The following is a 57671-nucleotide window of genomic DNA, read 5'->3' as shown; positions in this document are numbered from 1 at the left end:
GAGTTTAAATGTGGCTAGGAATTATTATACATAAAATTATAAAAATTTATGCAAAATGCTATTGACTAGATATACATCATTATGTATAATTACAACATGTTAATCAGTAAGTCACACATAAATGCTTAGACTTATTTATAAAGCAAAGTAATTATATACATATAGAACTTAGTGATTGACAGCAAAGGGGAGTATGAAAGCAGTAAGTTTTGAGCAAGAAGAGAGGAAGAGTTTGTATGATTTCCAAGAAAGTTAAGAAATTTATTTTTGCAGGTCTCGCTGTATTAGCAATGGGTGCTGTATTGGCCGGTTGTGGCGATGATAATAAACAAGCCACTGCACAAAATGGTAAGAAAATTATTCATGTAGGTACGAATCCTACATTTATACCATTTGAGTTTACTGATGATCAATCTAAATCCTTAGCTGGTTTTGATATCGAATTAATCCAAGCCGTGGCTAAACATATGAATGCGGAAGTAGAATTTAAAAATGTAGCCTTTGATTCTTTAATTCCTAGTTTAGGCAATAAAGATATTGATTTAGCTGCTTCAGGGATGACGATTACTAAAGCGAGAGCTGAAAAGGTATTATTCTCTGAACCATATTATGAATCAGCTATGGGCGTTGTAGTAAAAGCAGATTCTCCAATTAAGGATTTAAAAGATTTAGAAGGAAAAAATATTTCCGTTCAAATGGATACAACAGGTGCTGATTTAGCAGCAAAAATTGAAGGTGCTACATTAAAGCAATTTGACCACAGCAGTGAAGCTTTATTAGAATTAAGTAATGGTGCTGTTGATGCATCCGTATTGGATTTACCAGTAGCGCAATATTATGCAACGAAACATCCTGATGCAAATATTAAAGTTATCTCATATCCAAATACGAAGAAATACTTTGGCTTTGCAGTAGCAAAAGATAATAAAGAGTTACAAAGTGAAGTAAACAAAGCTTTAGAAGAAATGAAGAAAAATGGTGAATTAAATGCAATTTACCAAAAATGGTTTAAAACAGATGCCCCTGCAGATATGCCAATTGAATGGGCAGGGACCTGATAAAAGGATATAATAGAGACTAGTACTATTGGTTATCTGACGAGTAGTACTAGTTTTCTTAGTTAATTAAAAGGAGAAATTTAAGATGAATTGGAAAAAAAGTTTAGCAATTGTAAGTTCTGCATTAGTTATTATGGGTTTAGTCGCCGGCTGTGGAAGCGATACAAGCAGCGATAAAAAGGTTCTTACCTTTGCGGCAGAAACAACCTACCCACCTTTTGAGTTTTCTGAAGGAGATTCTTATAAAGGCTTTGATGTTGATTTAAGTCAAGCTATCGCAAAGGAAATGGGATATGAAGCTAAATTTGTTAGCATGGGCTTTGATGCTTTAATTCCAGCCTTACAAAGTGGTCAAATTGATGCGATTGCTTCGGGTATGGTTATTACTGATGCGAGAAAGGCTAAAATCGACTTTACAGAGCCATACTATCAAGTAGATTTAGTTATGGTTGTGAGAGGCGACGAAACAAATGTAAATAGTGAAGCTGATATAGCTGGTAAAACTGTAGCCGCTCAAATTGGTACAACAGGGGCTATGCTATCTAAAGAAAAACCTGGCACTACTGTTAAAGAATTTGATGCCATTCCTAATATGTTAGAGGATTTATCTAATGGCCAAGTTCAAATTGTTATGCTTGATGAACCAGTAGCTAAGTACTATATTAAAAAATTAGGTATGAATAATCTTAAAATCGTACCAGTAGGCTTACAAGAGCATTTCTTAGGTATTGGTGTAAGCAAGGATAAAAAAGAATTGCTTGATCAAATGAATGCAGCGCTTAAGAAATTAAAAGAAAATGGTGAATACGACAAACTTCAACAGAAATGGTTTGGCGATATTAAATAAGTAAAGGTAGGAAGATTATGTCATTAGACTCTTTATATGCACAACGTGCCAAGTCCATTGAGCGATCAGTAATAGGGGCTTTAAAAGAAAAAGTTAAAGGTGAAGATATTATTTCCTTAGGTGAAGGCTGTCCTGATAAAACAGCGTTTCCTGCTATGGAATTGAGTGAAGTGGCTCAAAAAGTATTGCAAGAACAAGGGCAAGATATTTTACAATATGGTGCTGTATTGGGCTACGTGGGCTTAAGAGAGCAATTGAGTCATTTAATGGAGCAATATGGCTTAAATTATAAGGTAGATGCTATACAGGTAACTACTGGTTCTATGCAATCTTTAGAATTAGTAACAAAGTTGTTTTTAGAACCAGGTGATACAGTACTCGTAGAAGATCCTACTTTTATAGATGCACAGAATGTGCTGCGCTTTTCAGGAGCTAATGTCATTGGTATCAGCTGTGATGAATTTGGCATGGACTTAGGAGAACTGGAAGAGGCGTTACAATCTGATGCGAGTATCAAGGCTATTTACGTAATTCCTGATTTTCAGAATCCAACTGGCCTATGCTGGTCAGAAGCGCGACGAGCAGCATTTATGAATTTAATTAGTCAATATAATGTGGTTGTGTTTGAAGATAATCCTTATGGTGAATTGTCCTATATGCACGAACCATATAAGGCGTTAGCATCGTATGATACAAAGGGACAAGTCATTTTTATGGGAAGCTTGTCAAAAACTTTGAGTCCTGGTCTTCGTTTAGGTTGGCTAGCAGGGAAAAAAGCGGTAGTGGATATGCTCAGCTTAGTTAAAGAACAGAGCGATATTCACAGTAGTATTCCAGACCATGTAATTGCCGCTACCTATATGGCAGAATATGATTATAAAGGCCATGTGCAGTCTATGTGTAAGATGTATAAAAGTCGTATGGATACTTTGATTAAAGAACTAAAAGCGCAATTGCCTGAATTTACATTCCAAAGTCCAGAAGGTGGCTTTTTCTTGTGGCTAGCTTTGCCAGAAGGAATTAATGATATGGAATTTTTTGAAGCAGCCTTAGCTGAAAAAGTATTAGTTATTCCAGGTTCACCATTTTTAGTAGGAATGCATAATAAATCATATATACGTGTAAATTTTTCAGGGGTTAAAGAAGCCCAAATAGTAGAAGCCGTACAGCGTTTAGCTAAGGCGTATAAAAAGATGATTAAATAACTATTGACAATGTATAATGATACAACTATAATGTGTTGTAAATGTTTTTAACATAATATGTATTTTAGCTACTTTTAAGAGGTTTTTACAGGCAATATAATTCATTGTATAATATTGCATTCACTTTTAAATGTATTAGAGCATTTCAGTAGTTGTGTAAAGAAAGGATTTTAAGATGTTTGATTGGAGTTTAATTTGGGATAATTTTCCTTTGCTCCTAGCCGGTGCAGGGATTACAATTCAAATTACAGCCATGAGCGTGGGCTGTGGTTTTATTATTGGTATGTTTGCTTCTTTGGCGCGCTTATCTCGCTTTAAGATTGTGCGCATATTAGTAAAATGCTATGTAGAATTATTCCGCGGCACGCCATTGCTTGTTCAAATCTTCATGATTTATTTTGCCTTGCCAAAATTGCTACATCAACCAATTAATCCTTACATAGCTGCTGTTACAGCTTGTAGTATTAACTCCGGTGCGTATGTATCTGAAATCTTCCGTGCTGGCATTCAATCTATTGATAAAGGGCAAATGGAAGCTGGTCGTTCCTTGGGCTTAACTTGGGCACAAACTATGCGTTATATCATTATGCCGCAAGCTTTTAAAGCTATCATTCCTCCTCTTGGTAATGAGTTTATCGCTATGATGAAAGATACGTCTTTAGTATCTGTAATCGGCTTTGAAGAATTAACTCGCCGTGGTCAATTAATTATTGCAAGAACCTATGGATCCTTTGAAATATGGTCCGCCGTTGCTTTAATTTACTTAGTAATGACTTTGAGTATTTCTCAATTGGTTGCTTACCTTGAAAGGAGATATAAAATTAAATGATTCAGATGATAGATGTGCATAAAAGCTTTGGTGCTCTTCACGTATTAAAAGGTATCGACTTAACGGTCAATGCTGGTGAAGTAGTAGTAATTATTGGGCCTTCCGGATCTGGTAAAAGTACTGTACTTCGCTGCATGAACTATTTAGAAGAGCCTACTAGCGGTAAAGTTATTGTAGATGGCATGGACTTAAGCGATAAGAAAAATATTAATAAAGTTCGCGCTGAAGTGGGGATGGTATTCCAACGTTTTAATCTATTTCCGCATATGAGCGTGTTAGATAATATTACCTTAGCTCCTCAAAAAATTCGTAAAATGAGCAAAAAAGAAGCCGAAGTAATTGCTCATGAATTGTTAAAACGCGTAGGCTTAGATGATAAAGCGACTTCCTTTCCAGAACAATTATCTGGTGGTCAACAACAGCGTGTAGCTATTGCTCGTTCTTTAGCTATGAAACCAAAAGTAATGCTTTTTGACGAGCCGACATCAGCGCTTGATCCAGAAATGGTTCGCGAAGTACTAGATGTTATGAAAAGTCTAGCTGGCGATGGTATGACAATGGTTGTGGTAACTCATGAAATGAAATTTGCTAAAGAAGTGGCTGACCGTGTACTCTTTGTTGATGGTGGGGAAATCTTAGAAGATGGCACACCGGAACAAGTTTTTGATAATCCTCAAAATGAACGTACGAAATTATTCTTGTCTAAGATTTTATAATCAATGGCAGTAGCGTAATTAAACTGCTTACATAGTTAGATGTTTCTGATGAGAATAGTTTGATATCACTGATAATACGATTTACTTTTAGCAAAAATTTATAATTATAAATTTTTAAAGTTATAAAAGGTTAACAATCTTGATAGATTGTTAACCTTTTTGTTATAATACGGTATACCTAAAAGTAATGATGAAATCTTGATTCTATATTCATAAATATAAAACTATGAAAAGCCTTGAATTTACATTATAATATTCAAAAATAAAAAAAGATGCTTATAAATACTTGTTTGTCAGGTAATTTTTCTAAAATATTTTATAATTTTAACAATATGTTTATTTTTGCATAATGGTGTAAGAAAAAGTTTACAATATACTATTATTGCATATGACTTTAATTATCCTTGTATTTTAATTCGCTCTATGCTACCATAAGCAAAGAGTATTTGAGTACTCTAAGCAAGGATTTTTTAGGAGGATTTTGTTATGCTTGGTAAAGTTAAATGGTTTAGTGCAGAAAAAGGTTTTGGTTTTATTGAACGCGAAAACGGTGATGATGTATTCGTACATTACACAGCTATCGAAGAAGATGGCTTCAAATCCCTAAATGAAGGGCAAGAAGTTGAATTTGAAATTAAAGATGGCGAACGTGGACCTCAAGCGACTAACGTTCGTAAAGTATAATACTGACTAAACTAACGACCGGCTGTGGCCGGTCGTTTTTTGTTTTTATAAAAATTTTGAAAAAATTTCTTAAAAAAGAAGGAGTTTATTCTTTACATGTAGAATTAGTAAATATAACCAACAAGCTTTGTTTTTAAAGCTTGAAAGAAAGGATGTTTGCATATGAAAGTTTCAGTAAGAGGTAAAAATTTAGAAGTAACACAAGCCCTACGTGAGTATTTAGAAAAACGCGTAGAAAAGCTAGCCCGTTATTTTGGGTCACCTTTTGACATCCAAGCAGTACTTTCTGTGGAAAAAGAAAATCGTGTAGTAGAATTAACTTGCTTCGTTGAAGGAATAGTTCTCCGCGGTGTATCTTCTAACGCGGATATGTATGCAGCTATTGATTTAGTTGTGGATAAGATTGTTCGGCAAATTCATAAATATAAAACTCGTCTAGCAAGACGTTTCAAGAAAGAAGTGGGCTTCCAGCCTGATGCATTTGCACCTGAAGTACCTGTACAAGAAGAAACTATTGATGTAGTTCGTCGTAAACGCTTTGCTGTGCGCCCTATGAGCGTAGAGGAAGCGATTATGCAGATGAACTTAGTAGGCCATGATTTCTTCATGTTCTTCAATGCAGATACAGAAATTATGAATGTTGTGTATCGTCGTAAAAATGGATCCTATGGCTTAATTGAACCTGAATTATAAGGTCTTTCCCTTAGTGGGAACGCCAAGGAACATGTTTAAAATTTAATAGTGAAGACGAGCTGGTTATTATATAATCGGCTCGTCTTTTTTTCTTTGATTTTACTATTTGTGTAATAATAAATTATATTTTTTAATCATATTTTTAATTATGGCTTGACAATTTAATTTTTAAAACCTATTATATTAGTATGTTTTAAAAAGAGCTTTTAATTTTATTAGCAGAATTATATTGTTCTATATTAGTAATTTATTACCAATATATTAAATAAAGAGTTTGTAATTATTAAACAGTTTCTCTATTTAAAACAAAGACTATATGAAATAAACACGAGGATCAAAATAAGTACCTATTAGGACACTATACAGAGAGACAAGTCTAGGTTGAGAGCTTGTTATAGGCGAATTGTAGGGAATGCCTTTGGGAGTGGGAGATTCGAAATTTTAGTAGAGTCTCACGGTTGCCGCCGTTATGGTAAATGAGTGCAGTAATATACTGCAAACAGAGTGGAACCGCGGGCCACCGCCTCTGTCACAGGGGCGGGAGGTCCTTTTTTTGTCTAAAAATAGGAGGTGAACTATGATTGAACTTAGGCAGATTAACAAAGAATTTATTGTTAAAAAGCAAAAAGTAAAGGCACTACAAGATGTAAATTTGACAATTGAAGATGGCGATATATTTGGCATCATCGGATTTAGTGGTGCTGGTAAGTCCACCTTATTGCGCATGGTTAATGCACTGGAAACACCTACAAGTGGTGAAGTGCTCATTGATGGTGTCAATATTAATGCATTAAGTCATAATGAACTGCGCCAGGTCCGCAAGGGCATTGGTATGGTGTTCCAATCGTTTAATTTACTTAATTCGAAAACTGTATATGACAATATTGCCATTCCGTTGCGATTGAATAAAGTGGATCAAGAAACTATTGATAAGCGCGTCAAAGAATTATTGGAGTTTGTTAATTTACCTGACAAAGCTAATGCGTATCCGACCCAATTATCTGGTGGGCAAAAGCAGCGCGTTGGGATTGCTAGAGCCTTGGCTACGAATCCATCAATTTTGCTTTGTGATGAAGCCACTAGCGCACTAGATCCAGAAACAACGGAGGCCATCTTAGAGCTTTTAAAACGTATCAATAGGGAGTTCAACATTACCGTTTTGGTAGTAACTCATGAAATTCAGGTTATTAAAGAAATCTGTAATCGCGTGGCTGTTATGGAACATGGTCAGGTCGTTGAGACCGGATCTGTGTTAGATGTATTTAGTCATCCTAGAGAAGAAATGACTAAGCGTTTTGTGCAGACTGTAATTCCAGAGCGAATTCCAGATAGTATTGTGGCCAATTTACAAAAAGATGAGCGACACTATGAGTTAATTAAAGTACGCTTTTTAGGTGATGCTGTTACTAAGCATGTAATCTATGAGATTAATAGCACCTTCCCGGTGGAGACAAATATTATTTTTGCCTCAGTTAATCAACTACAAGACTCCGCACTTGGAATTTTTATTTTACAAGTCGTGGGGACCGCAGAGGCGATTGATTCTGTGAAAAGATATATTTCCGACAGTGGTCTTGAATGGGAGGTGGTGAATCTATGATGCCTGATTTAGGTGTTCCTAATGAACAGATTTTATTAGCAGCGCAAGAGACCCTATACATGGTGTTTGTTTCACTTATTATAGGTTCCCTTATTGGCCTCATCTTGGCCGTTATATTAGTTCTCACTAATAAAGATGGCATCTTGCGCAATGATTATGTATTTGCAGTGCTTGATACAATTGTAAATATTATACGCAGCGTGCCCTTTATTATCTTAATGGTATTTATATTGCCGCTCACAAAATTATTAGTAGGTACACGCATTGGTACTACTGCGGCCTTAGTGCCATTAGTCATTTTTATTGCTCCCTATTTAACGCGTCTTTTTGAAAATTCCTTACTCGATGTAGATAAAGGGATTATTGAAGCCGCGCAAGCTATGGGGGCGTCACATTTTGAAATTGTGTGGAATTTTATTTTGCCAGAAGCAAAAGCTTCACTCATATTATCTGTCACTACCGGTACAATCGGCCTCATTGGTGCAACTGCTATGGCTGGTGCCATCGGGGCTGGCGGTGTAGGTGACTTGGCTCTAACCTATGGGTATGAGCGATTAAACTTCCCACTCATGTTATTTACTGTTGTCATCTTAGTCATCTTTGTGCAGATTATACAGTCTGTAGGTAATCATTTTGCCGTTAAGATGAGAAATCATTAATTTTATTTCATTGAGAAAAGAAAGTAGGAGACTTATGAATTTAAAACGTTTTAAGAAATTAGGCGCTGTTGCCTTAACTGTTGCTTTAGGTGCTGTATTACTAGCTGGCTGTGGGAATGATTCTTCTTCCGCCGATAAAAAAGAATTAGTATTTAGTAAGTCCCAAGGCCCTTATTCTGAACTATTTGAGCAAGGTGTAAAACCAATCCTAGAAAAGAAAGGTTATAAAATTACAGCTCGTGATATGTCAGATTTAATACAAGCTGATGTGGCCTTAAATGATGGGGAAGTAGATTTCAATGTGGAACAGCACACTGCATATATGGAAAACTTTAACAATAAGCAAGGTGGTCATTTAGTTGCGTTAACACCAATCCCAACTGTACCGGCTGGTATTTATCCAGGGGCTAAACACAATTTAAGTGAGATTGCTGATGGCGATACTATTGCAGTTCCTAATGATGCGTCCAATACAGCTCGTGCCTATGCATTGTTACAAAAGGCTGGTCTTATTAAACTAGATCCGAATAAAGATCTTTCCACAGTAACTAAAGCTGATATTGTTGAAAATCCACATAATATTAATTTTGTAGAGATGAAATCTTTAACAATACCATCGGTACGCACAGACTTTGCATTTATCGTAATTACAGGATCTATTGTATATAATGCGAAGATTGACCCAGCTACTGCTTTAGTAAAAGAAGACATTTTACCACATCTTTTATTACAACTTGTAGTATTGGATAAAAATAAAGATACTCAATGGGCAAAAGATCTTAAAGATGCATACAATTCTCCAGAGTTCCAAGAGTACATCAAAACTCATAATAATGGTTTATGGTATGTGCCAGAAACTAAATAATAATTAAAATTTGTTGTAAATAAATCAACAGCAAATATAAAGAAAACGGCAGCGAAATTGCTTAAGGCGATTGGCTGCCGTTTTTTGATTGTAAAAAGCTTGTAAGTATGTGCATATTTTTTTGTTTTTTATAGACTTTGTGATATAATAAATTGAATATGTATATATGAAATATACGAACTTAAGGAGTTGATTTTGTTGTTTGATTTTATACAACGTTGGATTGGTAATAATAGTGCGCGCGAGATTAAAAAGATGCGCTCCATTGTAGAGGAGATTAATAGTCTTGAATCGTCATTAAACTCTCTCAGTGATGCGTCTTTAGCAGCAAAGACACAGGAGTTTAAAAGTCGTTTAGCCAAAGGGGAAACTTTGGACGATATTTTACCTGAAGCATTTGCTGTAGTTCGTGAAGCATCTAAGCGTGTACTTGGTATGCGCCATTTTGATGTACAGTTAATTGGTGGTATTACATTACACCGAGGCAATATAGCGGAAATGCGTACTGGTGAAGGTAAGACTTTAGTAGCTACTTTGCCAGTATATTTAAATGCTCTAACTGGTAAAGGCGTTCATGTAGTCACTGTCAATGATTACTTAGCGAGCCGCGATAGCGAGTGGATGGGGAAATTATATCGCGCTTTAGGCCTTAGCGTAGGTTTGATTGTAGCAAATCTAGACTATAATCAACGCAAAATGGCTTATGCAGCTGATATTACCTATGGTACTAATAATGAATTTGGCTTTGACTATTTGCGTGACAACATGGTTGTTCATGCAGATCAAATGGTACAACGTCCTCTTAATTATGCCATTGTGGACGAAGTTGACTCTATTTTAATCGACGAAGCCCGTACGCCACTTATCATTTCTGGCCCTGGCGAACGCTCTACAGACAGCTATTACACATTAGCTCGCATTGTTCCTCAATTGGTAAAAGATGAAGATTACACAATTGATGAAAAACAAAAAACAATTGCACCAACTGAATCTGGTATCGCTAAAGTAGAAAAAATGCTTAAGATCGAAAACTTATATGATTCAGCTAATTTAGAGCTTAACCATTTATTAATTGCCTCTTTACGCGCCTATGCAATGATGCACCGCGATAAAGATTATGTAGTAAAAGATGGCAAGGTTGTTATTGTTGACGAATTCACTGGCCGTTTAATGTTTGGCCGTCGTTATTCTGAAGGTCTGCATCAAGCTATCGAGGCAAAGGAAGGCCTTCAAGTAGAACGAGAAAGCCAGACTTTGGCATCAATTACATTCCAGAACTATTTCCGTATGTACAATAAGTTATCTGGTATGACTGGTACAGCGAAAACAGAGGAACAAGAATTCAATAATATTTATGGCCTTGAAGTATATGAAATTCCACCGAATAAACCTTTACTTCGCCAAGATTTGCCTGATTTAATTTTCAAAACTAAAAAGGCAAAATACAAAGCTGTAGTTAAAGATGTAGTGGAACGCCATAAAAAAGGACAACCTGTATTGGTTGGTACGACTTCCATTGTTCAATCTGAAGAACTAGGTGATATGCTACTTAAAAATGGTGTGCCTAATAATGTATTGAATGCAAAACACCATGAAAAAGAAGCAGAAATTGTTAAAAATGCTGGTCAACGTGGCATGGTTACCATCGCTACTAACATGGCTGGCCGTGGTACTGATATTAGCTTAGGTGAAGGTGTAGCTGAGCTTGGTGGCCTTCACATTTTAGGTACAGAGCGACATGAAAGCCGTCGTATTGATAACCAATTGCGCGGTCGTTCTGGTCGACAAGGGGACCCAGGATCGAGTCAATTCTTCTTATCTCTTGAAGATGATTTGATGCGTATCTTTGGTGCTGACAATATTTCTAGCATGATGGATAAACTCGGTATGGAAGAGGATGAACCTATTGAACATTCCTTAATTACTAAGTCAATTGAACGTGCTCAGAAAAAAGTGGAAAACCATAACTTCAATATTCGTAAATACATCCTTGAATATGATGATGTTATGAACCAGCAACGTGAAGTATTATATGAACAACGCCGCAAAATTCTTGGCAATGATTCATTAAAAGATACTATCATGGAAATGGTAGATACTATTGTTGTAAATGCCATGAACCAATATGCTGATGAAAAATTATATCCAGAAGAATGGGATTATGAAGGTTTATTAAAACAATTAGAACTATTCTTCTTAGAGCCAGGCACATTGACTGTTGCAGAAATGGAAGAGTATGGCCGTGGCGAATTACAAGAGAAACTAATTTCTATTGCGCATGAAGAATACGCTAAACGCGAAGCTCTTATTGGGGAGACTAATATGAGAGCTTTAGAGAAAGCTGTTATGTTAAAAATTGTAGACAGCAAGTGGATGGAGCATTTAGACTCTATGGACATGCTTCGTGAAGGTATTGGCCTTCGCGCATATGGTCAGAAAAATCCATTGGTTGAATATAAATTTGAAGCATATGATATGTTCGAAGCTATGATTGACGCCATTCAAGAAGATACTGTTATGTACTTATACCGCATCCGCGTTGAATTAAACGAGGACGTTGCGAGTGAAGAAACACCAGTAGACCACCTGGCTAATGCGCAAACCCATCATGATGATGTGTTGGAGCCGCAAAATGTAGATTAGACCAACGCAGAATGGTTCGTTGCCGGGGGTAGCTTCGGCACGGCCATTTTCTGCATTTATGGCATAAGTTTTTTATGAAAGAGGTGAACCTATTGTTAGAGGATTTAAAAGGACCTATTGACAATTTGGAGGAGCGTATATATGGAATGAGGGATTCACTTTAACATCGCTCAAAAAGAAGATAGAATCTTCACATTAGATGTTAAAATGAGTGATCCTGAATTTTGGAATGATCCTGATTCTGCTAAAGCTATTTCTCAAGAAGCGACTCAATTAAAGGATGCTGTTGACGGATATAAAGCCTTAGTAGGTGAAATAGAAGATGCTAAGTTAATGCTTGATATGGCTATCGAAGAAGATGATGCTTCTTTAGAGCCAGAGATAGCAGAATTAGTAGGGAATATTGAAGAAGAAGTGGAGCGCCGTGAAGTGCTCTTACTCCTCAGCGGCGAATACGATAAAAATAATGCCATTCTAACCTTCCATGCTGGTGCCGGTGGTACTGAAGCACAGGACTGGGTTAGCATGTTGATTCGCATGTATTTACGTTGGGCTGAGCAACATGGTTATGCCATTACTATGATGGATGAGCAGCCTGGTGATGAAGCGGGCATAAAAAGTGCCACCTTCTTAATCAAAGGAGAAAATGCATTCGGCTATTTAAAATCTGAAAAAGGAGTGCATCGCTTAGTGCGCATTTCGCCTTTTGATGCTAATGCGCGTCGCCATACATCGTTTGCAGCGGTGGATGTTATGCCTGAAATTGATGATACTGTGGATATTCAATTGGATATGAAGGATGTTCGCGTTGATACATATCGAGCTAGCGGTGCTGGTGGTCAGCATATCAATAAAACTGACTCAGCCATTCGTATGACTCATATTCCTACGGGCATTGTTGTTCAGTGTCAAAGTGAGCGTTCACAAATTCAAAACCGTGAGCAAGCTTTAAAACTCTTGCGAGCTAAGTTGTTTGAACTAGAATTAGAGAAAAGAGCAGAGTTAAAAGAACAAATTGGTGGTACTTACCAGGCCATTGAATGGGGCAGTCAAATTCGTTCTTATGTGTTCCATCCGTATAATTTAGTTAAAGATCATCGCACAAGTGTTGAAACTGGCAATGTGCAAGCAGTTATGGATGGACATCTTGATAACTTCATAGAAGGATTTTTAAAGAAAGAAGCTAATTTGAAAATATAGTTATTGTCAAATTTAGGAGCCATACATATATTATGAAAAAGTTTATTATATTTTTACTCATTTTGGTTGTGGCCATCTTAGTGGTGGCACAATTTCTATTGCCAAACTTTGTAAAGAGTCAATTAGAAACAGAGATTAAGAGTAAGTTAAATCCTGATGCCACTACTTTAGTGGTGGAGTCTACGCCAGCAGCAAAACTTCTATTAGGTGATGTAGACACTTTACGCGGTGAGCTAGAAGGCGTTACCTTAGGTCATTTAACATTCTCTGATATTCACTTAGATGTACAAGACATGCAATTTAACCCTATAAGCTTGTTGGTTGACCATAAAATGGAGATTAGCGAAATTGGCAAGGGGGAAATTGAAGGCACTGTAACAGAATCTGATTTACAAACTTTCATGGAAAAAAATATCAAAGGCTTGCAAATTAAAGAAGTAGATATCAATTCCAATGGAATAAATGTTATCGGCACTGTGGATATGGGCTTTATCAAAGGGACGGCCAATATTAAAGGAAAATTGGAAATTAAAAATAATTCCTTAGTATTCTCTCCAGACCGTTTTGAAATTAATGGTTCAAGTATAGGTGGTTTAACATCTGCTGTCTTGAAACAAATTGTTATTTACGACTTCACTTCGTTCCCAATCCCAGTTCATGCGGATCGTATTGAAACTATAAATGGTGAACTACATCTTTATGTAAGTCCAATAGCAAAGTAAGAAAGGTACCATTGTGAAAGACATACAACAAATAAAACGAAGATTTTCGCCCATCCTCATTTTTCTTATTGTAGTGGGATTATGTGCGAGTCTCTTCTTAGTGCATCAACGCTATCAGATCGAACATGCACAACAGCAAATTGAAAACATAGTAGATTATGATGCTGTGTTACGAGCTGCTTCCTTCGAAAAGCGCAGCACTGAAGATGCTTTAAAGGCACTTAAAGAGGCTGGCGTTACAGGTATGGCGATTTATGATCGAACTCTTGCCAAAGCAAGTGATAGCGGTGATATTAAAGTATATAAAGGCGATGAAGTAGCGCCGCTTCATTTATATAATGCACAGCCTACAGCAGGCATTACTTATGTAGCACCTGTGTATGGTAAGGAAGGGTATTTCAAAGAAATAAAAGAAGACTTAATTGCCCGTTTAGGTGACGAAAAAGTAAAAGAAGTCTGGTCCGCTCAAGGTCCTGTACTTGCCTTGTCGCAACCTAATGAAGCCTTAATGGATATGAAGCTTAGTATTTCTAGATTACAAGCATTAGAAGTAAGTAATTTAGGCTTTCATGTTATTGCTAGACCAACCAATTTTAAAAATGGTAGTCGTGATAATGTAAATCATGTGTTAGACCGCCTTGAAGGTGTGCCTGATGTAACCGGCATGGTATTTGTGGGAAAGGAAGTACTCGGTTATCCTAACAATTTAGACTTAGTTGATGCTAGATTAAAAGCTATGCGCATTCCAGTAGTCGGCATTGAAGCAGTTAACCAACTTCAATATGATCCACAAGTAGGTTTAACTGAATTAGCTATTGCCGATGAGTATAGCGTAGGCCGCCTATATACAATACAAAAAGAATCGTTGAAAAAACTATCCCCTGAAGAAGTATCTCAATGGTTTTATATTAGTGATATAGAACGCAACATTCGCTACAATTTGTATCCTATATATGAAGAAGGGGTGGGCAATAAAACAGCCTTAGAAACAAGCATTGAATATATGCAAGATGTTAAGGAAAAGCTAGAACCTAGAGGGTTTACATTTGGCCGCCCAAGCATTTACCCACCATATAAACCAAGTCCTATTGCAGCCATTCTTACCTTGAGTGGATCCATTGCACTATTTACTTGGATGGTTCATTTATTAATGCCTATGAGCCGCAATAAACAACTTGTATTTAATTTTACTTTGCTACTTATTTCGGTTGTATTATACGCTATAACTCATGGCACCTTAATTAGTCAGATTTGGTCATTAGCCGCTGCTATTTCAGCGCCAGTGGTGGCCATCACACTGATTATGAATTGTTGGGTAGCGCGCAGTCATTCCACACCGGTGGTTCCTTGGAGAGCAACCTTAGAAGCTGCTGGCTATTTAGTTGGGGCCGCGATTTTTGCATCAATTGGTGGCTTTATGATTGCAGCCTTACTAGGTCATACTCGTTTCTTCATGGAATTTGCCCTCTTTAGAGGTGTTAAATTAGTCTTTGTAGCGCCTATCATTTTAACTGCTATTGCTTACTTACAGCGCTTCCCATTGTGGAAGGGCCGAACTGTAGCGACTCTGGAAGATTCAAAGCAATTTATCAAAGAATTCTTAACTGTTGACGTAAAGCTCTATATGGTTTTAATCTTTGGTTTCTTAGGTGCTGCAGCTTGGGTCTTTGTAGGTCGTAGTGGTCATACTGCAGGTGTGCCTGTACCTAGCTTTGAAATTGCCTTGCGTCGATTCTTAGAGAATACTTTATATGCAAGACCTCGAGAGAAAGAGTTTTTAATTGGACATCCAGCATTGATGTTGGCATCCTTTGCGGTCTTACGACGTTGGCCAATGGTATTGCATTTCTTATTTACTATTGCCGGTGTAATTGGCATAGGTTCTTTAGTAGAAACTTTCTGTCACTTACGTACACCTGTTATTATGAGTATTGCACGCGGTATCGATGGCCTATGGATTGGTCTGATTTTAGGCGTTGTGGCTATTCTAGTTTTCCGTTTCCTTGCTTATATTACTCGATGGAATCAGTCACGGGAGGTGTCTCATGACTAAATTAGTCATTTCAGGGTATTATGGGTTTGGAAATGCAGGGGATGAGGCTATGCTAGCCGCTATCTTAGAGGCTATTTTAGAAGTTATTCCCGATGCAGATATAACAGTTATCTCTGGTAATCCTAAACAAACTGCTCAATATCACGGCGTTAAAGCTGTAGGTCGTTTTGATATGTTTGGCATTTTAAATGCTATAGGTCATTGTGATCTACTTATCAGTGGTGGCGGTAGTTTATTACAAGATGTGACCAGCAAGCGAAGTTTATATTATTATTTAAGCATCATTACATTAGCTACTACTTTGGGGAAGCGCGTTATGCTCTATGCCCAAGGAATTGGTCCATTGCGACGTGAGCGAGCTCGCAAACTTGTAGGTCAAGTTCTCAATAAAGTCAATATGATTACTGTGCGTGATGAAAAATCTAAGCAAGAGTTGGAAACTATGGGAGTAACTAAAGTTCCTATTGAAGTAACTGCCGACGCAGTGCTGGCCATGCATCCTGTAGACACGACGATTGGTCGACGTTTATTAAAAGATTATCAACTATCTGGTGTTCGCTATCGTGTTGGTGTATCTGTTCGAAATTGGAAAGACTTTAGAGCGTATCGCCAGGAGCTAGCCTATGCATTAGATAGATTGCATAGTGAATTAGATGCTCAAATTATTTTTATTCCAATGCAACACCCTGCTGATACAGCAGAAGCTAAGCGTATTGCTTCACTCATGAAAAGTGAACCAGTCATCTTAGAAAGTATGTACACTACTACGGAGCTCTTAGCTTTAGAAGGTTGTATGGATTTATTGATTGGTGTCCGCTTACATGCATTAGTCTTTGCTACATTAATGGAAAAGCCAGTGGTTGGAATTTCCTATGATCCAAAGATTACCAATTTCTTGCACATGATTGGTCAAGAGCCGGTTGGCACTTTAGAAACCTTACGCAGTGAAGATGTATATAAAGCAGCATCTGATTTGTTAGAAGATACTGAATTACAACAAAAATCATTACAGCGCGTAGCAGAGCTTCGCGAAGAATCTTTAAAAAATGCGCATATTGCGTTATCCTTATTAAGTAAAAATAGATAGTAGAATGTACTTTTTTCCTAATGGAATGGAGGGTCTTTATGACAAAGTTAAGTGCTGAACAGAAAACAATGGTTCAGAAGAAGGCGACAGAGATTCGTGTTAGTATTTTAAAAGCAGTAACAGCTGCTAAATCTGGCCATCCAGGTGGCTCCTTGTCTATTGCCGATATTATGTCTTTACTATATTTTGTAGAGATGAAGGTAGATCCTGCAAATCCTAAGTGGGCTGATCGTGACCGCTTTGTATTATCTAAAGGTCATGCAGCACCAGCTTTATATTCTACTTTGGCAGAAAAAGGATTCTTTGATAAAAGTGAATTAGAGCATTTGAGAAAAATTGATCATATTTTACAAGGTCATCCAGATATGAAACATACACCAGGTGTTGATATGTCAACAGGTTCTTTAGGCCAAGGCATTAGTGCTGCTTGCGGTATGGCATTAGCTGGTAAAATTGACGAAAAAGACTTCCGCGTATATTCCATTTTAGGTGATGGTGAATTGGAAGAAGGTCAAGTGTGGGAAGCTGCTATGTTTGCTGGTTTCTATAAATTAAATAATTTAACAGCATTTGTAGATTATAATGGCTTACAAATTGATGGTGATATTACTGAAGTTATGTCACCACTTCCAATTGGTGAAAAATTTGCTGCTTTTAATTGGCATGTAATTGAAGTAAATGGTCATGACTTAGATGAATTACACAATGCCATTGAAGAAGCAAAATCAACTACTGATAAGCCTACAGTAGTTGTAATGCACACTGTAAAAGGCAAGGGCGTAAAAGAAATGGAAGGCCAAGCTGGTTGGCATGGCAAGGCGCCAAGTGCTGAAGAATGTGAAAAATTTGTAGCAGAACTTTTGGAGGTGTAAGATGGGTAAGGCAACTCGTGAAGCATACGGTGCAGCATTAGCTGAAATCGGTGCAAAAAATAAAAATATTGTAGTATTAGATGCAGATTTATCTAAATCTACTAAAACAGATACATTTAAAAAAGCAGTTCCTGAACGATTCTTCAATGTAGGGATTGCAGAGCAAAACTTAATTAGCGTTGGTGCCGGTTTAGCGGCAGCAGGCAAAATTCCATTTGTATCTTCTTTCTCCATGTTTGCTACTGGTCGTGCCTTTGAGCAAGTGCGCAATGCTGTTTGCTATGCAAAATTAAATGTAAAAATTTGTGCTACTCATGCTGGTATTACAGTAGGTGAAGATGGGGCGACTCATCAAAGCCTAGAAGATCTTGCTTGCATGCGTGCCATTCCAAATCTTACAGTAGTTGTACCAGCTGACGAAGCAGAAACTAAATCCGTAGTGGCTTGGGCTGCTGAGTATGAAGGTCCTGTTTATGTGCGTCTTGGCCGTGCTGGCGTAGCTGATGTAACTCCAGAAAATTACACGTTTACACCAGGCAAATCCACTGAGCTTGTAGCTGGTAATGATGTAACTATCATTGCTTGTGGCGCTTTAGTTGGCCCTGCTGTAGAAGCGGCAGAAGCATTAAAAGAACAAGGTGTAAGTGCCCGCGTAATTAATATGGCTTCTATTAAACCAATTGATGTAGATGCTATTGTAAAAGCAGCTACTGAAACAGGTGCTATTGTAACAGCTGAAGAACACAACATTATTGGTGGTCTTGGTGCTGCTGTAGCAGAAGTAGTAACTGAGCATGAACCAGTGCCTGTAATCCGCGTAGGTACTAATGATACCTTCGGTGAATCCGGCACACCTAAAGAGTTGATGGCTAAATATGGTTTAACAGCTGAACATATTGTAGAAGCAGCACAAACAGCTATAAAACGTAAATAGTAAAGGACAGTATTCATGATAGAATTCAATCACGTCAACAAAGTGTATGACAATGGTTCCATTGCTTTGGATGATGTAACTATACATATTGAAAAGGGTGAATTTGTACTTATTTGTGGCCCTAGTGGTGCAGGTAAATCCACCTTTATCAAACTTTTATCTCACGAAGTAGTTCCAGAATCTGGAACTGTTATCGTAAATGATATGAATGTAACGCGTCTAAAAAAGCGTAAAATTCCATATTTACGCCGTCGCTTGGGCATTGTTTTCCAAGATTTTAGACTTTTGCCAAGCAAGACAGTGTTCGAAAATATTGCCTTTGCTTTAGAAGTTATTGAAGAAAAACCTAAACGCATTAAAGAAAAGGTAGATCATGTATTAGAATTGGTAGGCCTATCTCACAAGGCGAATGATTTACCTCAGGATTTAAGCGGTGGTGAACAACAGCGTGTAGCTATAGCACGCGCCATAGTTAATAAGCCATTAGTATTAATTGCTGATGAACCTACAGGGAACTTAGACCCTAATACAAGTAAGGATATTGTGGAGCTCTTTAAGCGCATTAATAATTCCGGTACGACCATCGTCATGGTTACTCATGATATGCAAATGGTTAAGTATTTAAATAAGCGTGTCATTGCATTAGAGGCAGGTCGCGTGATAAGTGATAGATTGCGAGGTGCCGAATTTAATGAAGCTTAGAACCTTCCGTTACTTTGTGAAAGAAGCGTTAAAGTCGATGAGTCGCAATGGCCTTATGACCTTAGCGTCCATCTCTACAGTAGCCCTATCATTATTTATTTTAGGCGTATTTACTTGTGGGGTTGTTAACTTAAATAATTTGGCATCTAATTTAGAGAGCCAAGTAGAAATTAGCGTGTATTTAAAAGATGGTTTGAATCAAACGCAAATCAATACAGTTCATAATAAGCTAAAAGATATGCCTAATGTTAAAAAATTAGAGTTTGTCTCTAAAGATGAAGCCATGAAGCGCTTTAAAGAACGCTTAGGGGAGCAGCAGGGCTTAGTAGCTGCTTTAGATGGAAACAATCCATTGCCTTCCTCCTTTGTTATTACCTTTGAAAATCCAGAGGAAGTAAAAGAAGCGGCTAAACTCGTAACTACTTACCCAGAAGTGGAAAGCGCTCACTATGGGCAAGATGTGATTGAGCAGATTTTTAAAATCACTCAAGTCATTCGCATTGGCGGTATTGCATTGATTGCGTTCTTAGCAGGAGCTACATTATTTATCATTTCCAATACAATTCGCCTTACTGTATTTGCAAGACGAAAAGAAATTGGCATTATGAAATATGTGGGAGCCACTAACTGGTTTATTCGTTGGCCATTCTTAATTGAAGGCATGTTATTAGGATTTATTGGCGCTGCCATTGCAGCTGCTTGTGTTTGGGAATTCTACCATTTCATCACATTAGAAGTGGAAAATTCCTTAGCCTTTTTACCATTAGTTCCAATGGTACCATTTTTCTATGACCTAACAGCTATTTTATTTGGTGTTGGTATTTTAGTGGGCGCTATTGGTTCTACAATTTCCTTAAAACAATACATGAAAGTATAAGAAGAGAAGGGTGTTTATGGCAAAGAATAATTTAAAACTTCGCATAATGGCCGTTCTTTTAAGTACTACTGTATTAGCTGCGACTCCTTTTTCCTATACGGGTGCAGAAGATGAGGATTTAACAAATCAATTAGATGCAGTGCAACAGCAAATGAATGATGCGAGTGCGCAAAAAGCAAATGCTGAAGCAACTATTACTAATGTGTCTGAGCAATTGCATCAGATTCAAATTGAATTGGATCAAGCGACTGATAATTTAAAAACTTATCAAGATCAACGCGTAGCAGTGGAACAGGAAATTGCTAAAAATCAAAAACTTTTGGAAGAAGCACAAGCTCGTCTTGCTAAACGAGAAAGCGTATTTAATAAGCGTGTAAGAGATATTTATATCAATGGTCGTTTAAGTTATTTAGATGTCATTGTAGGGGCAAAGGACTTTAGTGATTTTGCCAATCGCGTAGAAATGCTTAAACGTATTATTGATGCTGATATTAAGCTTATTAATAGCATCAAGACGGAGCGAGAAGAAATTGCTAATCGCAAAGCTGTTCTCGAAGAAGATCGAGCTAAAGTAGTAGAGCTTGAAAATAAAGCAAAAGAGGCTCAGGCTGTTATTCAAAAGAAAAAAGATGAACAAACGGCTATTTTAAATAAAGCACAAAGTGATAAAGCGACGGCAGAACAATTAGAACAAAGCTTACAAGAGTCTTCTAATGCAATCCGCGCTATGTTACAACAGCGTCAAGCTGAACGTGCCGCTGCGGCAGCGGCAGCCGCTCAAAGTAGTGGCGGTGGCTATAGTGATGTAGGCTATGTACAAGGTACGGGGCAATTATCTTGGCCTGTTAATGGCGTTATTACATCTGACTTTGGTTGGCGTACACATCCAATCTTTGGTCGCCAAATTTTACACTCCGGTATTGATATAGGTGTTGATGAAGGCACTCCAGTACATTCTGCCGATAGTGGCGTAGTTGCTTACTCTGGTTGGATGGATGGGTATGGCTATGCTGTAGTTGTAGATCATGGCAATGGTATATCTACGCTTTACGGTCACAATTCAGATTTAGCTGTATCAGAAGGCCAAACCGTTTCTAAAGGTTCTGTTATCGCCTATGCTGGCAGTACCGGTAATTCTACGGGTCCACATGTTCACTTTGAAGTTCGTGTTAATGGTGATCCAGTAAATCCATTAGGGTATTTATAAAATGAGAGATTCAAATACTAACTCCAGTTGGTCTAAGTTTAGACAGGTTGTGCAATTTGCCCTTAAATTTACTATTTCAGGCTTCATATGTATGTGGCTTGCATTTTGGTATTTAGGTGGCTCACCAACTGCTGCCTATCGTTTCTTTGCCACCTATTATGTAAGTTCACATTTTTTCATGGACCCTGTTGCTAAAGAGTCGCTTTTTAATGGCGTATTAAATGGTATGGTAGAATCCCTAGGGGATCCTCATAGCCAATATTTAGACCAGCAGTCTATGGATAGCTTAAAAGAGCATACCAGTGGGACATATAGTGGTGTAGGTATCGTCTTAGGGTCTGGCAAAACAGGTCTTGAAGTAGCTACGGCTATTGAAGACCAGCCAGCAGCTAAAGCCGGTATTCGCTCCGGTGATATGATTGTATCCATCGATGGTGTGGATGTGAGCAGTATTACAATAGAAGAGGCGTCAAAACGAATTCGCGGTGAAGCAGGCACACAAGTTGTACTTAGCATTTTGCGAGATAATGAAGTAAAAGACTATACATTAACTCGCGAACAAATTACACTTCCTACTGTAAAAGGAAAGATGCTAAATGACTCTATTGGCTATATTCGAATTAGTCAATTTGCAGAAAATTCAGGGGCTGATTTTGCTAAAATATATGAAGATCTTAGCAAACAAGGTATGAAAAAATTAGTTCTTGATTTGCGCGATAATCCTGGTGGTCTAGTAACTACTGCCGAAGAAATTGGCAGCTATTTACTACCTAAAGGACCTATCGTTACAATCCAAGATCGTTCTGGTCATGTAGAGTCATATGATTCAGAAGGATTGGGCCATGATTTACCTTTAGTAGTGTTGATTAATAAAGGCTCTGCTAGCGCTTCAGAAATTATAGCTGGCGCCGTGCAGGATGAAAATGTTGGCACTATAGTAGGTACTAATAGTTATGGTAAAGGAACGGTACAATCAGTTCTAAATATATTAAATGATGAAGGTATTAAAATTACTATTGCTAAATATCACACGCCAAATGGTCGAGTGATTGATGGCATTGGCATAAAACCAGATGTAGAAATTGACATTACAGATGCAGACATTAAGGCGCAGAATGATGTGCAATTGACTAAAGCAATAGAAATTTTACAGTCAAAATAAGGTTGAGGCGGTAATCTATTTTAGTTACCGCCCCTATTGCTATCAGTAAAGGATGAAAACTATGTTTATCGATCGAGCAAGGATTTTTGTAAAAGCCGGTGACGGCGGCAACGGAATGAGTAGCTTTAGACGTGAAAAATATGTTCCCAATGGCGGCCCCAACGGTGGCGACGGCGGTAAAGGAGCAGACATCATTTTAAAAGCAGATAGAAATATCAATACTCTAGTTGATTTTAGATATAAAAGACAATTTAAAGCACCAGCTGGTGAAGGCGGTCAAAGTAGTAATAAATATGGCCGTGGTGCAGATAATATGATTATTCCTGTCCCTTTAGGTACGACGGTGAAAGATGAAGAAAGCGGCAAAATTATGGCCGACCTCATCGAAGATGGTCAGACCTATGTAGTTGCCAAAGGTGGTCGTGGTGGCCGTGGTAATGCGCACTTCCACAGCAGTGCTAATCGGGCACCTACATTTGCTGAAAAAGGTGAGCCAGGGGAAGAGCGTTGGCTTCAATTAGAATTAAAAGTTTTAGCTGATGTGGGCCTCTTAGGCTATCCAAGTGTAGGTAAATCTAGTATTATCCGCAAAGTATCGTCTGCTAAACCAGAAGTAGCAGCCTACCACTTTACTACCTTGACACCGGTATTAGGGGTAGTATCTGTAGGCGAAGGTCATAGCTTTGTTATGGCGGATATTCCAGGTCTTATTGAAGGTGCTAGTGAAGGCGTAGGTCTTGGTCACTCCTTCCTTCGCCATGTAGAACGCAGCAATATACTAATTCATGTACTCGACGTGTCTGGCATGGAAGGTCGTGATCCTATTGAAGACTTCCATAAAATTAATGCAGAATTAGAAAAGTACAGTGAAAAATTGAGTAAGAAACCTCAAGTGATTGCTCTTAATAAAATAGATTTAGTTGAAGACCCAGCCACTATTGAAAAAGTAAGTAAGTATTTTACTGACCAGGAGTATGAAGTATTCCCAGTGAATGCTTTAACTGGGGAAGGTCTCAATGAACTAGTACATCGCGCTTGGTATTATGTAGAAAACTTTGTGCCTGAACCTGAGGCTAAGGACGAAGCGGTAGAATATATTGCTAAACCTGATACAGACTTTGTCATTACACGTGGTGATGATGCGTCCTTTATTATTACAGGTAGTCGCATTGAAAAACTAGTGGCTATGACAAATCTTGAAGATGAGCAAGCACTTCGCCGTTTCCAAAAAATTTGGAAATATATGGACCTAGATAATAAATTGAAGGAGCGCGGTTGTAAAGATGGCGATGAAGTAGTTATCGGCGATCAACGCTTCGTATTCCACGATTTATAATAGAGTCACTAGTATTGTAGTTCATATTTTGCACCATACACTTAGATGGGGAGATAACATGACAGGAAAACAAAAACGTTACTTACGTTCTTTAGCTGCCACTATGGCACCAGTTGTTATGATTGGGAAGGGCGGTTTAGAAAACTCTGTAATTGACAGTGCACGTGCAGCAATTACAGCGCGCGAATTGATTAAGGTAAAAGTTCTTAACAATTCACCAGTAGATATTACGGAAACTTTTGAAGACTTAGCATCTATGCTAGGTGCTGAATTAGTTCAAATTATTGGCCATAATGGAGTTTTATACAAGGCAAAAAAAGAGCCTAAGATTATTTTGCCATAAAGAGAAGCAATCATTTGGCGAGTGGCTATAGTACATTCCTTAAGGAGAGAGCTTATGGAAACAGTAAAAGATGTAATGAATCATAAGAGTATAACTATAGAGGGGCAAGTGTTTAGCGAAACAGAGTTACGCGCTCGTATCGCAGATGCTAAGAGAATTGTTGTTAAAGTAGGGACTAGTACATTAACCTATGCCAATGGGCGATTAAATTTAAATCGCATCGAATTAATCGTTAAGCAGATGGCTGATTTAATGAATCAAGGCAAGGAAATGATTTTAGTATCATCAGGTGCTGTAGGTGCTGGCTTAGCTCCTTTAGGCTTAAAAGAAAAGCCAAAAGATATTGCCACTAAACAGGCAGCAGCTGCTGTAGGACAAGGAATTTTACTTCACATGTATGAAAAAATGTTCCGCGAATATGGTCACACAGTAGGGCAAATTTTGCTCACCAAAGAAGATAGTACCAATCGTTCTCGCTATGTAAATCTACGAAACACATTATTTTCTTTATTAGATTTACGAGTTATTCCTATTATTAATGAAAATGACGTAGTTGCTATTGACGAAGTTAAAATTGGCGATAATGATACTTTATCCGCCACTGTAGCAAGTATTGTAGAAGCCGATGTTCTTTTAATTTTATCTGATATTGAAGGCCTTTACACAGCTAATCCTCAAACTGATCCTACGGCCACATTAATTACTACAGTGCCTGAAATTACACCGCATATTTATGATATTTCCGGTGGTGCTGGCTCAAGTCGTGGTACTGGTGGCATGTATACTAAAATTGAAGCGGCTCATATTGCTGTTAATTCCGGTGTTAATATGATTATTGCCAGCGGTGAACACAGCGATTCCATTCGTTCCGTATTGAGTGGTGAGTTACGAGGCACTCTATTTGTAGCAACTCATACAGTACCTCATATGCGCAAGCGTTGGATGGCTTTTGGCTCCCGTCTAAAAGGCTATGTAACAGTCGATGCGGGTTGTGCTAAAGCCATTTTAACTAATGGTTCAAGCCTATTAGCTGTAGGCGTTAAAGAAGTAAGTGGTGAATTCGATGAAGGCGAAACCATTAGCATTTATTTTGAAAATAAAGAAATTGCTCGTGGTATTGTCAATTATTCTTCTGCTGATTTAGAGCGAATTAAAGGTCATAACTCTACTGATATTGCAGATATTTTACAAATATCAACGGCCCATTATGAAGTGATTCATCGCGATAATTTAGTTATTTTAAAATAAGCCTTCTACAGGAGGAAACCCTATGAGTACATATGAAGAAGTATTTCATGGTATGGGGCAAAAAGCTAGACAAGCAGCCTATGTATTACAAAGCGCGTCTAAGGATAAAAAGAATGAAGCCTTACAAGCCATTGCTCGCATATTAACCGATAATATTGATGAAATTTTAGCTGCCAATGAAAAAGATATGGCATTAACCGACCAATATAATTTGCCAAGCATTATGCTAGATCGCTTAAAGCTAACGAAAGAACGCATACTTCAAATGGCGAAGGGCGTGGCAGAAGTAGTGGAATTAGAAGATCCTGTAGGGATTGTATTAGACGAAACAACTCGACCTAATGGATTACTTATTAAAAAGGTATCTGTTCCAATCGGCGTTATTGCTATGCTCTATGAAGCGCGTCCTAATGTGACAGTCGATGCGGCAGCCCTTTGTTTAAAGTCTGGTAACGCAGTTATCTTGCGTGGTGGTAAAGAGGCCTTTCACTCAAATCAATGTTTGGTCGCATTAATTCGCCAAGCAGTAGAATCAGTAGGACTTCCTACTGATTCGGTCCAATTAGTTGAAATATTGGATCGTCAAGCTGTGTCAGATTTATTGCGCCAGCGTCAATACATTGATGTAGTAATTCCACGTGGTGGTGCTGGACTTATTAAGCGCATTGTAGAAGAAAGCCGCATTCCTGTTATTGAAACAGGCAGTGGTGTAGTTCATATTTATGTGGATAAAAACTGCGATGAAAAAAAGCTTATTCCTATTATTATTAATGCTAAAGTACAACGTCCTTCCGTATGTAATGCGGCAGAGACCTTGCTTATTCATGAATCTGTAGCAGCTCAATATTTACCCCAAATTGTAGCTGCTTTAAAAGAGCATCATGTGAGCCTTATGGGTGATGCTCAAAGTCGTTCAATTATCGAGGGCTTAGAAGAAGCTTCTGACAGTGCATGGAGTACAGAATATAATGACTATGTTATGAATGTTAAAGTAGTTCCATCTATTGAAGCTGCTATTGAGCATATTAATACATATGGAACTAAGCACTCAGAAGCTATTATTACAGAAGATGAGGTTGCAGCGAATACTTTTATGCAAGGTGTTGATGCTTCAACGGTGTATCGTAATGCATCTACACGATTTACCGATGGTTTTGAATTTGGTTTTGGCGCTGAGATTGGCATTAGTACACAAAAACTGCATGCTCGTGGTCCTATGGGCTTACCGGCCTTAACCTCTTACAAATATTTAGTATATGGGGAAGGTCAAGTTCGGAAATGATGAAATGGCTTACATATGCTAAGCTCTATATTCAGTATATGAAATCTCCAAAGGGACGTTATGAATGGCGTTCCTTTGGGCTGGCTTTATTGTTATGGATTTTACTTTCCTTAGTTATTATGGCAGGAGTTAGGTTGATGGTGAGTATATGACAGAATCAGGACGCTTAGGAATTTTTGGTGGTACCTTTAATCCTATACATATAGGCCATTTAATGATTGCTGAATTAGCTTTGGAGGCTTACCAATTAGAGCGAGTTATTTTCGTTCCAGCCTATCATCCGCCTCATAAGCACAGTGATGTTATTGAAGCAAAATATCGCTATGAAATGACAGCTGCAGCGGTAAGTGATAATCCACGATTTACTATTTCCGATGTGGAATTTAGACGGGATGGCCCATCCTATACAATTGATACAGTAAAACATTTTCACACGATTTATGGTGAAGATAAAGAATATTATTTTATAGCAGGTACTGATACGATTCAGGATTTGCCAAACTGGAAATATATAAGAGAATTATTGCCATTATGTCATTTTATTGGTGCTATTCGCCCTGATGGATCAGAGGCAATAGACGCCATTATTGAATATTTTGGAGATTTAGGTAAGAAACGAATTCATCGATTACAGGTACCAGCTATGAATTTATCGGCTACAGATTTACGGGCGCGTCTTAGAGCCAATCGATCTGTTAGATATATGGTACCGCAAGCGGTGGTTAAATATATTAAAGAACACAATATTTATAAGAAGTAAGGAAGTTTGAACTGTCATGTATGAACAATTAATCGATCAATTAGAAAGTCGTTTAACTCCTAAGCGCTTTGCTCATACTTTAGGAGTTGCCAAATCAGCTCAGTCATTAGCTACAGTGTATAATGCCAATCCTACGAAGGCGTATTTAGCAGGTTTATTACACGATTGTGGTAAAGAAATGCATCTGGTAGACATGCAACATATCGTAAGAGAAGCAAATATTAATGTGGACCTTGAGATGTTCAATAATGGAGCCTTACTTCATGGCTTAGTGGGAGCCATTTTAAGCCATAATGTATATGGTGTAGAAGATGTGAGTATACTCGATGCTATACGATATCATACAACAGGTCGTGTAGGGATGAAGTTATTAGATAAAATCGTATTTTTAGCTGATTATATTGAAGAAACTCGCAATTTTCCAGAGGTAGAAACTTTGCGTCAATTAGCATATGAGGACCTAAATAAAGCGGTGCTAGCAAGTTATGATACCACCATAGTTCATTTAATTAATCAAGGCGTGCCAATTTACTTTAAAACACTCTTGGGACGCAATGATATACTTCGTCAAATACGTAAGGGCTAGGTAGGTTATATTATGGAAGAACATACACAAGCAAAATCAAAGCAAAGACGCCAGAAAAAAGGGAAAATTCTTTGGGGACGTGTCATATTAGCCGTTGTTATTTTCCTCTTATTACTTTGTGGATTAGTATTTGGCGTTATGAAAGGCTATGAATATATAACGAGGCCAACAGACCAAGTTGTGGCAGATCCAATTGCGGAAGAGCCCAATAAGCCTAAAGGGCCTACTGTTCCTTTAGAGCAAAAATCTTTGGATAAACCTATTTATATTTTACTTATAGGTAAAGATAGTAATAATCCAGCACAAGGAGATGCGACTTTTTTAGTATCTGTTAATAAGACACAAAAAATAGTGGATGTTATTGGCATCCCTTCGAATACTAAAATTGATAGTCGTGATAAAAAATCCGTATCCATGTTAAATACTATTTACACCTCTGGTGGCATTGAATTAACTAAGGCTGTAGTAGAGGATTTATTCCATATTATTATCCCTTACTATGTTGTAGTGGATGAAGCAGCATTTAAAAAGTCGGTAGATGTCCTAGGAGCGCCAGATATGTACGTGGAACGCAATATGGTGCATATGGATACAACTATTGATAAGGCTGATGTTAATTTAGCTCGTGGCTATCAAAATTTAGATGCTCATAAAGCACTTCAATATGTACGTTTTGTGGATGAAGATACAAATGCCTTTAGCCGTACACAAAGACAGGAACGATTTATTAAAGAATTATTAAGTTCACAGGAAAATGCCTTTACGGTCACTAAGATGTGGAATACTTGGCGATTGTGGAGCTCTTTTGAAAGCAATATATCTACGTCCGATGCAGTTCGTCTCGTCATGGATTTAGGTGGTTTGAATAGCAGCCAAATTCATTATTATATTTTACCTGGTACGAAAGAAGACATTGGGGGCCAAATTTATTGGAATTATGATCCTACTGAGGCACAGCAATTAGTTGGCATTACTTTGGGTTCTATTCCGAGTGATGGCACTGTGACACCAGGCGATGAACCTGAACCTGCAAAAGAGGGTTAAATTTAAATACCCATATGTGTTTATAAATGGATCCATTTATTATTTGTAAATTTTTATAATTAAGGTAAGAATGAGGAGTTGTAATGAAAGAGAAATTAGATATTAAAGAATTAACACTTACTTTAGGGCAAGCTGGTTATGACAAAAAAGGTACGGATATTGCTATTCTAGATTTAGAAGCATTATCTTCCATTGCTGATTATTTTGTTTTAATCAGTGCCACCAATAAAAAACAAGCTCAAAGTATTGCTGATGAAATTGAAGACAAAGGCGCTGAACTAGGAGTACCTATGCTTCATCGTGAAGGTTACAATGAAGGGGAATGGATTCTATTAGATTTTGGTGATATTATTTGCCATGTCTTTGGTGGTAATGAAACACGTCAATTCTACGGTTTAGAACAATTGTGGAATGATGCACCGCGTGTAGAATTTGTAGGGAAATAATATGGCAACAGAACTATTAGAAAATACGCTAGCCACCTTAAAAGTACTGCGTCAAAGTGATCAAGGGTCATTTTTAGACGGTGGAACGGGCAATACTAACGATGATATTTTGCTTCACAAAGAACAACAAACAGAGCCAGTGAAAATTGGCGATGAAGTGTATGTATTCTTATATAAAGATCCTAAAGGGCGACTTACGGCTAGTATGCGATTACCAGCTATCAAAGAAGGTCAGATTGGCTATGTAGAAGTAGTGAATACGACTAAATTTGGTTGCTTCGTTGAAGTGGGTACAGAGCGTGGTATCTTTATGCCTTTAGCAGAGATGCGTGGTCGCCCTCAATTGGGTGAAAAGGTGTGGGTGCGCTTATATTCTGATAAATCAGGTCGTTTAGCGGTATCTATGGATGTTGACGACGCTATGCGCCGAGCTGCTAAGCCAGCAACCGAGGCTAAAGTAGGACAAATGGTACGTGGCGCTATTTATAATATGACTGCTGACGGAGCCTTTTTTATTACGCCAGAACGATGGATTGCATTTTTACATCGCAGTGAAATGACTGAGTCTCTTAAAGTGGGGAGCATAGTGAAAGCACGTGTTACCTATAAGCGGGATGATGGTCGTATTAATGTATCTATGCGTCCCGTTAAAGAGACGGCTATCACAGAGGATGGCGATGTATTGATGAATTACTTATTACAGCGCAATGGTCGCATGCCATATAGCGATAAAACAGCGTCTGAAATTATCAAAGATAAATTTGGTTTTAGTAAAGCTGCGTTTAAACGCGCTGTAGGTCATTTAATGAAGGAAGGCAAAGTAGTCCAAGAAGATGGATGGACTCTTTTGACAGAAAAAGGAAAGGACAGTGCTCCGCAAGAAGAATCAAAGTAATTGCAGAGAAGTTGTAGTATAGCTTGATTTTTGGAGTGTGAATTCTATCATGAAGATTATTGTTGTTGGTGCTGGCAAAGTAGGCTATTCAGTAGCGCAACGACTTGTTCAGGACGAACATGATGTATATATAATTGAAAAATCCGCTGAGCGGATTCGAAAAATGGAGAATAGTTTAGACGTAAGTTTAGTGCAAGGCAATGGGAGTAGTTTAAAACTATTAAGAGAAATTGGCATGGACGATGTAGGCATGCTAATTGCAGTGACCGACTCTGATGAAGTCAATATGCTAGCCTGCTCCGTTGCTAAGATAGGTGGCATACCTAGGACGATTGCCCGTGTTCGAGACAATGAATACTTACAAGATGACAATAAAGTATTACAGGAACAATTAGGTGTTGATTTATTCATCAATCCTGAACTCGTAACGGCACAAGAATTAGTACAAGTACTGCAAACGCCGGCAGCCCTCGATGTAGAGGATTTTGCTAGCGGGGCAGTGCGTCTCATGGAATTTAAAATGTCAGAAGATATAGAATATGCCAATAAGCGTTTGCGCGATATTCGTTTTCCTGCTTCTGTTTTAGTCGTAGGGATTTTACGTAATGGTGAAATGATTATTCCTCATGGGGAAAGTCGACTGCTTCCATATGATAAAGTATTTATTTTAGGTGCTAAAGAGAGTATGGCGCAGATTGCTGAAGAATTTCACGAAGAAAACTTAGGTCTGCAAACTAAGCGTGTAGTACTAGTCGGTGCTGGTCTAATTGGGTGTAATCTAGCAGTTCTTTTAGAGCGAGCTGGTTTCATCGTAAAAGTGATTGAAAAAGACTTGAAGCGCTGTGAATATTTAGCTACTTTAGTAAATGACACTATGGTTATCAATGGTGATGGCACGAATATGGAGCTCTTAGAGGCGGAAGAAATCGCTGATAGTGATGCCATTATTTGCTTAACCGATGATGATAAGCTGAACTTACTGGTCGCTTTATTGGCTAAGCATTTAGGCGTTCCTAAAACCATTGTACGAGTAGGACGACCAGAGTATATCGTGTTGATGGAGCAAGTAGGTATTGACATTGTATTCTCTCCACGGCTGTTAACTTCGGGTGAAATCCTTAGAATGGTACGCAAAGGGGAAGATGTAGTGAGTATTTCCACCTTTGAGGGTTCTAAAGCTGAAGCGGTGGAAGTGAAACTCACTGAATTATCGCCGATTGCCAACTGTGCCTTAAAAGACTTGCGATTACCTGGTAAAGCTTTAGTAGGTGCCATCGTTCGCAATGGTAGTACTATAGTACCAACTGGTAATACTATCTTGGAAGCAGATGATCATATCGTCTTCTTTACTTTACCTAATCATGTCAACAAACTGCTTACGTATTTGCAGCCACCGAGATAAGAGGTGAAACATGAGAATTCAAATTGTTATGCGACTTGTAGGACAACTTATGTTAGTTGTATCCTTAACCATGTTACTGCCTTTTATATATGGTGTTATTTTTGAAGAAGTATTTTTCTCTTTTCTATTTAGTACAATCATAGCCGCAGCAGCAGGGGGCCTTTTATTTTATTTTGGTGAAAATAGTACTAGCTACAGTTTACGCGATGGTTTTTTAACTGTAGGATCCACCTGGATATTTGTATCTATCTTTGCGGCCTTACCATTTTACTTCGGTGGCATATTGCCTAATTTTATAGATGCCTTATTTGAGTCTGTTTCCGGCATTACGGCTACAGGAGCCAGTGTAATACCTGATATTGATACGATTCCACAATCTTTTGTCTTGTGGCGAAGTCTTACTAACTGGCTTGGCGGTATGGGGATTATCGTATTAGTATTGGCATTCTTAAAAAATCTTGGTGCTGATTCAGCGCATCTATTTAATGCCGAAGCATCTGTGCCACGCCCTGGTGTAGTTATGCCACGCATACGATCAGTGGCTTTAAAATTATGGAAAATTTATTTGTTATTTTCTGCTGTATGCTTTATTGCTTTATTATTAGCAGGCATGTCATTATTTGATGCTGTAAATATGACATTTTCCATCATTGCCACCGGAGGCTATACACCGAATACAGGGATAGCAGATATTTATGCTAATAATGGCTATATTCGCTTTATTTTAGTGACCTTTATGATTTTAGCCGGCGGTAATTTCACGGTGTATTACAATGTATTTCAGCAAGGTATACAATCCGTGTGGCAAGATTTTGAGTATCGCATGTATATTTTTATTCTAGCCATAGGGGCTTGTCTGGTGGTTTTATCATTGTGTTTACAAAGTGATTTAACTGTATGGGAATCCCTCAATGCAGGTTCATTCATGCTCGTGTCTATGCAGACTGGCTCAGGTTTGTCTCTAGGGAATTATGACCAATGGCCGCCTTTAGGTCAAATGGTGCTCTTTACGGCTACCTTCTTTGGTGGCTGTAGTGGATCTACGACTGGTGGTATTAAAATTATTCGTATTATCATTTTAATTAAGAGTAGTTTAATTTACTTGCGCAAGGCCATTCATCCTGATTTAGTTCAATCTATTACTATTAATCAGAAACCTATGCCAAATAAGTGGGTGCAGTTAGCACAAGAATTTTTCTTCCTATATTTAACTATTTTTGCCATTAGTGCGGTGTGCATATCAGCAACAGGTCTTCCATTTGGGGAATCCATTCAATGTGTGGCGGGGATTCTAGGCAATGTTGGCTTAGGCTTTGGTACCTTAGGACCTTCTGGCTCTTTTGCTGTTCTGCATCCTTTTGCGAAAGTTGTTTGCCTCATTGATATGTTATTAGGCCGTTTAGAGCTATTTACTTTACTCGTTTTACTCCATCCAGATTTTTGGCAAGGGTATTTTGTAAAACGTCGTAAAAAATCTTATAAAATTTGGGAGCCAGTGAGAGCTCATCGACGTTTTTAAAGGAGGTATTATACATGGAATGTATTCAAATATCTCCCCAAGTGGAAATACTTAAAAAGCCCTTAGGATTATATCGTACCAATTGCTATGTTATAAAAGATAAGGGCCAAGCATTAGTTATCGACCCAGGATTCCATCCTCAGCAAGTCATTGAAATGATTGGTGACTGTACTTTGCAGGCTATCTTACTTACTCATGGTCACTGTGACCATATTTGTGCTGTTGACGGTGTAAAAGCTCAATTTGATGTGCCAGTGTATATGCATGAAGGGGACCGAGAATTACTTTATACTAAAAGGCGCATGCCTTCAGCTTATAAAAATCTTTGTAATTCGCCCTTTATCCCTATTACAGAAGGGGTGCTTACGATTGATCCTTTTACTATTCAAGTATATGAAATGCCCGGTCATAGTGCAGGTAGCGTCATGTATGAATGGAATGGTCATCTCTTTACAGGCGATACAGTATTAAAGAACTCCGTAGGAGCTACTAATAACTTTAATGGAGCGGCACAGATATTGCAGAATAGTTTAACTCGTTTTAAAACCTTTAATCCTAACCTTATTATCCATCCTGGACATGCAGAAGATAGTACTGTAAGGGACGAGATATTGTATAATCATTTTTTACAAGACATATAGTGTATTAAAATGTTTTTAAGGCTGCATTGATAATGCTTTATAGATAATGCTTTTTAAGTTAATGACGCTGTAATTTTCTTGATTTATAGGGGGAGTAAGCGCCTCTAAAACTATGTGTAAAAATAATTTAAAAAATTTGTAAAAAAGGGCTTGTAAAAAAATAAAATATACATTATAATAAACTAGTTGTCAGATGACAGTACTTAGTAATCACTGAGAAGATAGTCAGATAGGCAACTAGTTGTTATTATTGGCTGTAGTAATGAATTAAGCCTTTTGAATAAGTATTTAAAATACTTTATAAAATTTCAAAAAATAGTGCTTGACAATTAACTGCTAAAACCATATAATAACAAAGTAACGTAAACGGCCCCGTGGTGTAGCGGTTAACATGTCGCCCTGTCACGGCGAAGATCGTCAGTTCAAATCTGATCGGGGTCGCCACGTTTGCCCCGGTAGCTCAGTCGGTAGAGCAAAGGACTGAAAATCCTTGTGTCGGCAGTTCGATTCTGCCCTGAGGCACCAGTAATTACAAACTACAAGCGGTTGTGGTGGAATGGCAGACACGCCATCTTGAGGGGGTGGTGAGCGTACGCTCGTATGGGTTCAAGTCCCATCAACCGCACCATTCAGTAAATACGCGCCTTGTGAGCATTTCACAAGGCGCTTTTTTTATGTTGACAACATTTAGTCTTGAGTGGTTTGACTACTTTTTGACTACTTTTTTAAAACACTTTTTCTAGTAATCCTTAAAATACGCTATGAAATTGGCAATGCAAACAGTGCTATTGCTGCTACTGGTGAAAGTGATATAATACAATTATAGGTACTCTACAATATTCAACCTTTAGAATAGGTTTATTTATTATAAGAAGATAGAAGGGGCTATTAAAATGAAGGAGCTATATGAATGTCCTGTTTGTGGAAATAAAACACTAGAAGAGTTACGTGAATATGAAATTTGTACTATTTGCTGGTGGGAAGATGACCCTCTTCAGTTTAAATATCCTACGTATGCTGGTGGTGCCAATAAAATGTCATTGAATCAAGCCCGTGAAGCATATAAACGAGGGGAGAAGGTAGTTTAACTATGGAATATGTAACGTTAATTATACAAATTATCACTATAATGTTTTTAGGGATGGCAGGCTATAATCTATACAAAGGAAGAAAGCATGAAGGTAATTGATGAAGTAATGACTACAAAAGAAGCTGCACAGCGATGGGGGAAAGTGCAAGCAGTTGTTCAACAGAATTGCTTGGGACAGAAAGGGCTACCGCCACGTTTTACTGATGAGGAATGTAGAAAAAGTGGTGGCACTTGGTTAGTTACTTATGCTGGTATGAAGCGGTTATATGGTGAACCTTTAGAATGATAGGTTCTCGTATTATTACCATGTACTGGCTTAGCGGTCAATTAAAGAAGTAAAAAGAGATAATAGTAAACAAGCGCCTTGTGAGCATTTCACAAGGCGCTATTTTTATTTATTTAGCTCTGGGTATTCATAAGACGGCGGACCATCTTGGCGACTTTCATCATAATGTTTTAAAATGCTTTTGATTTCCTTGCGCAATAAGATTAAGGCGATTAAATTGGGAATGACCATGATGCCGTTAAACATATCGCTCAGATTCCAAACGAGGTCTACTTTACCTGTAGCGCCTAACACTATAAATAATAAGACTAAGATACGATATACGGGAATTGCAGCGCTTTTTTGTTTAAATAAAAAGCGTATATTAGATTCGCCAAAATAATACCAGCCTATTACAGTTGTAAATGCAAAGAATGTTAGGCAAAGCGCGATAATGGCTGGTCCAATAGAGCCAAAGGCAGTAGAGAAGGCTTCCTGTGTTACTAAGGCACCAGAAAGACCTAATTCATGGCTATTGGTGAGGAGGATGATTAAGGCGGTAGCAGAGCATACAATAACAGTGTCGAAGAAGACCCCAATAAAAGCAACGAAACCTTGTAATACAGGGTGCAATACTAAGGCTGTAGCATGCGCATGAGGCGTTGAGCCCATACCAGCTTCATTGGAGAATAAACCGCGAGCTACGCCGTAGCGGATGGCCTCTTTCATGCTCACGCCTAGAACGCCACCACCGATGGCTTCAGGATTAAAGGCACCTTGGAAAATATATTGAATCGTTGGCAAAATTTGATCGGAGAATTCAAATAATATAATAATCGCACAGGCAATGTAGAGGACTGCCATAAATGGCACTACTAGCTGAGCAAATAAAGCAATGCGTTGAATGCCACCGATAAAAATTAAGCCTGCTACGATGGCAATAAGAATGCCAATGTATAGAGGATTGAATCCAAAGGCACTATTAATGGATGAGGCAATGGAATTGGATTGTACCATGCAACCAATGAAGCCCAAAGCGACAATGATGGCGATGGAGAAAAAGTAAGCTAAAAAGTTAGCTGTATGAGGTCCGAGAATATGTTTTAAGCCTTTAGAAATATAAAAGGCAGGACCTCCGACGAATTGTCCCTTTACATCCTCGCGATAGTGCTGAGCTAAAATAGCTTCAGAGAAGATAGTAGCCATACCAAACATGGCACTGACCCACATCCAGAAGATAGCGCCAGGACCGCCTGCTACAATGGCAGTGGCTACGCCAGCCACATTGCCAGTGCCTACTTGAGCAGAAATGGCAACAGCTAATGCCTGGAAGGAGGAAATGGAATTTTCACCATCACTTCCTGGAGGCTTAGCGCCTTTGTAGAGGCGACCAAATACTTGTCTACAAGCAGGACCAAAGCGTATGAACTGTGGTGCGCCTAAATAAATTGTAAAGAAAATGCCAATGCCCACTAAGGCGTACATTAAAATATAGCCCCAGAGAAAGTCATTGACCGAATTGACCATACCTTCTATGGTTGGTAGAACGTTTTCCATACCTATCTCCTTTTTCTCAAAACCCCTAATTATTCTATATTAGTGATTACCTCTTATTTCAAATAAAAGTCCTAGTACTAATATCTAGATGTAAGTACATCTGTAGAATATGAAAATTATGATACCACTAAAAATCCTCTTTGTAAATACAAATGTATATTACAAAAATACAAAGCGAGCATTAGTCTAACTCAATATGGGGATATTGCTTAATTTAGTTTAATTTAATATAAGGAAATTCAGCTTCTTGAGTTTATCTAAGATATAAATATATTATTAAAATAAAGGCTGTTAAATACTAATCTGATAAAAATAGAAGATATGATATTTTTTATTGCATAAAATGATTACATATTATTAAATTTGCATAAATCTTGCTAATAAATTAACTTTTGTTATATACTTAATATACATTTTGTTTTTGGAAGGAGACAGACTTATATGAAGCGTATGAAGCATATAAAGCATTTAAAAAACTTTATTGAAGCCCAGTCTTCTGGTGGAATATTGTTATTATTGATGGCGGCCTTAGCCGTATGGATAGCTAATTCACCTATGGCATCCATGTATCAATCTTTTTTACATATGCCTTTGGGACCATTATCAGTGGAGCTGTGGGTTAATGATGTATTAATGGCCATATTCTTTTTAGGGGTGGGCCTTGAAGTAAAGCATGAAATGGTAGATGGTGCATTAAATACACCATCAAAGCGATTCTTGCCAAGCATAGCGGCTTTAATGGGGGTGCTAGCGCCGGCAGGGATTTACTACTGGTTTACTAGTGCGCAGCCGGAGTTAATTCGTGGCTGGGCGATTCCTACAGCTACAGATATTGCCTTTTCCATTGGTATAATTTCCCTTTTAGGATCTAGGGTGCCGGTAGCAGCAAAAGTCTTTTTAACTACCTTAGCTGTAGTGGATGACTTAATTGCTATCCTCATCATTGCAGTGGCTTATACAGAGAGCTTTAACTTCTTATTCATGGGCGGTGCCATAGCTGTCTTAGTGGCTCTTGTAATTTTAAATAAACGCGGTGTTATTGCACCTTGGCCGTATATTATATTAGGCGTTATTTTGTGGTTCTGTATCTTTAAGTCCGGGCTGCATGCTACTATGGCAGGTGTTCTGTTAGCTATGACGATTCCTACAAAAGGAACTCCAAAGAAAGCGGTTCAAGATGCTAAGTCTTTAGCGCAAGCTGATGGCGGTGAGGCTCAACAAGTGGCGAAGGCAGGCAGAACTGATGAAGAGGCGGATGAAGTAAATCCACTCATGGATTGGGAGCATGCCTTATCGAATTGGATTACGTTCCTCATCGTGCCACTCTTTGGTTTTGTTAATGCAGGTGTATCATTTGGTGACTTCCAGCTCAGTGATTTACAGCATCCTGTATTATTAGGTATTGCATTAGGCCTCTTTGTAGGTAAGCAAGTAGGCATCTTTGGCATTTTACTTTTACTTGTAAAGACAAAGCTCGTACCAATGCCGAAGCCGATGACTTGGATGCATATTTATGGTGTATCTCTTTGCTGTGGTGTTGGCTTTACGATGAGCCTTTTTGTGGACTTATTAGCATTCCCACCAGGACATGCGCAAGAACTTGCTAAGGTAGGTATTTTTATTGGTTCCATTGTATCTGGTGTATTGGGTTATTTAGTATTGCGGTATATGGCGCCTGATATGTCTAAGAAAAAAGCAGAAGTGTTAAGTTAAAAGAAGCGTTAAAGCAGGAGCGTTAATCGAAAAGACGATGTAAAGAAGAAATTGTTAAGCCAAAAGAGATGCTCACTTAATAAAGCGACGCTGAATTTATTTGAATTGTGTCATATGAGAAAGACTGCAACGATATAGGGTGTATATGCACTATGTCGATTGCAGTTTTTTTATATTTATTCTCATTGAAATATAGTCAGTAAATTATATATAATGAGTTTATTAGAGAGTGAAGATGTGAGCGGTGAGAATCAAGAGGGGTTCAATGCTTTTCTATGCTTATATTGGAGTATAAGGAGTACTATCTTGGAACTTTTATGGCTTACTTTTGATTTAGTGGGAACGATTGCATTTGCGATTTCAGGCACTTTAGTCGGTATTGGTCGGCGCATGGATATTTTTGGTATGGCCGTGTTGGCCTTAGCCACTGCCATTGGCGGTGGTATTATGCGCGATGTTATTGTAGGCAATATTCCACCGAATTCATTTAAATCAGGTCTTTATGTGTCCTTAGTATTAGGGACGGTATTTATTTTATTTTTAATGTATCGTATGCGTCATAATCGCTATATTGCCACTCGCTGGGTGCGTCGAATTTACTTGGGAGCTGATACGATTGGACTAGCTTCCTTTACAGTGACCGGCGCTTCTGTTGGGATTAGTCATTATCCAGATTTAGCTGTCTTATCGGTAACATTAGGTCTGCTTACGGCCGTAGGTGGTGGCGTATTGCGCGATGTATTGGCACAGCGAGTGCCTTCGGTGCTTCGCGAAGAAGTGTATGCCTTGCCGGCGATTTTAGGTGGTATAGTATATTATTATTTGTTTACTGCAGGGCATTGGCAAGAAGCTTCGTATGGAGCTTTTATTGTCGTTCTTATTATACGAACGTTGGCGATTCGCTTTAATTGGAGTTTGCCTCGCATTCGCTAGTTGCGCAAGGGTAAATATGGTATAATAAAGGATAGTTTTTAATCTTGAATATATGATGCTATATGTATAATTCGTGTTATTTAAAGGAGTGAATGATTGTGGGCAAATCTCATGCCTGGTTTGCAGGAGCTTTGGCTGCTGCTGTTTTATGGACTTCATCACCAGTGTCGGCGGAGACGATTTTGTTGGTGCCACAAGATGATCGTCCCGTTAGTTTATCCTATACGGTAGATACGGCAGAAGGAGCTGGTTATGATGTAATTACGCCACCAGAGTATATGATTTCTGGTAAAAATTATCATGGCGAGCCTGATTTAATTTGGAATTGGGTTAAAGAAAATGCTAACCGTGCCGATATTATGGTGCTCAGTACAGATACTTTAATTTATGGCGGCCTAGTAGACTCTCGTAAGCATGATTTGCCAACATCTACTTTATTAAAGCGTACTAAAGACTTACGAGCACTGCATGAAAGCAATCCAAATGTGCCGATTTATGCTTTTGGTACAGTAATGCGTTCTCCTCGTGCTAGCGGTGGTGGTGTAGAGCCAGCCTATTACGATACATTTGGCCCTACTATTTTCCAAATTGCAGCATTACAGGATAAATTAGATGCAGGCCAATTATCTACTGATGAGCAAGCACAGCTTATTCAATTGCAAGCGCAGGTGCCAATTGAGTACTTGCAAGATTGGTTTACACGTCGTCAAAAAAATATGGAAGTGAACCGTGCTTTAATTGATGAAACGAGAGCTGGCGTTTTCCGCTATTTTGCGCTAGGTCATGATGATACAAGCACTTTATCGCAATCAGCTTTAGAAAGTCGTTATTTAAAAGCTTATAGCAAAGGCTTATCTGATAAAGTGTATGGTAGCTTCCCAGGAGCTGACCAATTAGCCTTATTATTAATTGCGCGAGCTCATGTAGATATTAATAATTTACAGCCAAGCTTTGAAGTAATTTATCCACTTGGTGGCGCAGGGGATACAGTGCCTCATTATGAAGATCAGTCCGTGGCCAAAACTATTGCAGAACATGTATTAGCTGTAGGTGGTACAATGGTAACTAAAGGGCAGCCAGATATTTTATTAGCTGTTAACACACCATTGGGCACTGTAACGGGCGAGTCTGAAGCATTTGAAAACTTCCCGATGATTTCCGCTAGTACTAATGCGTTCTTAGATCAGATTGAAGCATCTATTAATAAAAAAGTAGCTGTTAGTGTAGCTGACATTGCTTACTCTAATGGGGCGGATAATACCTTTGTATATGGGCTTTATAAACGTGGATTATTGTATAAAGTAGATGCTTATAATGGTTGGAATACAGCAAGTAATACAGTGGGTTATGCTATTGCGCAAGGCGTATTAGGTAAAAATATGCAGACCCAAGAGCATCGCAATATGTTGACACAACAGTATTTAGATAATTGGGCGTACCAAGCTAATATTCGCAAAGATATTTACCGTATGCAAGAAGATATTCGCGTAGATAATGTTCGCTATACAGGTACGTTAAATGAAAAATTAGAAGCGTACATGGGTGAACGCATTCAAGATTTTGCAGAAAAATACTTGGAAATCAATCCTCGTACTGTAGAAGCACGTTTCCCTTGGGGCCGTTTGTTTGAGACAGAAATTATAGTTCATGATCAACCAGTAGCACCATTACAAAAAGAGTTGCGTTTGCAGCGTGAAGCAGAGGCTAAGGCCAAGGCAGAGGCCGAAGCTAAGGCTAAAGCAGAAGCGGAAGCTAAAGCTAAGGCTGAAGCAGCCGCTAAAGCAAAGGGGACAAATGAACCAACCAGTGCAGGTGATGTGCCGGTGACTAAGGAACAATAAGTTTAATTGACGGACGAAGGGGAACCTTCGTCCGTTTATTTAGAGAGGAGCTCAGTTGTGAAACAAGGTTTTTTACCTGAGATTACATATATGCGCGGCTTGTGCATGTTGGGGGTTATAGGTATCCATGTAGGATCGTTTGCGCTTAGCAATCCGCAGGCCAATCCTATGCTTATTGCGCTGCTAGAGATTTTATCTCGCTTTACAGTGCCCGCATTTTTCTTTTTATCGGCATTTGGTTTGTTTTATCACAGCCCTAGTGAGGGGCCATTTTCCTATAAAGATTTCATATTGCGCCGCTCTCGTGTCGTATTGTGGCCTTATCTTTGCTGGTCTTTATTGTATATTGTGTACTCCGGCTTGGTCGTACATGATATGTCAGGCTTATTGCCACGTTATTTAGCGCCTACTTTGCTATTTGGCAATGGCTATTATCATCTCTATTTTATGGTTATTTTGCTGTGGTTTTATTTGATGATGCCCTTGTGGCGCTGGTGCGTGCGTAAGATTTTGAAACAGCCTGTACTTTGGTTGAGCATTCTATTCTTAGTACAAGTGGGCTTTAATTTTTGGTCTTCTTACTATTCTGGACAAATAAGCTTTTCACAGCCCTGGCTTCAATATGCTTATTCTATGCGTTTAAATTATTGGGTGATTCATTATATTTGGATATTCCTCTTTGGCGCCGTAGTAGCGGAGCGCTATGAAGCAGTAGTGGATTATTTGTGGACCCATCGATTATCTATTACTATCGTGTTTGCCCTGTCCGTAGCACTTATGCTGGGGAGCTATTACTATGTATTAGATGAGCGTCACTATACTTTGTTAGAGGCGATTTATACAATACATCAATTAAGTCCTATGGGGATGATTTATACTGGGGCTGGTACGATTTACTTTTTATTATTCTTTTTAACGACGCCTATGAGCAGTGCCATGAGATCTTTCTGGGAGCAAATTGGTGAGTGCTCTTATGGGATTTATTTGATACATCCCTTTATGCTCATTATTTTAACGGCCCTTATGCAAGTGGCGCAGCTAAACTATGCAGCTCTTATTGTAGTGGGATTGTATGTTTGCACTGTATGTGCTTCTTATTTAGGCACATTAGCCTTGAAACAATTGCCTAAGCCTGTGCGACGTCTGTTATTGGGCAAATAATTTTAATGATTAAGATTTTATTGAGAAAGTGAGTGATATTAATGAAAGAAGTTACATATTTTAATGGTCAGTTTGTAGAACCAGGTGCAGCCTGTGTTAGTTTAGATGACCGCGGTTATGTATTTGGTGATGGCGTATATGAAGTAACGCGCGTTTATAATGGCAAATTATTTGGATTTTCCTATCACCAAGATCGTTTATATCGCTCTCTTCGCGCTATGGATATTCCTGTTACTATGATGCCTGAAGAGTTACAGGAACTTCATGAGATTATGATTGAGCGCAGTGGAATTACTAATGGCTATATTTATTTGCAAATTACTCGCGGTGTAGCGCCTCGTCATCATGCGTATGATAGAGCTTCCTTAGAGCCTACTATGCTCATGTATATTCGACCAGTGGAACAAAGTAGTATTGATGCACTAGGGAATGGCGTAAAAGCTATTGGTGTGCCTGATGAGCGCTGGTTGCGAGCTGATATTAAGACTTTAAACTTAATTCCTAATATTTTAGCTCAAACTAAGGCTGAAAAAGCAGGTGCTTATACGGCTATACTATATCGCGATGGCATTTGTACAGAAGGGGCCCATTCCAATGTGTTTGCCGTTAAAAAAGGCATCTTATATACTCATGAAGCAAATAATTTAATTTTAAAGGGGATTACGCGCCAATTAATTGTCAATAAATTAGCGCCTACTACTGGTATTACTGTATTAGAGCTAAGTTTTGACGAAGACTTTGTGAAATCGGCAGACGAATTAATTTTTACTGACACTGTAGGCGGCATTGTACCGATTACAACGTATGAGTCACAAGCCGTTAATGATGGACAAGTAGGACCTGTAGCCACTAAGCTATTGAAAGCTTACAATAAAATGCTTGAAGATGGTCTGGCATAGGACGGGGGCGTTTTATTTTAATGAAAGTTCGTAATTTAACAGGTACAGCCCTTTTATTAGGGCTGGCCTTGTTGAGCCAAAGCTTGCGCTTATTTTTGCCACTGCCCATGGGAATCAGTATGTTTTTAATCGGTACTTTAGTCACCATTTGTTTATTGGTGGCTACTTGGCGATATGGCTTAAAGAGCGGCTTTGTTATAGCTTGGATTACGCCCGTAGTGGCTTTTTTGCAAGGGATGCTGCCATTATTTCCCTTTATTTTTATTGTTGGATTAGGAAACACCGTATTTTGTGCTCTCGCCTATATTTTAAAGGGGCGTCATATAGTCTGGCAGATTTTACTGTGTAGCTTGAGCAAGAGTGCTGTTTTATATAGTGGTTTCCAACTTTTATTTTTAAGTATCACTGTGCCAGCACCTATGAAGGGAGCCATACTAACATCTATGTCCTTCCCGCAGATTATAACGGCTACCTTAGGGATTTTGTTAACGAGACTTGTTTTACAGCGTTTAAGTGGGTTGAAAGATAGAGCTTCTTAAAGAAATGCTTTGTGGATGACGTCGAAGAAGTTAAAATAGCATATCCTATTGTACATATTGGAATTAACCTATTGACAGCCGTTGCTGGTAATGATATGATTTTATCACGAAAAAAACATAAGTTCATCAAGAGTTGACTGAGGGACTGGCCCAATGAAGTCGCGGCAACCATCCAAGTGAGGAACGGTGCCAATTCCAACGAAGGTAACTTCGGCAGATGAAGACAGGTGAACTCTTCATGTGCTATGAAGAGTTTTTTATTTGTTATTCGTATTGAAAAAGGAGAGATATACATGATTGAGCTGACACATATTAGTAAGGTCTATGATGGCCCGAACCGCGTGGAAGCCTTGAAAGATATTAGCCTTTCTGTTAAAGAAGGTGAAATCTTTGGGGTTATCGGTCAAAGTGGGGCCGGTAAATCTACATTGATTCGTTGTATTAACATGCTAGAAAGTCCAACCTCTGGTGCTGTAGTGGTGGATGGCGTTGATATGACAAAATTGAGCGATAAAGCACTTCGCGAACAGCGCAAAAAAATCGGCATGATTTTCCAACATTTTAATTTGTTATCCTCGCGCACTGTGTATGAAAATGTAGCCTTTCCTTTAGAGCTACAAGGTCTTAGCAAAGCTGAGATTAGAGAGCGCATTTTACCGATTTTAGACATTGTAAAATTAAGTGATCGCTTAGACAACTATCCATCACAATTATCTGGGGGACAAAAGCAACGTGTTGGCATTGCCCGCGCCTTAGCGAGCAATCCAAAAGTATTGCTATGTGATGAAGCAACGTCTGCGCTAGATCCACAAACAACTAAATCTATCTTAGAGTTATTAAAAGATATTAATGAAAAATTAAAATTAACTATTGTACTTATTACGCATGAAATGCAGGTTATTAAAGAAATTTGCGACCGCGTAGCCGTTATTGAAGGCGGTGTAATTCTTGAAGAAGGTCCAGTTCTCGACGTATTTACAAATCCTCGCGAAAAGACTACAAAAGAGTTTGTAAGCGCTATTATTAGTCGTAAATTACCTGAGGAAGCATGGCGTCACCTCAATGTACAAACAGAATGGCATGAAGGCCTACATCCGCTTATTCGCCTACAATTTACCGGCAATGTAACTGATGAGCCAATTGTAGCAGGCATGATTCGCCGCTTTGGCCTCGATGTGAGCATTTTATTTGGTGGTGTAGACTATATTCAAGATATTAGCTTTGGACATCTCATCATCGTCGTAGCTGGTGAGCGTGACAAAGAAATTGAAGGCATTGAATACTTGAAATCATTAAAAATTGGAAGTGAGGTGATTGGCTATGTCGGAACAAATAATTAGAATTCTAATTGAAGGACTTGGCCAAACTGTCCTCATGACTTTGGTGTCTACCGTTATGGCTTGTATTATTGGTATTCCTTTAGGGGTTATTTTGGTAACTACAGGGAAGGGCCATATTTTAGAAAATAAATCCATTAATCATGTATTGAGTGTTATTGTAAATATTTTCCGCTCTGTACCATTTATCATTTTAATGGTGGCTATTATTCCATTGACTCGTTTAATTGCGGGCACGTCCATTGGTACTACAGCGGCTTGTGTTCCTTTGACTATTGCGGCGATTCCATTCTTGGCGCGCTTAGTAGAAACAGCGATTCGTGAAATTAATAGCGGTGTTATTGAAGCGGCACAAGCTATGGGTGCTTCGCCAATTCAGATTATTCGCAAAGTACTATTGCCAGAAGCATTGCCAACTATCGTAGATAATATTACTGTATTGATTGTAAACTTAATCAGTTTCTCTGCTATGGCTGGTACTATTGGTGGCGGGGGCTTAGGGGATATTGCTATTCGCTATGGTTACCAACGTTTCCAAGCTGATGTTATGTTAGCGACGATTGTTATTTTGATCGTGTTAGTTCAATTGATTCAAATGGTTGGGGACTATATTTCTCACCGCGTGAACAAGCGCTAATAGGTTATTAATAGTTTGTTTGAAGTAGAACTATAATATATGAAAGACTTTCGCACTTTTTTGTGCGAAAGTCTTTTTCTTTTTCTATCCCTGTAATATAATGAAGGAAAAGCTTTCTAAAGGAGGATGCATATGAGTGTAAATGAGAAGTTACGCAATCCCATGAATGATAAATTATTTCAAGCTATTTTGACTTTGAAAAATGTGGAAGAATGCTACGCATTTTTTGAGGATATTTGCACTATTAATGAAATTAAGTCTCTAGCACAGCGCTTGGAAGTGGCCTCCATGTTGGACACCGGTGAGAGTTATGACTCCATTGTTGAAACTACGGGTGCTAGCACGGCTACGATTAGCCGTGTAAAGCGTTGCTTAGTATATGGTGCTGATGGTTATACTACGGTATTGAGCCGCTTAAAGAAGAAAGAAAAGTAAGGCTGTAAAAATTCTAAAAGAAAAAAGACAGCTATTAAGATAGCTGTCTGGAGGAAAGAGTATGATAGAGGGCGATATTGCAATAGCAGGCATTTTATTATTAGCAGGGGCTTTAGCTGGCTTTGTAGATTCCATTGTGGGCGGTGGTGGCTTAATTTCTGTACCAGCCTTTTTCTTGACTAATTTGCCACCAAGTTTTGCCTTAGGTAGCAATAAATTAGCCAGCGTATTTGGCGCGTTGACCGCATCCATTGCCTATGCAAGGTCAGGTATGGTGGAATGGAGCTTGGTAAAAAAACTGTTGCCGGCTACCTTTATAGGCTCTATTTTAGGTACGTTCCTAGTAGTGAGCATTCCACCTTTATATTTAAAACCTATTATTATCGTGTTGTTAGTGTCAGTGCTAATCTTTGTTATTTTTAAAAAAGATTGGGGGGCTGTTAGCACTTATGTAGGGGCTTCGCGGAAAAAAATCGTTTTCTTAGCCCTAGGTGCATTGACCTTAGGCTTTTATGATGGTTTCGTAGGTCCAGGAACAGGTACCTTTTTAATCTTTATGTTTATTTATGGCGGATTTAATTTTCTATTTGCGTCAGGCAATGCTAAGATTTTAAACTTTATGAGCAATGTTGCCTCTTTGATTATTTTTATAAGCATGGGTCATGTAAATTATTTATATGGTTTGTCTGCTGCGGTGGGGCAAATTATAGGTGCTAATTTTGGAGCGCGTCTAGCTATTCGCAAAGGTGCCGGCTTAGTGCGATTTGTTTTTATTACCACAACTGTATGTATGCTAAGTAAAATGATATATGATTATCTTATAACTCATTGGTAATTATGTAGTGAGTAGTATATAATTATATTATAAGTTTGTCAGTTTATAAGGTAGGTGATACTATGCCCATTCATGGGGACAACCAAGTGGCTCTGATTAGCGGTGGCACGTCGGGCATTGGTTTTGCTACAGCTCAATTGCTTTTGAAACAGGGCTGGAGCGTAGTCATAAATGGACGAAACGAACATGTGGGACAAGAAGCAGTTGTTAAATTACGACGTATTTCATCTAAAGTTCGCTTTGTACAGGGGGATGTGAGCAAGGTTATGAACTGTCGGCGCATCGTAGAAGAAACTGTACGCCTCTTTGGTGGGCTCAGCGCATTGGTTACAGCAGCAGGTTTTTATAAAGAAGAGCTGCTAGATGATGTAAGTGAAGAAGCCTTTGATGAAATGATTGGCACCAATGTTAAAGGTACAGTGTTTTTGTGCCAAGCCGCAGCGCCTTATTTGCGCCGTTCTAAAGGTAGTATTGTAACGGTATCAAGTGATGCAGGCCTGCAGGGCAATGTATCTTGCACTGTGTATGGTGCAACGAAGGGGGCTATTGTAAGTTTTACAAAATCCCTAGCTTTAGAAATGGGTGTTCATAATGTGCGCGTTAATTGTGTCTGCCCTGGCGATGTAGATACGTCAATCGTAGCTAAGCAGATAGAAGACAGTCATCAAAGTGCTGAAGAAGTCCTAGAAGAGATGGCCTTGCACTATCCTTTAGGACGCATCGCTAAGCCTGAGGAAGTGGGCGAAGTCATTGCTTTCTTGCTAAGTGACAAAGCATCCTTTGTTACCGGTGCTGCTTGGACTATAGATGGAGGCTTAACTAGTTGGTAATAGTAAGTCGCAAAAAAGAAATTAAAGAAAAATAGAGGAAAAACGAATTTTATATCGAATTTTATATATAGACCATTATTTTTTAAAGTTAAATTAATAAAAAAGCAATATACTGTATAAGTGACAAAGGAGCGATATAAATGGAAGAAAATAAAACTTTATTACCGCACGAACAATTAATGCAAGATGTAGAAGCGGAGATTGCTGCACGAGATGCAGAAATCGAATCTATTTGCCGTTGGGCTGCTGCTCGAGCTGGTGTACTTGTAATGGCACCTAAATTGAGCGCCACTGCTTTGATTGCTAATGATGCTTATATGGTAAGCAAAATTGCCCAAGTATATGGTCATAGTTTAACTGCTGGTGCTATTATTGGATTCTTAGGTGGCCTTGGTGGCAGTGTAGTAAGTGCATTACTTACGTCTGTATTCCCAAATCCTAAGGTTAAAATTCCCCTCGCTGTATGTTTAACCTATGCAGTAGGTAAAGCAGCTAAGTTCTGGGTAGAAAGCGGCATGCCAATGCCAGGCGATTTCTCCGAATATAGAGAACGCATGTTAGCTATTTTTGACCATGTAAAAACTACAGCTACGACTTTGATTGAAAATCCTATGCGTTCTAAACCACTAGGTGATGAGCATAAAGATTTCTTGGCAGAAGCTGGCGTAGATAGTGACCAATTCTTAGGATTAAGTGGCAACACATTAAGTAATTTACTCAATGGTGATTTATTAACTCGTTTAAGTTCTTTAAAAGAGGCTCTTGTAGGCGTTGTAGGCGCAGCTGTGGCAACCGTAGCTGGCAAAGGCAATGAAGGCGAGACCAACGAATTTATAGAAAATGCTAAGCATGCTTTAAGTGGCATCGGCTCTTTGATTGCTACGTTAGGTAGTTCTGCCGTAGATTTAGCTGGTGCAGCTGCTGGCTCTGCAGCAGCTACAGCTAGTGAAGCTAAGGGCATTATTGTAGAAAAAGTTGGCGGTGTTACAGGTCAGGCTGCAGACCAAGTGAGCCATGTAAGTGCTCAAGTATCGTCCCAGGCTGGCGATGTAAAAGCAACTGTAGCGGACCGTGTTGGTGAAGTAAAAGCGACTGTAGCAGGCCGTGTAGATGAAGCTAAGACAGCTGTAGCCGGTTATGTAGATGATGTAAAAACAGCTGTAGCAGATCGAGTAGAAGATGTTAAGCCAGTAGTTGCTGGTCATGTAGAAGATGCAAAAACTGCTGTAGTAGGGCGTGTAGAAGATGCTAAAGCAACTGTAGCTGGTGTGACTGCTGTAGTTAGTGATAAAGTAAATGAAGCGAAAGAGGTTATTGTGACTAAAGCTCAAGAGTTAAAGGTTCAAGCACAGGATAAAGCGGAAGAATTAAAAGCGCAAGCTCAAGACAAAATTGAGGAACTAAAAGATAAGGCGCAAGACGTTAAAGCGCAAGTACAAGATAAAGCGGAAGAGTATAAAGCGCAAGCTCAAGAAAAGGCAGAAGAACTTAAAGCTCAAGCACAAGATAAAGTAGATGAGCTAAAAGATAAGGCACAAGATGCTAAAGAGCAAGTGCAAGATAAAGCGGAAGAGCTAAAAGCTCAAGCAGAAGATAAAATCGATGAGCTAAAGGATAAAGCGCAAGACGCTAAAGCACAGGCTCAAGATAAAGCGGAAGAGCTAAAAGTTCAAGCTGAGGATAAAATCGAAGAGCTAAAAGATAAGGCGCAAGATGCTAAAGAGCAAGTGCAAGATAAAGCGGAAGAACTTAAAGCTCAAGCTGAGGATAAAGTAGAGGAGCTAAAGGACAAAGCGCAAGATGCTAAAGAGCAAGTGCAAGATAAAGCAGAAGAACTTAAAGCTCAAGCTGAAGATAAAGTAGATGAGCTAAAGGACAAAGCACAAGATGCTAAAGAACAAGCTCAAGAAAAAGCCGAAGCTGTAAAAGCTGAATTAAAGAAATAAGCCTTTACACCGTATAAGTGTACTTAGATATGGGAGTGTAATGTATGAACCCTTTGAAACTTCTTAAATATGCAAAATTTTTCTCGTCAGATAAATTCATTCGCTTTACTAATGGTATTGGCAAGAATGTAGTATTTTTACGCCGTGCTTGCGTATTATTTTACTGCTTCCGCGATCCAGATACCCCTAAATATGTAAAAGCAATTATTGCTGGTGCATTAGGCTATTTGATTTTGCCTATCGATGTGATTTCTGACCGCATACCATTTGTTGGTTGGGTAGATGATGCGGCAGTGGTTGCCTTAGCTTTTAAAGTGGCGAATCGATTTATTAAACCGATGCATCGCGATCAGGCACAAAAGTTAATTCCTTTTGGTTCTGATGACTAATAAAAGTTATATGAATGAGTAGCAAAGTAGCATAATTTAAGAATAGTGAAACTATTGTTATAAAGTCTTTAATGAAGACTAAGGATAAAAAAAGAGGCCGGAAGGCCTCTTTTTTATTAAGATTACTCTAATATTAAGATTACTCTAATATTAAGATTACTCTAATTATTATCAATGTTATTTTGATTTTATCAATGTGTAGCTAAATTGTATCTTCTTCAGATATGTCTAATGATTTATTATTAGGTATTTTAGATTAAAAAGCTTTTTTTCCTAATGATGGATGTGTGCAAGGGCGTAAACTCAATTTGTCGATTAAATGTGCCGCCTCGTCCAAGGTAATATCTTCAGAGGCTTTATGGCGCTCTAGGACACATAAAGGATTATCTGTGCCCACTTCGCCAGCAGGGAGATAAATATATTCGTCATTAGCTAAATCGCCAAAAATATAGCCTGCTTGCAAATGTTCTTTGTGAATTCGGCTCATAGCAGCTCCTTTGGTAAATAAAATTTTATAGAATTTCCTTAATTGTAAAGTCCATGAAGTCCGCTGAAACTAGATGGAGTTTAGTATTCCCAAATCGCTCAGGGATTCGTTGGAACGATATTTTATCATGTAAATGACCAAAAATGCAGTGATCTACCTTATAAGTTGCTAATAGGTCAGTAAAACCGCTGGCCTCGTTTTTGTCATTGAAGGGCGGGTAATGCAATAATAATATGCGAATGGCTTTGGAAGAATTTTCATAGCCATTTGCTATTAAGGCTTCGTCCATTTCTTGTAAGGCTGCTTCAGTTCGCAAGAGCTCGCGCTTATAAATAGATTCATCTGTTTCAGGATTGAAAGATGTATCATTTGGACACATATAACCGCGTGTACCGCCAAAGGCAATAGGTCCTACCGCGAGGCCATGACCTTGCAAGAATGTGAGAGCTCCTTCAGTGGCTTTATTCATTTTATTGACACTGCTCCACCAATAATCGTGATTGCCACGGATTAAATAAATAGAGCCTGGTAGTTGAGCGATGGCATCTAAATCTTCTTTGGCCCTATCTAGGCGCATAGCCCAAGAGGTGTCGCCTACTACGAATACTAGGTCCTCATTTTGAACTTGAGATTTCCAAGCATCACATAGTTTCTGGCGGTGATTTTCCCAGTGGGGACCAAAAATCTCCATCGGCTTAGTCGGTGGAGTGCCAGAGAAATGAAGATCTCCAATAGCAAAAACTTTCAAGGGGACCTCCTTATATATAATTAAAATTTAATCTAAAAATTTGGCTAACAATTCAGCTTTTATTTGTTCCACTCGTTCTTCGTTCCCCACTTGGCTCACTTTATAGCCTACATACAGTGGCGAGGTAACATAGCGAGGCACTATTTTAGCATAATAGTCACCTGTTTGCAAACAATAAAAGAATAAATTGTAAGATGTAGTATAACTGGAAAAGTCAGTTAATAAATAACGAACCACCTGTTGAAGGCGGCGTGATAAAAGTTTAATATCTGTCTTTTCGTCAAATTGTAGATTGAATTCAAAGAATCCAATGATGGGATGATCAGAAATAGTCATTTTTAAATGCGATTCTGATTTTACTAAGGCTCCTTCGAAGTGAATAGGCTTAATATCTTGGCGATAATTATAGTCATAAAGGCCAATGATTTGGCTATGGGGATGACGAATAGAGCCGCCAGACATGGGGCCAAAGTTTTTGAAGTAAAGCACTGATTTAAACTCTGGGCGCTCCATGGTTTCCTTCCACTTTTCTAAGGAGAAGTCTAAGACCTTTTCAGCCATACTGGCTGGATAAGTAGAGAACTCACTGAAACAATCGTCATTTTCGATGATAACAGTGGGCCAAGTATTTTCTAGCACCGGATATTTATTCATAAGCCAAATAATATGACCATCCTGGGCAAGAATATTTTTTAAATTATGGACATCACAAAAGGGACAAGCCACATGACGATGGCGAATGTTCTCTGGTTTTGTGCGGCCCATGGCTATATTAAATACTAATGGATCGTTCATATGACACCTCACCTCTTTATACTAACACAGGTTATTAGATTTTGCAGTATAGATTGTATTTTTTTGATATAATAATAGAGTAAGTCTATAGGATAAGGAAGGATTATATATTATGAAACCGACCACTTTGTGTTTAATTATAAATGAAAAGAACCAAATTCTTCTGGGCCGAAAAAAGAGAGGCTTTGGAGCTGGTAAATATAATGGTTTTGGCGGTAAAAAGCAAGATGATGAAAGCTTTAGAGCCTGTGCAGTGCGTGAAATATTCGAAGAAGTATCGCTCGTAGTTAAGCCGGAAGACCTAGAGCCAGTGGCGCTGATGAACTTTCAATTTCCTTATGAAGAAGAATTAAATCATATAAATTATACCTATATAGTGCGCAACTATGAAGGGATTCCCTTAGAAAGTGAAGAGATGGAACCACAGTGGTTTAATTTTGAAGATATTCCCTATGAGGCCATGTGGAAGGGCGACGATATGTGGATTCCTAAGGTGCTAAAAGGTCAATTGGGTCATGTATTATTGATTTTCGGACGTGACAATGACTCCGTATTATATTCTGAGTTTAAAGATGTTGGCGAGCTCAAAGAATTTGATGCTGTAGATAGTATTAGAGAGCATTTGCGCCACACTAAGTGATAGGCTGACAAATTATAAAAACTATCAAAAGTTTAAAAGTATAAAACTGTAAAAGCATAAAAAGATAAGAGTTATAAAGTTAAAAACTAAAAAGTCATAAAAAGATAAAAGCTTTAAACGATATACAAATAAATTGATTGATTATAAGAGGATTATATTTTGGTAAATAATGAGATAAGTCTAGAGTCTAAGTGGACTGATGAGCTCTTAGCCTGGTATGACATACATAAGCGTGACTTGCCGTGGCGAGAGATGAAGGATCCATATAAAGTATGGGTGTCAGAGATTATGTCACAGCAAACTCGGATTGAAGCGATGAAACCATATTATGAAAATTGGATGCGCCTCTTCCCTACAAAGGAAGCGTTGGCGGCAGCCTCTGAAGACGAGGTAGTGCGCGCTTGGCAGGGCTTAGGATATTATTCGAGGGCTCGCAATTTGCGCTTAGGCGTTCAAGAAGTTATGCAGCGTTATGGTGGTGAAATACCTAAAAATCGTAAAGACTTAGAATCTATAAAAGGCATTGGCGCCTACACGGCAGGAGCTGTACTCTCTATTGTGTATAATATGAGAGAAGCCGCCATCGATGGCAATGTATTGCGTGTATATGCTAGACTTTACAAGGTTCATGAGGACATTATGCGCTCTGCAGGGAAAAAGAAAATTACCGCTTTAGTAGAGGCTACCTTGCCAGCTCATCGACCAGGTGACTTTAATCAAGCCTTGATGGACTTTGGGTCGCGAGTTTGCATCCCTAAGAGTCCTCGTTGTCAGGAATGCCCTTTAGTTCCGTGGTGTGAGGCTCATAAGGCAGGCGTGGAGGCGGAACTTCCAACCCGTATTGTAAATAAAAAAGTTCCTATCATATCAGTAGTAACTGGTTTGCTGTATAATGAGAAGGGCGAATACTTACTGCACCGGCGTCCTAATACAGGCTTACTGCAGTCCATGTGGGAATTCCCTAGTGTAGAAGTACCTCGTGAAGAGTTTTTAGATAAAAAAGTAGAAGTCACTCCTGTTGGGATCAAGCCTTTAGAGGACTTGCTAGTTACTTTAGGACTTACCGGCACTGTTAAAGAGGAGCGCATTACTCGATTGCGCCATGTGTTTTCACATCGCTGTTGGGACATGGAAGCCTATTCTGTGGAGATATCCTCAGCATTAGAGTGCACTGTGGATGAAAATTGGCGTTGGGTGAAGCCTGCTGATTTTATTCATTTGCCTTGGGCCGGACCACATGGGAAACTCACTGTATATTGTAAGGCATAGATTGTAAGGCATAGAATTTAGTCGGCTGTTGCTGGGTATTAATAGACTTAGCTTTGCTGGTAAGACAGTTTTCTTAGGTTAAGGTAGCTTGGCTAAGGTAAGGATGCTTCGGTGGAGGTATGGACTAATATTATAGTAATAATATAAAAGAGAAAATATGAAATGTTAGAAAAAAAGTGGTTGCATATGAGTATGCGACTAATATTATAGTAATAATATAAAAGAGAAAATAGAGATAGAAGGTGAAGTATGAGTGATAGAATGATATTTTTAAGCATTACAACCTTTATCATTTGCTCCATAGTATTTTTAAACTCCTTTTTAATTGTAAAGGTAACGGGCACAAAACGTTGGAAACGATACATGTGGCTCTTAGTTGTGATTCAACTATTGGCTATTGGTGGAACGGCCTATTATGCTATGGCGCAGGTGAACTTATTTGATACGGCACTATATGGGTTCTGGCGCAGTTGGGCCATTGGTACCTATGGGCTTATGATGGGCTTAGGCGTATGCTTAGGGATTATGATAGTTTTAGGACTTGTTATGTGGGCCGCAAATCTTACGGCTAAGAAGACGACGGAAGCAGACCAAGCGAGTCGACGTAAATTTTTGCGCTCTGCCCTTTGGGCTGTGCCAGCAGTAACAGCTGGTGGTGGTATGGTGCGGGCGTATGACGGCGCAAGTAATGTCATCGTTAACCGCATTGATTTATGGTTTGATAGCTTGCCAGAATATTTGAAAAATTATAAAATTGCACAGATTACAGATGTACATATTGGCCCTTTCATCGATTTAAATGATTTTGATCGTATAACTCAAACTGTACTTAATGAAGCACCTAATCGTTTAGTGATTACCGGTGACTTAATTGATGAAGTCGATTGGGTTAACCCTTTGTGCGGTCGATTGGAAGAATTATTTCCTAAAATTCCTAATGGAATAGACTATATTTTAGGGAATCACGAGTATTTTAAAAATTTGCCGCTCATATTAGAAGCCTTTGGCAAGATTTCAATGCGCGTTCATCGCAATTCGTCCTTGCGCCTAAGTGGTGGGCCTTGGCCGGTGTATTTAGCTGGCGTTGATTATCCCTTTGAGCGAAGCAAAGCACAGCGCGAAGCCTATTTGAAAGACGCTTTATCCATGGTGCCATCGGAGGCCTTTGTCATATTATTGGCTCATCATCCAGACTTTATAGAGCATGCTTTTGAACATGATATTCCAGTCACCTTAGCTGGTCATACTCATGGTGGACAGATTGTAGTAGGGGATACAACCTTAGTTCCTGTAGGAACCCCATACTGGAAGGGGATGTACCGTCACGATTGGAAATATGGTTATGTAAGTAATGGTACGGGCCATTGGTTCCCAGTGCGTTATAATTGCCCTCGCGAAATTACTATTTTTACATTTAAAGAAGGAAAAGAGCCAAAGTAGTGGAGGGTTCCAATAGAATTTTATAAGAGATATTTAGGGTAGAATACATATAATAAGTAAAAACTGATTGAGAAAAATACCTAAACAGTCTATAATGAATGAGTTAAAGTAGTATTAAATATAGGAAAATAAAACTAATTGTAATTCAATTGTAGAGGTGAAATTATGAGTCTTGATCAAAATATTATAGCCTTGGTGCTTGGTATTTTAGAAGGAGCTACAGAGTTTTTGCCCGTATCTAGTACGGGGCATATGATTATTGCTGGCGATGCCATGGGGTTTACTGGTGAGCGCGCTAGTGTGTTTGAAGTATTTATTCAGTTAGGTGCTATTTTATCAGTATTTATTTATTATAGAGAGAAGTTCTTGTCTATGTTGCGCCGCGAAAATTTGGTGCGTCAAGATCGTTTATCCTTAGCTCATATTTTCTTCGGCATGTTGCCAGCTATGGTAATTGGCTTCTTAGGACATTCTTTCATTAAGAATTATTTGTTCTCTGCAGGCACTGTTATTGTTGGCCTCATTGTAGGTGGTCTCTTTATGCTATGGGCTGAAAAGCGACATAAACCGATTACTGTGCAGCATGTGGACCAATTGTCTATGAAGCAATGTTTGCAAATTGGTCTATTTCAGGTTCTGGCTTTATGGCCTGGCTTCTCTCGTTCTGGCTCCACTATTGCAGGGGGCTTATACATGGGCGTTAGTCGTAAAGCGGCAGCAGATTTTTCCTTTATTATGGCAGTGCCTATTATGCTAATTGCTTGTATTTATGATTTGCTTAAAATCATTGACCAATTAGTATTATCAGATTTTATTATGTTTGCTATTGGCTTTGTGACTGCATTTGTGGTAGCTTATGCCTCCATTGTTTGGTTTTTGAAATTCTTAAACAAATCGTCTTTAGCAGGCTTTGCGTATTATCGCTTTGTAGTTGCTTTTGTGGCATTTGTGTATTTCTTTATATTCTAAAATATGTAGTAGCTTATTATTTGCCTCGGCTCATTTGTGAGTCGAGGTATTTTTTATTAAATTTATTGGTAGTGTAGGTTTTAGTCTTCATGTGGAATCAAGTTTAGTTTGCTTGCGTAATAGTGTTTAGGTTGCGTGGAAGTGCCTTAGTAAAGAAATGGTTTAGTTTTTATGCAGCCTATATAAAATTAATAGGGGTGAAAGTAACGATAAAAATAATAGTAAGAGTATAAGGTATGTAGGGGAGATGAGCCGCAAACTAGTATTAAAGTATAAAAAGTATAAAGTAGAAGAATAATAGTAAACGTATAATAGTAAAAGTAGTGAAGGTTGGCGGATTTAGAGATTCGTTAGTAGGGACTATGGGGGTATATAGGAGTATTTTTCTGTATACTAATAAAAGGTATTAGTGGATTTTATTGTAAAAAGCCCTAAAAATCGGGCTCTATTTAAGGATGTTTAGAAATTTGCTAATTTTTGATAAAAATTTTGTAAACAATACTTTCTTAATTATTATGTCTATGCTATTATAATAAAGCACTAAGGCACAGAACTTAAATGTTCTGATAGTGTAAACAACTTGTAAATCTGAGCTAAAAAAACTGTTGACAAGTTGTTTGGGAATATGTATAATATTCCTTGTCGTGGTACGCTGGCGTAGCTCAATCGGTAGAGCAGCTGACTTGTAATCAGCAGGTTGTGGGTTCAATTCCTATCGCCAGCTCCATTTTTTTCGTGGAGGGATTCCCGAGCGGCCAAAGGGAGCAGACTGTAAATCTGCCGTCATCGACTTCGAAGG

General features: G+C 38.5%; 57 protein-coding genes, 4 tRNA genes, 1 riboswitch and 1 other annotated feature. Of the genes, 57 read left to right on the top strand and 4 right to left on the bottom strand.

Translation table 11 applies throughout. From position 1 onward, the window contains the following. Positions 1–236: 236 nt before the first annotated feature. The 39 genes from QZR90_RS03840 to QZR90_RS03650 all read left to right on the top strand — a co-directional run bounded on the left by QZR90_RS03840 (position 237) and on the right by QZR90_RS03650 (position 35493). Positions 237–1058: a basic amino acid ABC transporter substrate-binding protein gene (locus QZR90_RS03840; RefSeq protein WP_295788974.1), complete on the top strand. Its 822-nt coding sequence runs from the start codon at positions 237–239 to the stop codon at positions 1056–1058. Between the two features lie 85 nt (positions 1059–1143). Further along, positions 1144–1905 carry a basic amino acid ABC transporter substrate-binding protein gene (locus QZR90_RS03835; protein ID WP_295788971.1) on the top strand — a complete coding sequence of 254 codons (762 nt, stop codon included), beginning with the start codon at positions 1144–1146 and terminating at the stop codon, positions 1903–1905. Positions 1906–1922: 17 nt separating this feature from the next. Further along, the gene (locus tag QZR90_RS03830) at positions 1923–3110 is read left to right on the top strand and encodes a PLP-dependent aminotransferase family protein (RefSeq protein WP_295788969.1); all 1188 of its coding nucleotides are present in this window, start codon (positions 1923–1925) and stop codon (positions 3108–3110) included. A gap of 175 nt (positions 3111–3285) precedes the next feature. After that, complete coding sequence (locus QZR90_RS03825) at positions 3286–3939, top strand: amino acid ABC transporter permease (RefSeq protein WP_295788966.1); 654 nt, start codon at positions 3286–3288, stop codon at positions 3937–3939. Beyond that, positions 3936–4655 carry an amino acid ABC transporter ATP-binding protein gene (locus QZR90_RS03820; RefSeq protein ID WP_295788964.1) on the top strand — a complete coding sequence of 240 codons (720 nt, stop codon included), beginning with the start codon at positions 3936–3938 and terminating at the stop codon, positions 4653–4655. Before QZR90_RS03825 ends, QZR90_RS03820 begins: the two co-directional genes overlap by 4 nt. 486 nt (positions 4656–5141) lie before the next feature. Beyond that, the gene (locus QZR90_RS03815; protein ID WP_295788962.1) at positions 5142–5339 is read left to right on the top strand and encodes a cold-shock protein; all 198 of its coding nucleotides are present in this window, start codon (positions 5142–5144) and stop codon (positions 5337–5339) included. Positions 5340–5501: 162 nt separating this feature from the next. Continuing rightward, positions 5502–6032 carry a ribosome hibernation-promoting factor, HPF/YfiA family gene (gene raiA / locus QZR90_RS03810; protein WP_295788960.1) on the top strand — a complete coding sequence of 177 codons (531 nt, stop codon included), beginning with the start codon at positions 5502–5504 and terminating at the stop codon, positions 6030–6032. Positions 6033–6353: 321 nt separating this feature from the next. Next, positions 6354–6563: a binding site (T-box leader), on the top strand. Positions 6564–6609: 46 nt separating this feature from the next. Beyond that, complete coding sequence (locus QZR90_RS03805; protein WP_295788958.1) at positions 6610–7632, top strand: methionine ABC transporter ATP-binding protein; 1023 nt, start codon at positions 6610–6612, stop codon at positions 7630–7632. Then, complete coding sequence (locus QZR90_RS03800) at positions 7629–8291, top strand: methionine ABC transporter permease (protein ID WP_295788957.1); 663 nt, start codon at positions 7629–7631, stop codon at positions 8289–8291. Before QZR90_RS03805 ends, QZR90_RS03800 begins: the two co-directional genes overlap by 4 nt. 34 nt (positions 8292–8325) lie before the next feature. Next, positions 8326–9156, top strand: coding sequence for a MetQ/NlpA family ABC transporter substrate-binding protein (locus QZR90_RS03795; RefSeq protein ID WP_295788955.1), 831 nt, complete (start codon positions 8326–8328; stop codon positions 9154–9156). 198 nt (positions 9157–9354) lie between these two features. After that, positions 9355–11799, top strand: coding sequence for a preprotein translocase subunit SecA (gene secA / locus QZR90_RS03790; RefSeq protein WP_295788952.1), 2445 nt, complete (start codon positions 9355–9357; stop codon positions 11797–11799). A 92-nt stretch (positions 11800–11891) separates the two neighbouring features. After that, positions 11892–12999 (top strand): peptide chain release factor 2 gene (gene prfB / locus QZR90_RS03785; protein WP_295788950.1). Its coding sequence is split into 2 segments (ribosomal slippage): positions 11892–11948 and positions 11950–12999, totalling 1107 coding nucleotides; the frame shifts between segments, so codons are not numbered across the junction. A 32-nt stretch (positions 13000–13031) separates the two neighbouring features. Next, entirely contained in the window at positions 13032–13721 is a 690-nt protein-coding gene (locus tag QZR90_RS03780; RefSeq protein ID WP_295788949.1) for a DUF2993 domain-containing protein, read from the top strand. Positions 13722–13734: 13 nt separating this feature from the next. Continuing rightward, positions 13735–15774, top strand: coding sequence for a DUF5693 family protein (locus tag QZR90_RS03775; RefSeq protein ID WP_295788947.1), 2040 nt, complete (start codon positions 13735–13737; stop codon positions 15772–15774). Then, positions 15767–16861 (top strand): polysaccharide pyruvyl transferase CsaB, encoded by a 1095-nt coding sequence (gene csaB / locus QZR90_RS03770; RefSeq protein ID WP_295788945.1) that lies wholly within the window; start codon positions 15767–15769, stop codon positions 16859–16861. Before QZR90_RS03775 ends, csaB begins: the two co-directional genes overlap by 8 nt. Before the next feature lie 38 nt (positions 16862–16899). Next, complete coding sequence (locus QZR90_RS03765) at positions 16900–17733, top strand: transketolase (RefSeq protein WP_295788942.1); 834 nt, start codon at positions 16900–16902, stop codon at positions 17731–17733. 1 nt (position 17734) lies between these two features. Next, positions 17735–18667, top strand: coding sequence for a transketolase family protein (locus QZR90_RS03760; RefSeq protein ID WP_295788940.1), 933 nt, complete (start codon positions 17735–17737; stop codon positions 18665–18667). Positions 18668–18682: 15 nt separating this feature from the next. Further along, positions 18683–19369: a cell division ATP-binding protein FtsE gene (gene ftsE, locus QZR90_RS03755; protein ID WP_295788938.1), complete on the top strand. Its 687-nt coding sequence runs from the start codon at positions 18683–18685 to the stop codon at positions 19367–19369. Continuing rightward, complete coding sequence (gene ftsX, locus QZR90_RS03750) at positions 19359–20246, top strand: permease-like cell division protein FtsX (RefSeq protein ID WP_295788936.1); 888 nt, start codon at positions 19359–19361, stop codon at positions 20244–20246. The genes ftsE and ftsX overlap by 11 nt, the downstream gene beginning before the upstream one ends. Before the next feature lie 16 nt (positions 20247–20262). Next, positions 20263–21453, top strand: coding sequence for a murein hydrolase activator EnvC (locus QZR90_RS03745; RefSeq protein WP_295788934.1), 1191 nt, complete (start codon positions 20263–20265; stop codon positions 21451–21453). A 1-nt stretch (position 21454) separates the two neighbouring features. Then, positions 21455–22615 carry a S41 family peptidase gene (locus QZR90_RS03740; protein WP_295788932.1) on the top strand — a complete coding sequence of 387 codons (1161 nt, stop codon included), beginning with the start codon at positions 21455–21457 and terminating at the stop codon, positions 22613–22615. 61 nt (positions 22616–22676) lie between these two features. Then, positions 22677–23951 carry a GTPase ObgE gene (obgE, locus tag QZR90_RS03735; RefSeq protein ID WP_295788930.1) on the top strand — a complete coding sequence of 425 codons (1275 nt, stop codon included), beginning with the start codon at positions 22677–22679 and terminating at the stop codon, positions 23949–23951. Positions 23952–24009: 58 nt separating this feature from the next. Beyond that, a complete protein-coding gene (yhbY, locus tag QZR90_RS03730; protein ID WP_295788928.1) occupies positions 24010–24294 on the top strand; it encodes a ribosome assembly RNA-binding protein YhbY in 285 nt (94 codons plus the stop codon). Between the two features lie 75 nt (positions 24295–24369). Continuing rightward, complete coding sequence (gene proB / locus QZR90_RS03725) at positions 24370–25542, top strand: glutamate 5-kinase (protein WP_295789101.1); 1173 nt, start codon at positions 24370–24372, stop codon at positions 25540–25542. Between the two features lie 22 nt (positions 25543–25564). Next, positions 25565–26824, top strand: a complete 1260-nt coding sequence (locus QZR90_RS03720) for a glutamate-5-semialdehyde dehydrogenase (protein ID WP_295788926.1) — start codon at positions 25565–25567, stop codon at positions 26822–26824. Beyond that, entirely contained in the window at positions 26821–26976 is a 156-nt protein-coding gene (locus QZR90_RS03715) for a hypothetical protein (RefSeq protein ID WP_295788924.1), read from the top strand. Before QZR90_RS03720 ends, QZR90_RS03715 begins: the two co-directional genes overlap by 4 nt. After that, positions 26973–27584: a nicotinate-nucleotide adenylyltransferase gene (nadD, locus tag QZR90_RS03710; RefSeq protein WP_295788922.1), complete on the top strand. Its 612-nt coding sequence runs from the start codon at positions 26973–26975 to the stop codon at positions 27582–27584. The genes QZR90_RS03715 and nadD overlap by 4 nt, the downstream gene beginning before the upstream one ends. A gap of 16 nt (positions 27585–27600) precedes the next feature. Further along, a complete protein-coding gene (gene yqeK, locus QZR90_RS03705) occupies positions 27601–28170 on the top strand; it encodes a bis(5'-nucleosyl)-tetraphosphatase (symmetrical) YqeK (RefSeq protein WP_295788921.1) in 570 nt (189 codons plus the stop codon). Positions 28171–28182: 12 nt separating this feature from the next. Next, complete coding sequence (locus QZR90_RS03700; RefSeq protein ID WP_295788919.1) at positions 28183–29214, top strand: LCP family protein; 1032 nt, start codon at positions 28183–28185, stop codon at positions 29212–29214. An 83-nt stretch (positions 29215–29297) separates the two neighbouring features. Then, the gene (gene rsfS / locus QZR90_RS03695; protein WP_295788916.1) at positions 29298–29660 is read left to right on the top strand and encodes a ribosome silencing factor; all 363 of its coding nucleotides are present in this window, start codon (positions 29298–29300) and stop codon (positions 29658–29660) included. 1 nt (position 29661) lies between these two features. Further along, a complete protein-coding gene (locus QZR90_RS03690; protein ID WP_295788914.1) occupies positions 29662–30555 on the top strand; it encodes a S1 RNA-binding domain-containing protein in 894 nt (297 codons plus the stop codon). A 49-nt stretch (positions 30556–30604) separates the two neighbouring features. Further along, positions 30605–31957: a Trk system potassium transporter TrkA gene (gene trkA, locus QZR90_RS03685; RefSeq protein WP_295788911.1), complete on the top strand. Its 1353-nt coding sequence runs from the start codon at positions 30605–30607 to the stop codon at positions 31955–31957. A gap of 10 nt (positions 31958–31967) precedes the next feature. After that, positions 31968–33476: a TrkH family potassium uptake protein gene (locus tag QZR90_RS03680; RefSeq protein WP_295788910.1), complete on the top strand. Its 1509-nt coding sequence runs from the start codon at positions 31968–31970 to the stop codon at positions 33474–33476. Between the two features lie 14 nt (positions 33477–33490). After that, positions 33491–34117, top strand: a complete 627-nt coding sequence (locus QZR90_RS03675) for an MBL fold metallo-hydrolase (protein ID WP_295788908.1) — start codon at positions 33491–33493, stop codon at positions 34115–34117. Positions 34118–34485: 368 nt separating this feature from the next. After that, positions 34486–34561: transfer RNA gene (locus QZR90_RS03670), tRNA-Asp, on the top strand. A gap of 5 nt (positions 34562–34566) precedes the next feature. Continuing rightward, positions 34567–34642, top strand: a tRNA-Phe gene (locus tag QZR90_RS03665). Between the two features lie 17 nt (positions 34643–34659). Beyond that, positions 34660–34745 (top strand) — tRNA-Leu (locus tag QZR90_RS03660). Between the two features lie 265 nt (positions 34746–35010). Beyond that, the gene (locus QZR90_RS03655) at positions 35011–35205 is read left to right on the top strand and encodes a CPCC family cysteine-rich protein (protein WP_295788907.1); all 195 of its coding nucleotides are present in this window, start codon (positions 35011–35013) and stop codon (positions 35203–35205) included. An 87-nt stretch (positions 35206–35292) separates the two neighbouring features. Then, entirely contained in the window at positions 35293–35493 is a 201-nt protein-coding gene (locus QZR90_RS03650) for a helix-turn-helix domain-containing protein (protein WP_295788904.1), read from the top strand. Between the two features lie 105 nt (positions 35494–35598). On the opposite strand, the gene QZR90_RS03645 is transcribed toward QZR90_RS03650, so the two are convergent. Next, complete coding sequence (locus tag QZR90_RS03645; RefSeq protein WP_295788902.1) at positions 35599–37029, bottom strand: sodium:alanine symporter family protein; 1431 nt, start codon at positions 37027–37029, stop codon at positions 35599–35601. 441 nt (positions 37030–37470) lie between these two features. On the opposite strand from QZR90_RS03645, the gene nhaA reads away from it, so the two are divergent. The 13 genes from nhaA to QZR90_RS03580 all read left to right on the top strand — a co-directional run bounded on the left by nhaA (position 37471) and on the right by QZR90_RS03580 (position 50524). After that, a complete protein-coding gene (nhaA, locus tag QZR90_RS03640) occupies positions 37471–38742 on the top strand; it encodes a Na+/H+ antiporter NhaA (protein ID WP_295788900.1) in 1272 nt (423 codons plus the stop codon). A 306-nt stretch (positions 38743–39048) separates the two neighbouring features. Then, positions 39049–39675, top strand: coding sequence for a trimeric intracellular cation channel family protein (locus QZR90_RS03635; protein WP_295788897.1), 627 nt, complete (start codon positions 39049–39051; stop codon positions 39673–39675). Positions 39676–39773: 98 nt separating this feature from the next. Beyond that, positions 39774–41516 carry a DUF4127 family protein gene (locus QZR90_RS03630; RefSeq protein WP_295788894.1) on the top strand — a complete coding sequence of 581 codons (1743 nt, stop codon included), beginning with the start codon at positions 39774–39776 and terminating at the stop codon, positions 41514–41516. A 57-nt stretch (positions 41517–41573) separates the two neighbouring features. Beyond that, positions 41574–42677, top strand: a complete 1104-nt coding sequence (locus QZR90_RS03625; RefSeq protein WP_295788891.1) for an acyltransferase — start codon at positions 41574–41576, stop codon at positions 42675–42677. Positions 42678–42718: 41 nt separating this feature from the next. After that, positions 42719–43576, top strand: a complete 858-nt coding sequence (dat, locus tag QZR90_RS03620) for a D-amino-acid transaminase (protein WP_295788889.1) — start codon at positions 42719–42721, stop codon at positions 43574–43576. A gap of 20 nt (positions 43577–43596) precedes the next feature. Continuing rightward, positions 43597–44115, top strand: a complete 519-nt coding sequence (locus QZR90_RS03615) for a hypothetical protein (protein WP_295788886.1) — start codon at positions 43597–43599, stop codon at positions 44113–44115. 120 nt (positions 44116–44235) lie between these two features. Next, a riboswitch (SAM riboswitch) is annotated at positions 44236–44339 on the top strand. A 69-nt stretch (positions 44340–44408) separates the two neighbouring features. Continuing rightward, the gene (locus tag QZR90_RS03610; protein WP_295788883.1) at positions 44409–45455 is read left to right on the top strand and encodes a methionine ABC transporter ATP-binding protein; all 1047 of its coding nucleotides are present in this window, start codon (positions 44409–44411) and stop codon (positions 45453–45455) included. After that, positions 45436–46089, top strand: a complete 654-nt coding sequence (locus QZR90_RS03605; RefSeq protein WP_295788880.1) for a methionine ABC transporter permease — start codon at positions 45436–45438, stop codon at positions 46087–46089. The genes QZR90_RS03610 and QZR90_RS03605 overlap by 20 nt, the downstream gene beginning before the upstream one ends. A gap of 132 nt (positions 46090–46221) precedes the next feature. Further along, positions 46222–46524 carry a YerC/YecD family TrpR-related protein gene (locus tag QZR90_RS03600; RefSeq protein ID WP_295788877.1) on the top strand — a complete coding sequence of 101 codons (303 nt, stop codon included), beginning with the start codon at positions 46222–46224 and terminating at the stop codon, positions 46522–46524. A gap of 61 nt (positions 46525–46585) precedes the next feature. Further along, positions 46586–47359 carry a TSUP family transporter gene (locus QZR90_RS03595; RefSeq protein ID WP_295788875.1) on the top strand — a complete coding sequence of 258 codons (774 nt, stop codon included), beginning with the start codon at positions 46586–46588 and terminating at the stop codon, positions 47357–47359. Positions 47360–47421: 62 nt separating this feature from the next. Further along, a complete protein-coding gene (locus QZR90_RS03590) occupies positions 47422–48189 on the top strand; it encodes an SDR family NAD(P)-dependent oxidoreductase (protein WP_295789099.1) in 768 nt (255 codons plus the stop codon). 140 nt (positions 48190–48329) lie between these two features. Then, the gene (locus tag QZR90_RS03585) at positions 48330–50135 is read left to right on the top strand and encodes a hypothetical protein (RefSeq protein WP_295788872.1); all 1806 of its coding nucleotides are present in this window, start codon (positions 48330–48332) and stop codon (positions 50133–50135) included. 44 nt (positions 50136–50179) lie between these two features. Next, positions 50180–50524 carry a YkvA family protein gene (locus tag QZR90_RS03580; RefSeq protein ID WP_295788870.1) on the top strand — a complete coding sequence of 115 codons (345 nt, stop codon included), beginning with the start codon at positions 50180–50182 and terminating at the stop codon, positions 50522–50524. A 256-nt stretch (positions 50525–50780) separates the two neighbouring features. Here QZR90_RS03580 and QZR90_RS03575 read toward each other — a convergent pair whose 3' ends face one another. Genes QZR90_RS03575 through QZR90_RS03565 form a run of 3 tightly spaced genes read right to left on the bottom strand, consistent with a single transcriptional unit; the run spans position 50781 to position 52554 of the window. Continuing rightward, a complete protein-coding gene (locus tag QZR90_RS03575; protein ID WP_295788868.1) occupies positions 50781–51011 on the bottom strand; it encodes a hypothetical protein in 231 nt (76 codons plus the stop codon). Positions 51012–51036: 25 nt separating this feature from the next. Next, complete coding sequence (locus tag QZR90_RS03570; protein ID WP_295788866.1) at positions 51037–51759, bottom strand: metallophosphoesterase; 723 nt, start codon at positions 51757–51759, stop codon at positions 51037–51039. A 27-nt stretch (positions 51760–51786) separates the two neighbouring features. Continuing rightward, complete coding sequence (locus QZR90_RS03565) at positions 51787–52554, bottom strand: DUF4931 domain-containing protein (protein WP_295788863.1); 768 nt, start codon at positions 52552–52554, stop codon at positions 51787–51789. Positions 52555–52666: 112 nt separating this feature from the next. Here QZR90_RS03565 and QZR90_RS03560 point away from each other — a divergent pair, with 112 nt between their 5' ends. The 5 genes from QZR90_RS03560 to QZR90_RS03540 all read left to right on the top strand — a co-directional run bounded on the left by QZR90_RS03560 (position 52667) and on the right by QZR90_RS03540 (position 57599). After that, positions 52667–53194 (top strand): 8-oxo-dGTP diphosphatase, encoded by a 528-nt coding sequence (locus tag QZR90_RS03560; protein WP_295788861.1) that lies wholly within the window; start codon positions 52667–52669, stop codon positions 53192–53194. A 159-nt stretch (positions 53195–53353) separates the two neighbouring features. Continuing rightward, complete coding sequence (gene mutY, locus QZR90_RS03555) at positions 53354–54463, top strand: A/G-specific adenine glycosylase (RefSeq protein ID WP_295788858.1); 1110 nt, start codon at positions 53354–53356, stop codon at positions 54461–54463. A 249-nt stretch (positions 54464–54712) separates the two neighbouring features. Further along, positions 54713–55903 carry a metallophosphoesterase gene (locus tag QZR90_RS03550; protein ID WP_295788856.1) on the top strand — a complete coding sequence of 397 codons (1191 nt, stop codon included), beginning with the start codon at positions 54713–54715 and terminating at the stop codon, positions 55901–55903. Positions 55904–56068: 165 nt separating this feature from the next. Beyond that, positions 56069–56872, top strand: a complete 804-nt coding sequence (locus QZR90_RS03545; RefSeq protein ID WP_295788854.1) for an undecaprenyl-diphosphate phosphatase — start codon at positions 56069–56071, stop codon at positions 56870–56872. 651 nt (positions 56873–57523) lie between these two features. Beyond that, positions 57524–57599: transfer RNA gene (locus QZR90_RS03540), tRNA-Thr, on the top strand. Positions 57600–57671: the final 72 nt, after the last annotated feature.

The organism is uncultured Veillonella sp. (genome assembly GCF_900545795.1).
Lineage (GTDB): Bacteria > Bacillota > Negativicutes > Veillonellales > Veillonellaceae > Veillonella_A.
Note: the sequence above shows the minus strand (reverse complement) of the source record. Positions and strands in the feature narration are given on the sequence as shown.

Coding starts and splice junctions, on each gene's coding strand:
- QZR90_RS03840 (WP_295788974.1), top strand. CDS start 237: ATGATTTCCAAGAAAGTTAAGAAATTTATTTTTGCAGGTCTCGCTGTA.
- QZR90_RS03835 (WP_295788971.1), top strand. CDS start 1,144: ATGAATTGGAAAAAAAGTTTAGCAATTGTAAGTTCTGCATTAGTTATT.
- QZR90_RS03830 (WP_295788969.1), top strand. CDS start 1,923: ATGTCATTAGACTCTTTATATGCACAACGTGCCAAGTCCATTGAGCGA.
- QZR90_RS03825 (WP_295788966.1), top strand. CDS start 3,286: ATGTTTGATTGGAGTTTAATTTGGGATAATTTTCCTTTGCTCCTAGCC.
- QZR90_RS03820 (WP_295788964.1), top strand. CDS start 3,936: ATGATTCAGATGATAGATGTGCATAAAAGCTTTGGTGCTCTTCACGTA.
- QZR90_RS03815 (WP_295788962.1), top strand. CDS start 5,142: ATGCTTGGTAAAGTTAAATGGTTTAGTGCAGAAAAAGGTTTTGGTTTT.
- raiA (WP_295788960.1), top strand. CDS start 5,502: ATGAAAGTTTCAGTAAGAGGTAAAAATTTAGAAGTAACACAAGCCCTA.
- QZR90_RS03805 (WP_295788958.1), top strand. CDS start 6,610: ATGATTGAACTTAGGCAGATTAACAAAGAATTTATTGTTAAAAAGCAA.
- QZR90_RS03800 (WP_295788957.1), top strand. CDS start 7,629: ATGATGCCTGATTTAGGTGTTCCTAATGAACAGATTTTATTAGCAGCG.
- QZR90_RS03795 (WP_295788955.1), top strand. CDS start 8,326: ATGAATTTAAAACGTTTTAAGAAATTAGGCGCTGTTGCCTTAACTGTT.
- QZR90_RS03780 (WP_295788949.1), top strand. CDS start 13,032: ATGAAAAAGTTTATTATATTTTTACTCATTTTGGTTGTGGCCATCTTA.
- csaB (WP_295788945.1), top strand. CDS start 15,767: ATGACTAAATTAGTCATTTCAGGGTATTATGGGTTTGGAAATGCAGGG.
- QZR90_RS03765 (WP_295788942.1), top strand. CDS start 16,900: ATGACAAAGTTAAGTGCTGAACAGAAAACAATGGTTCAGAAGAAGGCG.
- QZR90_RS03760 (WP_295788940.1), top strand. CDS start 17,735: ATGGGTAAGGCAACTCGTGAAGCATACGGTGCAGCATTAGCTGAAATC.
- ftsE (WP_295788938.1), top strand. CDS start 18,683: ATGATAGAATTCAATCACGTCAACAAAGTGTATGACAATGGTTCCATT.
- ftsX (WP_295788936.1), top strand. CDS start 19,359: ATGAAGCTTAGAACCTTCCGTTACTTTGTGAAAGAAGCGTTAAAGTCG.
- QZR90_RS03745 (WP_295788934.1), top strand. CDS start 20,263: ATGGCAAAGAATAATTTAAAACTTCGCATAATGGCCGTTCTTTTAAGT.
- QZR90_RS03740 (WP_295788932.1), top strand. CDS start 21,455: ATGAGAGATTCAAATACTAACTCCAGTTGGTCTAAGTTTAGACAGGTT.
- obgE (WP_295788930.1), top strand. CDS start 22,677: ATGTTTATCGATCGAGCAAGGATTTTTGTAAAAGCCGGTGACGGCGGC.
- yhbY (WP_295788928.1), top strand. CDS start 24,010: ATGACAGGAAAACAAAAACGTTACTTACGTTCTTTAGCTGCCACTATG.
- proB (WP_295789101.1), top strand. CDS start 24,370: ATGAATCATAAGAGTATAACTATAGAGGGGCAAGTGTTTAGCGAAACA.
- QZR90_RS03720 (WP_295788926.1), top strand. CDS start 25,565: ATGAGTACATATGAAGAAGTATTTCATGGTATGGGGCAAAAAGCTAGA.
- QZR90_RS03715 (WP_295788924.1), top strand. CDS start 26,821: ATGATGAAATGGCTTACATATGCTAAGCTCTATATTCAGTATATGAAA.
- nadD (WP_295788922.1), top strand. CDS start 26,973: ATGACAGAATCAGGACGCTTAGGAATTTTTGGTGGTACCTTTAATCCT.
- yqeK (WP_295788921.1), top strand. CDS start 27,601: ATGTATGAACAATTAATCGATCAATTAGAAAGTCGTTTAACTCCTAAG.
- QZR90_RS03700 (WP_295788919.1), top strand. CDS start 28,183: ATGGAAGAACATACACAAGCAAAATCAAAGCAAAGACGCCAGAAAAAA.
- rsfS (WP_295788916.1), top strand. CDS start 29,298: ATGAAAGAGAAATTAGATATTAAAGAATTAACACTTACTTTAGGGCAA.
- QZR90_RS03690 (WP_295788914.1), top strand. CDS start 29,662: ATGGCAACAGAACTATTAGAAAATACGCTAGCCACCTTAAAAGTACTG.
- trkA (WP_295788911.1), top strand. CDS start 30,605: ATGAAGATTATTGTTGTTGGTGCTGGCAAAGTAGGCTATTCAGTAGCG.
- QZR90_RS03680 (WP_295788910.1), top strand. CDS start 31,968: ATGAGAATTCAAATTGTTATGCGACTTGTAGGACAACTTATGTTAGTT.
- QZR90_RS03675 (WP_295788908.1), top strand. CDS start 33,491: ATGGAATGTATTCAAATATCTCCCCAAGTGGAAATACTTAAAAAGCCC.
- QZR90_RS03655 (WP_295788907.1), top strand. CDS start 35,011: ATGAAGGAGCTATATGAATGTCCTGTTTGTGGAAATAAAACACTAGAA.
- QZR90_RS03650 (WP_295788904.1), top strand. CDS start 35,293: ATGAAGGTAATTGATGAAGTAATGACTACAAAAGAAGCTGCACAGCGA.
- QZR90_RS03645 (WP_295788902.1), bottom strand. CDS start 37,029: ATGGAAAACGTTCTACCAACCATAGAAGGTATGGTCAATTCGGTCAAT.
- nhaA (WP_295788900.1), top strand. CDS start 37,471: ATGAAGCGTATGAAGCATATAAAGCATTTAAAAAACTTTATTGAAGCC.
- dat (WP_295788889.1), top strand. CDS start 42,719: ATGAAAGAAGTTACATATTTTAATGGTCAGTTTGTAGAACCAGGTGCA.
- QZR90_RS03615 (WP_295788886.1), top strand. CDS start 43,597: ATGAAAGTTCGTAATTTAACAGGTACAGCCCTTTTATTAGGGCTGGCC.
- QZR90_RS03610 (WP_295788883.1), top strand. CDS start 44,409: ATGATTGAGCTGACACATATTAGTAAGGTCTATGATGGCCCGAACCGC.
- QZR90_RS03605 (WP_295788880.1), top strand. CDS start 45,436: ATGTCGGAACAAATAATTAGAATTCTAATTGAAGGACTTGGCCAAACT.
- QZR90_RS03600 (WP_295788877.1), top strand. CDS start 46,222: ATGAGTGTAAATGAGAAGTTACGCAATCCCATGAATGATAAATTATTT.
- QZR90_RS03595 (WP_295788875.1), top strand. CDS start 46,586: ATGATAGAGGGCGATATTGCAATAGCAGGCATTTTATTATTAGCAGGG.
- QZR90_RS03590 (WP_295789099.1), top strand. CDS start 47,422: ATGCCCATTCATGGGGACAACCAAGTGGCTCTGATTAGCGGTGGCACG.
- QZR90_RS03585 (WP_295788872.1), top strand. CDS start 48,330: ATGGAAGAAAATAAAACTTTATTACCGCACGAACAATTAATGCAAGAT.
- QZR90_RS03580 (WP_295788870.1), top strand. CDS start 50,180: ATGAACCCTTTGAAACTTCTTAAATATGCAAAATTTTTCTCGTCAGAT.
- QZR90_RS03575 (WP_295788868.1), bottom strand. CDS start 51,011: ATGAGCCGAATTCACAAAGAACATTTGCAAGCAGGCTATATTTTTGGC.
- QZR90_RS03565 (WP_295788863.1), bottom strand. CDS start 52,554: ATGAACGATCCATTAGTATTTAATATAGCCATGGGCCGCACAAAACCA.
- QZR90_RS03560 (WP_295788861.1), top strand. CDS start 52,667: ATGAAACCGACCACTTTGTGTTTAATTATAAATGAAAAGAACCAAATT.
- QZR90_RS03550 (WP_295788856.1), top strand. CDS start 54,713: ATGAGTGATAGAATGATATTTTTAAGCATTACAACCTTTATCATTTGC.
- QZR90_RS03545 (WP_295788854.1), top strand. CDS start 56,069: ATGAGTCTTGATCAAAATATTATAGCCTTGGTGCTTGGTATTTTAGAA.